The organism is Sphingomonas echinoides, from assembly GCF_029623395.1.
Lineage (GTDB): Bacteria > Pseudomonadota > Alphaproteobacteria > Sphingomonadales > Sphingomonadaceae > Sphingomonas > Sphingomonas echinoides_A.
The window spans coordinates 1-43,758 of the sequence record NZ_JAPYKK010000035.1; the positions used below are offsets into that span (position 1 = coordinate 1).

Consider the following 43,758-nt stretch of genomic DNA (forward strand, 5'->3'; position numbering starts at 1 on the left):
TTGCAGCCGTTCCGGCATAGTGGCTTACTGTCGGCATGCTCGACAGATGCCCCAAAAACCAGGCAGGTAGACTACGTTGTCTATTGATTTGTTCATGTTCGGCATCGCCTAGAACGTATAAGCACTGAAAACTAGTAGACTAGGCGGCGAATGACCCGTTGGAACTATGTGGCGCTTATAATGGCATCAACAGGGTGCACGTGCTATTATTTATCTCAACAATATGGCATTCCTGTTAGCGTAAGATATATTTTAGACATATCAGCCGTCTTGCTTGTGCCTGCTACCGCTTTAGCGTTGATAATAGCTGTTTGTCGATGGAAGCCATCAAACCGTACGTTGATGCTTCGGGCAGCGGCATTGTTTCTGTGCCTTTTACCGTCTGCCTCAAATGACATACCAGAACTCGAATTGTACAGCCTAGCAAGATATTGTAAAATAGACCGCAATTCATTATGGTGGTCTAATCCGCATTGGAGAATAATTGGACTTACTGGTAATTTGTATTCAAGATACCTTAATGGTCAGTCTGAAAAAGAAGGACAATGCGTCTTTCATTGGTCGAGGATCAACAATGCTAGTTTTGGAGACGGGTCTATACAATAATGCCATTTGCTTGTGTTCTAGCGAACACTAGTGCCCAAGCGCGCCATTTACGTAAAATAATCCTTTCGAGGAAGCAGCGACCGCGCAAGGGCAGCTACTGCCACTCGCCCTCCCGTAAGCCGCCCTTCCGCTTTCCACCAGGTATTGCCGTTCAGCCCCTTTACAGCCGTCCATGGTAAGCCAAAGCCGACTGGCAGCTATCGGGCGGGGAAGTTGCCAGTCCGCAAACGCCCATTTGCAGACGTTCCCATTGAGGCTAGGTAGGACGCGATAACAGGGGGGAATGTGATGATGCTTGGACTCCTCGCTCTTGCTGCATCGTCGGTTTCCCCGTGTCCCGTAGAGCGCGCTCAATATGTGCTGCGGCACCATCCCCGTTGGACGGCTCATTATCGTCAGGTCGCCAGCGGGCCATATTGGCCGAGCGACCTCGCGCTGGCGATCCACGATCAGAAGTCAGGAGATACGTCGTGGTGGCTGCCATGGAACGGTGGAACCGATGGGCTTCAGAACATAGCTTCAACGGAGGATGTTACAGCGAAAGGGTGGCGAGCACCTGATCCGGACGGAGGTCCTCGCCCACAGGGCAACAGGCAGTACATCGGTTTCGACGCCGCCTACGACTTAATCGAGAGCGTTCCACGAAGAGGCGACCCTGCACCAGCCCACATGCTTTTCCCGAACGCGGCAGGCGCAGGGGACAAAACGTTCGGCTGGAAGGCCTTCTTCGACTTGGTGGGTTGTTCCGGGAATGACCGCTAGCCACCAGGTCGAGCCGTTCCTGCTGGTGATCGCGTCGGACACAAGGCGGCCCGGCCGGAGTCGCCCACTTCCGGACATTGGAGGCTCGGAGTCAAACGTAACTTGCAAAGGTTTGCCCATAGCGCGATCATTCGCGAATGCGGCCATTTTCTCATTTCGCGTTCCGTATGCACCTGCGCACGGCGGCAATGCGATTGGCCGTAACTAGTTTCCTGCTATCAGGCGCATGCTCGTCGGCTCCATCTAATCGAGCGTCGGACGATGTCCTAAGGTCGCCCGTCTTCGTCAAGATTGCTGACCGAGTATTTAGAACGCGCTTGGCAGAGGTGCAGCTCGTCTCGAAACGGGGCGAGGCCGGTAATACTTCATACAATCCCCAAGATGAGGACACAGGGAAGATTGACGCTGAAAAGCTCGCACGAGACGCCTCAAGGTCGTCGGCGCCTGTATCGGCTGGCCTTCTACGAATTGTTCCCACCGCGATCTACGAAGGGCGGCCGCCAAATATTGACTGTCTAAGCTGGCGTTGCCGGTCAGCCAAAGCTGGCGTTGCCAACGATCTTCCTGAGAGCTTCATGCTCGTAGACCAAGACGACTTGAGGCAGCTCGAAGCTTACTACAACGGAGACAAAAACGTTTTTGAGCTTTTGTCCGCTGTTGAGCCGTTTAACGACAAGCCTAAGGTTGCGTGCCCGAAGCAGGATACCACGCCGTCAGTTCCTAACGTCAAAGTAGTTTTAATCGTCACGTCTTGTTACGCCGTCGTTCGTCTCTCACCACAAGTTCTGGCTGTCTGGTCGCTTAATCCCAGAAGGCCAGAAACCGCCGAGGCGGCAGCGGCGCGGCAAGCTCAAGCTCTGGCACTCGTTTCTGAAACGGAATGACGAAGGCGCCGGAACTGTGGCTCAGTTCAACATGTCACCATGAGGAGAACGTCCGCTCTCCACCAGATCGGGACGTTCAAACGCTCCTGGTGTACCAACCGTTCCTGAAAGCAGACTGGCAGCTTTGAGGCGTCAAAGCGGACGGACCGGAATTGCCCAAACCTTGCCATTGCGCAGACCTTCGCGCGATCCCAGAAGGAGACGTAGGCCCAACAGTGGAGACAACGAGTGGCATGGCTTCGGTTCGCGGTATTTACGGCGGTGTCACTTTCGCTTGCGACAAGCGCGACAGCGCAGGTTCCTCCGCCGCCATTGCTTCCCGAGCAAACCAGTATCGCGGAAAACCTCGTGCGTGCCTTCTCGACAAAGGACGAGGCTCGTTATGCCGCCCTTCTCGCTGACGATGTTCAAGTTTTCGAAGATGGACAAAACGTCGCGCGAAACAAAGCCGATTGGCTAAAGGCGTTTGGCCCGAAGCTGTCCGCGACCGGTGTCTCGTTCAAACTTGCGCCGGGGTACGCCTCAACAGGACGCCTCCTCTTTATGGAGTATTTTAATTCACTCGGAAGCTGGGGGCGGAAGCCGCCCCCAGATTGCTGCTGGGGATATGACGCCGTTGCCTATGACATAGCGGGCGGCAAAATCACGGTTATCAGGCGACTTCGAGGTGGTACTTCCCGGCTGGCTGATGACGGCAAGACAGCTGGAAAGTAACGGCCGCTTCGCATTCCGCTCAAGCCAAAGCTGCCATTCCGCTTGCCACCATGTTGCGACGTTCAGCCGCTCTGAACACGACCGCCGTTGCCGGAAGCCGACCGGCAGCTTTCGGGCGGCAAAGCGGACGGACTGGAAACTTCCACTTGCAGACATTCGGCAGTTGGCGGATTGTCCGTCGATGAAAAGGCTATTACCGCTACTGCTTTTAATGCGGGGGCCGCTTCCGCCGTTGATCATCCTCACACCTATCTCCTTTCGATAATCGGCCTCCCCGTCAAAGACACGGTGAGCGTCAAAGCATTTTCGTTCGACATTTGGGGTGTGCAGTTCAACTCCGTATGCCGCGTCCCCGAAGGGTGGCGGATAAAGGCTGTCAGCAGCGCGACGCCGAATGGCGAACTTTCCGGGGAAGGCAGTCAAGGGGCTACATGGTTCAACCAGCGAAGCCCTAAGACCTTGCGTGCTTTCGTGTTGGTGACCCTTTCTGATCCCGTGCAGCGGACCGACGTTAAGACGGCGGGCGGGAGTGGATTGATACCGGCAACGTTCAAAGGGTTTGCGACGGTAGAGACCGATGATGGCGACGGGCGCATCCCGCTCACTTTCCGCAACATCACTTTGACCCCAGCGGCTGCGTGTCTGCGTCGGTAGCTAGGTCCGCTTGCCACTAGGTCGCGACGTTTAGGCGCTACTCGCGTACCAACCGTTCTTCAATGCCGGCCGGCGTTCCCGCCCCATAGCGGTCGGTCGGCTTCCAGCGCGATCGACGCTCGTGAAGGGGTTGAACGGCAATAGGTGGTGGGAAGCAGACATTAAAGATTGTTCAAAGTTTTGCATTTATGGCTGTGGCACCATACAACTAATGAAATGTAAGCGTCTTGGGCACATGCTGAGTTACCGTTGCTTCTTTGATATGGCAGTGAACTGTATATCACAGCATATTAAAGCGCACGATATTAGACTATCTTCGTCGGCATTACTTACCTTATTACTATTCATAACGGGGAGCTGCAACTCGCAGAACCAGTCAAAGGCTCGTTTGGATGCCGAGTGCCCAGCCATTCAAATATGCTTCCTTGATATCCCTCCAATGTCGATGTCTAGAATAACGCTAAATGTCATGTCAAAGCCGGTTCATCCAAGAAAAGATATATTATCATATTTGGCAAGAGACTTTCATCGCACTATGTTCTTGTTTGATATAGGTCCACAGAAGCCAATTGGATGGACTGACAGATATGGAGGGCGACATCTTCCGCGCCGCGTATATTTTGTAGCAAGCACTGCTCACGCAAACATTGGTAGCCTATGGGTTGTATTCGACCACCTATATGGCAACGACGCCTTTACACAGATAATAGAAAGCAGGTTTGATAAATCTAAGGATATAGTTAGGGTATTTGGCGACCAGAACGGGGTTGGCCTTAATACGATCGGTCTAGTGGACAAATCTACGGGGACTGGTCCGACATTCGAGTCTCACTATGACCCAAACGACAGAGGCCCATATACTCGAAAAGATTATGGCTCTGAATATGACCGGAGGGAGTTTTTTGGTTCACACGGGCCCTGTGGGGGGCCGGAAAAATTAGTGCCAGTACCGAAAGCTTGGGTAGATGAGGCTGCAGCACGTGAACGGGTTTGTGAGAAACGACGTGCAACCCGCGAGGATAAGCCTTGGTATTCCCAGTTCTCGCTGGATTAGCGTTGTGTCCTGTTTTGTCCGCATCGCCGCAACGAAGCGATAAGCAGATTTTAGAAGCGGTCGCGTTCATTCGGGCTGAATGTCAAAATTTGGGCGATAGCAGAAGGGCTGCTTTTCCTCCGGCACGGCTCCTCCTTAGCCCTGCTCGTAGCTTCAACGGTGCCGTTTGAATGGGTGCCGTATGGTCCTCGTTGGCTAACACTTCAGCCGGACCTGACGAGAAAATCGGCAGGGATTTTATGCGTCATTTCCTGACGTAAAGAGGACCGGCCTAGAGATGTGCGCTGAGGGTATACCTAAAACGTACCGGCATGGAAACGATCAATGTCGCGGTGCAGGCCGGAGTAGGGGGGGGTGGGCGGAAAGGCGAGGGGGCGACCGCACCTCGAAAGTGAACCTTCCGCTATCAGGCGGTGATCGCAGCCAGCAACGTCCGCTTTGCGCCTTGCAGCTGAACGTTTCGACCTGATCCAACGTACGCTCTCGGCTGCTGCCAAACCTGCACGAACGGCCGGCTTTGGCTTAGGAGTAACGCAAACTATCAACGACTTCTCTGCGACTACAGCGCGATGCCCGCTGGTGCAGCGTGTAGCCGATCGATGTCCAGTCGTGGCGGCGCGCCGAACAGGCGGCGGTATTCGCGGCTGAACTGTGACGGACTCTCGTAGCCGACCGCAAACCCTGCCGCGCTGGCTGTGGCACCGCCTGCGAGCATCAAGCGCCGTGCCTCCTGCAGACGCAATTGCTTCTGGTATTCTAGTGGCGTGAGATGGGTGATTGCCTTGAAGTGTGCATGAAGCGAAGAGGTGCTCATCCCCGCCTCAGCCGCGACCTCGTCAATGCGGATCGGCGCATCGAAGCGACGGCGGATTGCGGCAATGGCCCGGCTGACCTGGTTGAGGTGGCTGCCGGCGGTTGCGACGTGGCGAAGCATCGGCCCGTGCGGCCCGGTGAGCAGCCGGTACAGGATTTCGCGCTCGATCAGCGGTGCCAATGCCCCGATCGTCTCCGGCCGGTCGAGCAGCCCTACCAGCCGGCACGCAGCGTCGATCAGGTCGGGATCGCTAGGGTAGAGGCCCAGCACCGGCAAGTCGGTGCGCTGAACTGCGCCGCCTTCAGACACCATGAGGTCGGCGAGCATCGCAGGATCGAGGTCGATCTTGCAGCAGAGATACGGCTTCTCGGGGCTCGCATCGATCACATGCCCGACGAGCGGCAGGTCGACCGAGACAAGGAGGTAATGGGCGGCGTCGTAGACGACGCTGTGCTCGCCGATCGACACGCGTTTCGATCCCTGGGCGATCAGGCATAGCGAAGCCTCATAGACGGCGGGCGTCGGCGTGCTCGGCTGATCGGCCCGGATCAGCGACACATGCGGCATCGCCGTCGTGCAAATGCCCGTCCCGCCGACGTGACGGTCGATGACGGCGGCAAGCTGGGTGATCCGGTCCATGCCGACCGTCATTCCTCAGCGGATCGACGCGCGCAACCGAGAGACGCGATTCTGGAGGATTGTGCAAAGCGTTCGGACGATCGATCTACCGCGGACCCGTCCTGCTGTCCCATCTTGCTGGCCGTCAGCAAGGCAAGGAAAACATCATGACAGCTATCATCGACAAGGTCGTCCTCATCACCGGCGCTTCGAGCGGCATTGGCGAAGCGACGGCGCGCGAACTGGCAGCGGCGGGCGCACGGCTCTTCATCGGCGCGCGTCGGGGCGAGCGGCTGAAGGCGCTAGCGGAGGAGCTTGGCGCGAGCGTCGCGTGGCAAACCCTCGACGTGACGGACGGTGCCGACTTCGACGCGTTCGTCGAGGCCGCCGATGCGCGGTTCGGGCGCGTCGACGTACTGGTCAACAATGCCGGCGTGATGCCGCTCTCGCCCCTGGCCGCGCTTAAGCGCGACGAATGGAAGCGGATGGTGGACGTCAACATCCACGGTGTCCTAAACGGTATCGCGTCGGTCCTGCCGCGGTTCGTGGCGCAGCAGAGCGGCCATGTCGTCAACGTCGCCTCGGTCGCCGCGCACATGGTCATGCCCACCGCGGCTGTCTATTGCGGCACCAAGCATGCGGTGCGCGCCATTACCGAAGGGTTGCGGCAGGAGCATGACGAAATCCGCTCGACACTGATCTCGCCGGGCGTGGTCGCCACCGAACTCGGGCACGACATCACCGACTCTGCAATAGCCACTGCTCTGACGGGTTGGCGGAAGAAGTCGTTGACCCCGGACGCGATTGCACGAGCAGTCCGCTATGCGTTGGAGCAGCCCGACGGCGTCGACATCAACGAGGTCATCGTGCGCCCAACCGCGGCGGACATGTGATCGCGAGGGGTGCCAGCACTGGTTTGCGAGATCCGGACACTGGCACCTCCTGCCTGCTGGTGGTTAAGGCCGCGGCGAGCTAAAATTGCTCGTCGTCTAGGCTACTTGCGCGTCACGTGGCCAAGCGAAGCCGCCGGGCCTTCAAGAGCACGGGATGCCTCTGACCAAGCGGTGTCACCATCGAAAAGAGCGGAGCGCAGGTAGGACCAGATCATCCGCCGTGTCGTCTCGAGACGATCGGGGTCCTCGTCGTCCGTCTCCTTGGCATCGTAGCCCGCTATGCCGCCCAAGCCATGCTTCGCGCCTGCGATCGTCAGCAGATGGTCGGCACCGGGGCTGAGATGAAAAGGATCTGCGTGCCAGTCGGCGCCGCGGACCGTCAGGTGCGGGCTGACGTCCTCGTCGCCGTATACCACCAACGCGCGCGTTATCAGTCGGCTGAAGTCTGGTGAGAAGGCGGGGCCATATGCCTTGCCGCCGGCACTGAGGTCATCGCCTCCCGCGCCAGGCGCGTTGAGCAAGACGCCGACCTTGATGCGCGGCTCAAACAGGTTCACTTCGCGTGCATCCTGACCATCGCCGATCGTGAATCGCGCGCCGAGCAAGAAACCCACAGTCTGTCCGCCAAGCGAGTGTCCAACGGCCGCGATACGGTCACGATCAAGTCTGCCAGCCAGAGGTGGAACGATTGCCTCGATCACATCAAGCCCGTCGATAATTGCGCGCAACTCCTCAGCCCGCTCGCGCGCAAACAACGGTGCGTCTGGCGCACCCGCTGGCAAACCAGCAACTTTAGAGTTGGCTTGGCTGGGCTGGATTACGACAAAACCACGCTCGGCGAGGAAGTTGGCGAGGGGGCCATAGCCGTCCTTTGACGGCACATACAGCGACGGGCCATGTCCATGGGAGAGCAGCACGATCGGAAGATTGTCGCCGGTCATTGGTGCGGTGATCCGCATTTCCAACGGCGTCTCTCGTCCACCCATTGGCAGAAGCACGGGACTATACGAGGCAGCGATCGTCTCTTCCAACACGGGGATGGCGCGCGACACCTTGATAAGGTTGTTCATGAGCATGTTCCTTTTCCAGCTAGCGAGATCGACGTTCGGCGTGTATTCCGATCCGGAGCGCCGCTCCGAATAACGATATATGGAGCGATGCTCCGCTTATCAAGATCTGTTTTGCGGCGGATGGGAGAAAACGTTGCCCACACAACAAGGAGAATTGTCGGGGCGTCGGACCGGCCGAACCGTGCGTGCCGATGCGCAACGCAATGAGGATGCAATCCTTGAAGCAGCCAAGCAGGTCTTTGCTGCGTCCGGCATCGATGCAACCGTGCGGGAGATTGCCGCTAGGGCGGGCGTCGGAATGGGTACGCTGTACCGGCGTTTTCCAACGCGATCCGATCTGATCGCTGGCGTGTTCCGCCGTGAGGTGGATGGCTGCGCCGCAGCGGCAGCGACACTTTCCTTAGAGAATGAGCCTGGAAGGGCAGTCGTTTTATGGCTTGAGCGCTATTGGCGGTTCTTGACCACAAAGAGAGGACTGGCTGCCGCACTACATTCCGGTGACCCAGCGTTCGACGCACTGCCGGCCTATTTTCGAGCGAACTTCGAGCCGGCCCTTGCTACACTACTGCGTGACGCCGTTGCCGCCGGCCAGATCCGCGATGATGTTCCGGCCTGGATGCTCCTTCGAGCCGTTAGCGCGCTCGCAGGGGCGGCAGATGAAGCAGAGCCGGCAGAGGCACATGTGATGTTGGCTTTGATGACGGACGGCCTGCTGCGAGGAAAAGATCGCGCCCCCGACATAGAGGACAGGCTAGCAACGCCGCTGGGTCAGCACGGTGACGTGACGCACTATTCCTGATCCTCAAGTCTCGACGCGTCATAGCTTAACTGCGCTCGCTCCAGCTCAGTCCCGTTTTCCAATGACCAAGTATAGAGCGCCGCGAAGGGCTCACGGAGTGACCCACCCAATCTCGTGATTGTGTACTCAACGCCAATTGGCTGGGTCGGCAGAACACGGCGGCTGATGAGGCCCGCGCGTTCTAGCCGCTTCAAAGCGTCCGAGAGGGCCTTGTGCGTGATGCCGTCAAGACGACGCTTTAAGTCATTGAAGCGCGCTGGTTGCGTGCACAGGACATTGAGGATCAGAACCGTCCACTTGTTTGCGATCTGCTCCAGGATAGGCCTCGTAGCGCTCACATCAAGCGGCAGAACGATGTCACCAGTAGCCATGGGTATACATCTCCATATCTAGGCACCGACAGGTGCGTTCTTGTGCTTAGATATGGGGAATATACTTAGACGTCACCACGTTTCAGTGAGGACGTATGAGCAAGCTTACGGGTAAAGTCGCGGTTGTGATCGGCGGGCAAGACGGCATCGGCGGTGCCATCGTGCAGCGTTTCGCGGTAGAAGGCGCGACGGTATATGCGACCAGTCGACGAGCCGAACAGAGTGAGACAACGCACGGCAAAGGCGCGGTGCGTGCGCGTCGCGTAGACGCTTCGGATCCAGCCGACATAATGGCATTCTTTGTGTCGGTTGAGCGCGAGGCGGGGCAGGTGGACGTCCTAGTCGTAAATGCCGGCATCGCTGAATTCGCTACGCTCGACACTGTTGACGACGACCACATTGATCGCACCCTCGGGCTAAACGTGCGCTCACTTCTATTCGCGACGAAGGCTGCCACAGCGATCATGCCTCGAGGTGGAGCTGTGGTGCTGGTGGGGTCGATCGCGGGTGCGATCGGCACCAAGGGCTATGGCGTCTATGGCGCGAGCAAAGCGGCGGTGCGCTCTTTTGCGAGAACCTGGGCCAATGAGCTCGCTCCGCGCGGGATCCGGGTCAATGTCGTGGCGCCCGGGCCAACCGATACCGCCATGTTCGCGGCGGCCTCAGACGAGGTGCGCGGAACGCTGACGCAGTTAATCCCTCTGGGCCGCATGGGCCGTCCCGATGAGGTCGCATCGGCCGCACTGTTCCTCGTCAGTGACGAGAGCAGCTTCATCACCGGCGCGGAGCTGCCGGTCGATGGCGGAATGGCACAGGTCTAATCTCTCAGATCAGCAGGACTACTTACAATGTCATCTTTCTTAGCGCGCAGCGGCCGCAACTTTGTGGCCGTTCTCCTAACCACCTCGCTCGGAATCGCCAGCGTCGCGCTCGCACTGCAACCTGCATCTGGCCGGGCACCGATCACCCTTCGGGCGGCTACGACTCAGCCAGCGATCTCCGGCGTCGACGCCAACGTAAGGCTTCTCCACCATACCATGCTCGGTGTCGGAGGGCGGCCGGTGCCAGCCACGACACTATTGCTGACACCCAAGGGCACGCCGCCTGTGGGGGGGTGGCCGATCGTTGCTTGGGAGCATGGCACCACCACGCCAGGACAGAAAAGCTGTGCGCCGAGTCAAACATCCGAGCTCGACGGCGGCCTGACCAAAGACGGCTTCAAAAGCGATTATGCTTGGCAGATCAATGAATTCATTGGAGCCGGCTACGCAGTGGTCGCGCCTGACCTGGAAGGCCTCGGTCCTGATGCAACCACCCCGTACCCCTATTATGATCTGTCCAGCCTCGCTCGATCGTTGGTAGCGGGTGTCGTTGCGGCTCGGTTCGCCGAGCCTCGCCTGTCTGATCGCTGGGCGGCGGTTGGACACTCGGACGGTGGTCACGGCGTGCTCGGCGCCGAAGCATTGGCAGGCGAAGCCGATGGGATGACCTACGTTGGTACGGTCGCATCTGCACCCTACGTTGCAATAGAGGCTCACGCTGCCCGCTTCGGGGCGAATGGCAAGGCAGCGACCAGCAGGCAAGCAGCTCTGCAGGGCAAGATGATGCAGCAGTTCCAGGGGGCGCTTATGGCGACCGGCCTCAAAGCTGAGCGGCCGTCCTTCGACGAGACGTCAATCATGGGTCCGGATCTGGCCGCGACGTTACCCCGCTTCCGCTCACTCTGCTCGGTGGCAGCAATCGGTACGATCGACGCAGCAGTGAAGGCGAAGGGTGATGATTTTCGAGGATTGAAGTTGGATTGGGCAAACCAGCCGCAGATGCGCGCCTTCATCGCGGCCAACGATCCAGCAGTCAAACCGGGCTACACGCTGCGTAAGCCCGTCCTGATCGTTCAGGGTAATGCTGACCCATTCGTCTTGGAGCCGCTTCAAACGCCGTTTGTAGACCGGCTAAAGGCGACCGGCGCGCCCGTCACATACACGGTCTACGACGGTGCGGACCACTTCTCCGTCATACGCGAGGCCGATGGCGATGTGCTGGCCTTCCTGCGCCAGCGCTTTGCCCGCTGACGCCTCGCTCAGCCGACCTTGTCGTCGGCAGGGTCATTTTCCCGGAGGACCTTTATGAACCAAGCCATCAATAAACAGGTGCTGCTCGCCCGCCGGCCCCAGGGCGCTCCCCGCAACGACGATTTCCGCATGGTCGACGCTCCGATGCCTCTCGCTGGGGAGGGCGAGCTGCTGCTGCGCAATCTGTATTTGTCTCTGGATCCGTACATGCGCGGACGAATGAACGACGCACGCGGCTCCTATGCGCCACCATACGCGCTCAATGCGCCTCCGGGCGGGGGCACTGTCGCGCGCGTCCTTACTTCGTACCATGATGGCTTCGCCGAGGGCGATTTAGTGGTGGTGCCCGACGGTGGTTGGCAGTCGTTTGTCGTCTCCGACGGCACAGGATTGCGGCACCTGATGCCCGACATGTCGGAGCCGTCGCAGGCTCTTGGCATTCTTGGAATGACCGGGTTCACCGCTTGGTGGGGACTGACCAAAATCGGAAGACCGCAGGCTGGCGACACGCTGGTGGTATCAGCCGCAGCTGGCGCGGTCGGTTCTGTCGTCGGGCAAATAGGTCGGCTTCTCGGCTGTCGCGTTGTGGGCATAGCAGGCGGAGCGGACAAATGTCGCCATGTCGCGCAGGATCTCGGCTTTGACGCTTGTGTCGACTACCGCGCACACGATTTCGCCGGTCAGCTTGCACAGGAGACAAACGCTGCCATCGATATCTACTTCGAGAATGTCGGCGGTGCGGTACGGGACGCTGTCTGGCCGCTACTCAACAACGATGCGCGCGTACCCGTATGCGGCCTGGTGTCAGGCTACAACGGTGCAATAGCAGGAGAAAGAGTTGGAATTCATGAATTCCTCACGACGCTGATCGTCAAACGCATTCGCTTGGAAGGCTTTCTGAACGCCGACCATCTGGAGGAATTCCCGACCTTCGAAAGGCAGGTTCGGGGCTGGCTTGATGATCGCCAACTGCTGGTTTCCGAAACTATTGTCGAGGGCCTCGATAAGGCGCCTGCGGCCTTTATCGGCCTGCTCGAGGGCAACTACACGGGCAAACTGATCGTGAAGCTGCCGGAATGATGCCGGGTCGAACAACCCAACCACTCATTTGACCTACTCAACAGACCATGCAGGAGACCGCTATGCTCTATCGAAATCTTGGACGGACCGGCATCAAGGTCAGCCCTTACTGCTTGGGCGCGATGATGTTCGGCAAGATTGCAAACACCGACCATGATGCCTGCATCCGCATCATTCACAAGGCACTCGATTTCGGAATTAATTTCATCGACACCGCCGATCGATACAGCGACGGAGAGTCCGAGGCGATTGTCGGCAAGGCGCTCAAAGGGCGCCGCGACCATGTCGTACTCGCTACCAAGTTCACCGGGCCCATGGGGCAGGACCCGAACCAGCAGGGTGCCTCGCGCCGATGGATCGTACAAGCCGTCGAAGGCTCGCTTCGCCGGTTGGGGACGGATCACATCGACCTCTACCAGGTTCACCGCATGCCGGCCGACACCGATGTAGAGGAGATCCTGTCGACGCTCACTGACTTGATGCGAGCGGGCAAGATCCGGGCGTTTGGCGCATCCACCGTGCCCGCCTCCGACATCGTCGAAGCGCAGCACATTGCGGAGCGCCGCGGCCTCGGCCGCTTTCGTACTGAACAGCCTCCCTATTCTATTCTCAACCGCGCGATCGAACGCGAGGTACTGCCGACCTGCCAGCGCTACGGCATGGGCGTGATGGCCTGGAGTCCGCTCGCCAAAGGCATGCTGACCGGCAAATACCGAAAAGGCCAGACAACGCCGGACTCACTGCGCGCGAAGTTCTTTCCCAAGGCGATGTCCGATGAGAGCAGCTTGGACGCCGTCGAGCAGCTCATCCCGCTGGCAGAGAGTGCGGACATCTCGCTAATGCACATGGCGCTGGCGTTCGTCATGTCGCATCCGGCGCTCACGGCCGCGATCATCGGCCCGCGTACCGAGGAGCACCTCGACGGCTTGCTGAGTGGCGCGACCGTGCGGCTAAGCGACGAGGTGCTGGATCGTATCGATGAAATCGTGCCGCCTGGCGTGGACCTCGCACCACTAGAGGGCGCTGCCTATGCATCTCCGGCTATATCGAGCAGCCTTCTACGTCGCAGGAACGCCGACGAGCGCGCCGCCGCCTGATGCTGCACTAGCGGGTGCGAGTCATCGCGCCCGTTAGTGCCGTTAGCCATCGGTGCATAGGTGGCGAGCGTACGCAGTTCGCTGAAGCATCCGCCGCCCAGTGACTCGCGAACGGTTGGACGAGCTGCCGGGGCTATTTGGCGGCACGCCTTACCTATAACTCCTGATCGAGCTGCGGCTCAGCGGTCGCCATGCTGATATCGGAGCGGAGGGCATCGATATCGTCGTCCACATCACCCCCCCCCCCCCGCGCTAACCCAGCCGTTTGCTAAGGTTCTCGTTCAGCATGTCGGTAGCGCTGCGAGTGACCGAGCCGCCGTCAACCCTGCCAGGGCGCGACGTGAGTTCCCGCATCCAGTTTTGCACGGCAGCTTGACCGTGAATTGCCTCGAGGTCGCGAAACACGCGCCACGAACCTTCGTAGCGAGGCTTCAGATTGCTCTCATCGCTGGTGACGTCGTCCGGTCCGATGCTGAAACTGCGGTCAGAAAGCGAGGGAGTGTAGGCCGGGTCAGCTTCCATCCTGCGGCGCTCCTCTGGTGGAACTTGGCGCATGATCGCCTCCCGCTTGACCCGCATGCCGCCCCAACTACCGAGCGCCAAGGGCTGTTTGCTGGCCTCGAACAAGCCCTGAGAGCGCCTTACGTCGGCTTGAGCCTCTTCCGGTGACAGCCGCTGACGGACCTTGCGACTGATCCATTCCGCATGACCTTCCTCAAGCCAGCGGGGAACTACGGACCCCGCGCGTTTTTGAAAGCGATGAACCTGTTCATGCGGCATGGTGAGGACAATCATAGACTGCGCTTCGTTGCCAAGACTGCCGTTGGCTTCCACATGGATCTTCCACCGCGTCACGGTCTGGTTCGGTGGGGCGACGTAGTTGCCATCGGTCGTGAACACCGAAGAGAACCACTGTTCCCGCGCGCTCACCTCACCGAGTTCAACCGCCAGCAGTCTTAGCTGTGCGCCGAGGCAGGCCGCGCGCGCATACGCAGCTTTCTCGCCAGCGCGGTCATAATACGCCAGCATCCATGCGCCGCTCTGTTGATCGGTGATGCGTAGCTTGGGCAGGTCACCGGGGTCTGCAATAGAGCGCTCGACCTGAATGCCGGCCAGCCGCGGACGCTTTCCAATAGGTGCGGCGCATGCCATTCTTGCGTGATCGACAAACCCCCGATTAGTCGCTCCAGCGGGAGTGGTCATCAGCGCGATCGTCATCATCAACATAGACATGCCGCAGCTCTCCAGGCCCTATGCCGGACTAGTATGCCACGGCCCTAGGCGTCGTAGCGGCCGCGTTCAAAGTTCGTAAGCCCGCGTGTTAGGGGCGGCTGCTCACGGCGAGCCTGCAGTGCGTTTCCGATCGATCGACTAAGCGTTATCAGTCCCGCCGCCTCGTTCGGCCGGCCTCAAGATGCGGATCCAACCCCTGGCGAGGCTTCTACGTGCCGGTTAGATGGGTGCCGTATGGTCCTCCTTGGTTAGGCCTTCAGCCGGACCAAGCGAGCAAATCGACCGGAAATCTAAACGTTGTTCCTACACATAAAACAGACCGGCCAGGAGCTGGTACCATAGAGCATACCCAAAATGTACCGCGAGAAGCCGCGATCAATCGATGCCTGTCTGCGAGGGTGGGCGACGTGGGGAGACTGCCAACCGGGAACGTATGGAACCGCACCCTAGGTTGAGCTATATATCCCGTTAGGAGACTACGATGCAGCTGAACACCACGGAATCGATTGATCTGGGCCGACAGGTCCACCGTGCGTTTGGTAGCTGGAAAAAGGCTCGCGAGGCCGCCACGAAGACCAACGACGGCGTCTATCGTCTCAACAAGGATCAGCTCCTAACGGCCGCGAAGAGCACCAAGCCGGAGGAATGACGTTCGGTTACGCACTGCTCGGCGCCTTACTACTCCTGCTGCCGGGATTTGCAGGCTACTACGGGACTAGGCTTGGCGAAGCGGGTGACTTGGTTTCGCCGCGCCCCGACCGTCCGAATTCCAACCAGACGATCTTCCTAGTGGTCTTTATCGCCCTTCTTGCTCACACGGTGGGGGCATTAGTTTTTGGCGTGAACGAGGTGATCGCCAGCTATGGAGGCAGGGTCGCCACCTTGCCTATCGAACCAAACCCTTATCGTATTTTGTGGAGAGCCAAGGCGCCAGGTGGGCTGTCCGGTGCCGGATTCGCGTGGGAGCTCATATATTCTCTGATGCTCACTGTGGGCACCGGCCACATTTTTCAGAAGCTTGCTCATCGAAATCCCGTTACGACGGTTACCGCGCCGCTGCGTTTCGGCTGGCTGCTACCGATCGCTAGGCAGGTAGAAGCAGGAAGCCATGTCGTCATCGGCTACGTCCTGACAACTATGGGACATGATGGCGCCTGGATTGCGTATGAAGGGATCGTGCGCCGCCTCGCTTTAAACGACGATGACGCCATCGAGATGATTGTGTTGGAGCAGTGCGACCGCTTTGTCGTGCGGCTTGTGGACGGTAAGGTCGAACGGGTAGATACCGAAGGCCAGACAATCGAGCTCATCCAGCTTCGCAATGATCAGGTGGCAAACTACGCGCTTGAGGTCCTGGAGGTCGCCGCGACCTAAAGCCGTGCAAGCCCTCTGACGTGGGTAGGTGCGTTGAGGATATACCCAAAACGTACTGCTGGTAGTTTGCGCGGATGACGCGCGAGGCGTGGAAGGGGAGGGCGGCATCCGTATGGCAAGAGGCACCGATAAGCTGATATGGTACGACACTATCCGACACTAGGCGCCTCGGGCGTGTAAGCCTGATTGGTGCCTTCTATGCCGTTTCCGCTTTCTCCTCAGTCGATTGATGCTGTTGCGGAGATCATCAGCGGTGGGGCCGGTAACAGCACGATGCCTCCAATCGGCATCTATCGCTCCGGCCCCCGCATCGAGAAGTTTATGCGGGGCTGCAACGTCGATTTCCAGCTCACAGGTTCGCGCGTTCCATGTTTAGTCGAGCGTCTTATCGCCCTTAATCGCGCGGCCGAGTATGAGCCCTTGGTACGCGTCATCGAAGCTGCAACCGATCCTCGGGATTTTGTAGCGGACCCCGAACGGCTCTCGACCGTAATCGAGTACCTCAATGGTGTGCTCGCCTTCGATGGTTTCGCCCTGCAACGCCAAGGGTTAGCCATCCGCCTTGTGACGGTCGGGCAAGCGAGCCCAGTTCTTGAAAAGCTAGGGGGCGTGGTCGACACCATCAGCTTCGATACCGTGCGCCTTGATATCGACCGCGCCCTAGCAAGCGTAAATCAAGACCCGGAAGACGCGGTAACGGCCGCGTGTTCGGCGGTCGAGAGCGTGTGCCGCTCAATCCTTATAGAGCTCGGCGAGGACCTTCCCGCGAAAAAGGATATCCAGGGCCTCTACAATGCCGTGAAGAAGCCGTTGGCACTGGATGCGAGCAGAACCGACATAAACAGCCAGATCGAGGCCGACGTTCGAACAATTTTAGGTGGGCTTTCTACTGTCATTAGCGGCATTGGAGCGTTGCGCACGCATGCAGGCGATGCGCATGGCCGCGAGCGGGGCTTCGTGCGAATCGACGCCCGTATCGCTAGCTTGGCACTCCATTCCGCCAGTACAGTTTCACTTTTCTTGATTGAGACTTGGCAGCGCAAGTTCCCTGATCGGGACCTTCGCCGCCATTAGAGAATGTACGCTTCAAAACACACAGAAAGAGCGCTCCCCGCGAGAGCACAATAGGAACGTAAGTTAAGCAGGCGAGTACGCTTATGACGTGCAACGGTCGCCGGCGTATTGCAGGGACCCCGTGTGCTCACTCGTGTTCATCATGTCGCCTCATGACCGAGACGGAGTGACTGCGTTGCCACGGCGCCCTCCACTCGGGATAAAGTTTGTCCCACTCGACCAATTGGCGGTGATACGCCTGATGTAGCGATTGGTCGCCCGGCGCCAACGCGGCGTGCAAGAGTTTCTGCTTCATCGTGAGTGTCGATGAGAGAAGTCGTCTGAGCGATGCCTCCCAGTTAAGGTGTGCAGACTTCCTTTGTTCCGTCGCTTTGTCCCACGGAAGCTTCAGTGTCGCATTGTAGAGATAGATCCATGACACTAGGGCGACCGCGGTCATGGTGTCATACCTCTGAAGGTCAGAGGCCAGCTTTTTCATCGGCTCACTAATCACAGAGACGATGCCGATCAGAAGCCATCCACTTAACATCGCCCACGTAGTCTCGTGCGCGCGGGAGCTTCTATCGTTAAGAACGCGAAAGCGAGCACCAAACTCTCTCGAGACATAGACTATAGCGACAAGGAAGCCGAGAAGGGCGCCAAAGCGAAGCCGAGGCCAAGCACGCATTTCATCAGCTATGAAGCCAAACACGTAGAGCATGACAAGCCAGACGGCGGTAAAGAGTAGGACGCTGGCCCACCACCTCGGTTCGACACCAGTGATGCGTCTAACCAGCATCTCATTCGGGGACTCGTCGTCAACATCGCTGTTAGGCGAGCAGGTCTTCCCTCCGTTTACGTCGATGGAGGCGATAAGCCACTCTATAGAGGTAGCATGTCCGTAGAGGAGGCCTTCAGGCGAATGGTCTTGTTTAGACATAACTATGGTTCACCGATCATACGGTGGCCTGAACAAAGCGGGACCTCGCATCCCTACCTCAGGCCACCGACAATAACGGCTCCCACGGTTCCCTTGGACTTCCCTGGTCCGACGCTGGCATCACCAAGCACATATGCCTTGGCTGGTTCAGCGCCTGCCGATCACGGGGAGCGATCCACGAGGCTGGAGGGTGCGTGGCACCCCGAGTCGATCACCGACTCTATTACGTCTTGCCCCTCACGGTGGTTCGACGGCCAACTTTCATTCACCAGCTGACACGTGGCCTCGGCTTCCCTCGGCCGACTAATTATAGGGGTCGGTACATAGAACGGACCCAGATATACGCTAAGCGCCGACAGGTCTGCTTGGGTGTCCGAAAACACCCGTTTGTCGTGCATCCAGGATGGCGACAGGGTTTTCCGCCGTAATCTACGCCTTCTGGGACAAGGGCGTCGTCCCGGCACGGTCTGCCGAACGACAGCTACTGCCAGATCCGGCCGCTCGTGGGCGATGTCCCGTCCTACTATGGCGCAAATCTGGTAGAGTGCGGTCAGACAGGTTTCAGGAAGGAGATGGCGATCGCGGGCGGTCCCAAAAAGGATGGCGTTTTGAGAATGCCGATGCGTACCTACCGCCGCTGCAACCCGATCACGTCCAACAGCGCATCCGCGGCTTTCGTGCGATAGCGTTCCTTATGCCGCAGCCCGAAGAAGGGGCGAGGAGCGAATGTGATCGGTGCGACGTGCAACAGACCTGCCTTGATGGCCGGGTCGACCACTAGCGCCGACAGGACAGCAACGTCCGCCCCAGCCTCCACGGCCGTTCGGTCGCTTTCATTAGACGGCATCGTCAGCGCCACGTCGAGGGCAGCCGGATCGACTCCCAAGCTGCGCAACTCGCTATTCAACGTCGATCGCGTGCCTGATCCAGGCTCCCGTTGCCCCCAGCGTGCTCGTCGCAGCCATGTCACGTCGATGTCGGCGTCGCCGAAAGGCTGTGCTCCGACGAGCAACAGCCGGTCTTCGCCGATCGGCCAATGCGCCAACGCCGGGTTGTCGATCTCGCCCTCGACAATACCCAGATCGGCCTTGCCGTCATAGACGCGTGCCGCGGCCTGCCCGGTGTTGCCGATCGACAGTTCGATACTAATCGCCGGATAGCGCTCATGGAAAGCCGCAAGGATGGGCGGCAACCAGTAGGCGGCGATGGTCTGGCTGGCGACGAGGCGCAGCGTGCCCCGCTTCAGCCCGCCAAGCTCCTCCAGCACCGTCTCGGCCGCGTCGGCCCGCGCAAGAACTCCGCGAGCCTCGGTCAGGAACAGCCGTCCGGCCTCTGTCAGAGCGATGCCGCGCCCGACGCGGTGGAAGAGCTTGGTTGCGTGTCGCTCCTCAAGCGAGGCGATGGCTGCGGAAGCCTCTGACTGCGTGACGTTTAAGGCCGCGCCGCGACGGTCATATGCTTGCGCTCGGCCACGCCGACGAAGATGCGCAGTTGCTCCAGTGTCACACCGCACCTGATATAGAAACCGATCACGATTGACGATCGGAATGACAACAAGGCTAAGTTGGAGCGATCGGTAGGCAGGGTTTAGATCGTGCGACGGAAGGAACACCGCCGTGGCCAGTTTTGCCTATCCCGATCGTATATTCCCTACCGTCCAGACTAGCAGATTGCCCGCGCTGCTGCCCGGCGTCGGCCTCTGCCTCGCCGTCACCGGCTCGGCCTACGCGCTGGAGGCGGGCGAGCGCGCACTGGCCGGCAAGGCGTGGCTGGAGGCGCTGGTGCTCGCCATCCTGATCGGCACCGCCGTGCGCAGCCTTTGGACCCCGGATGAAAGGTGGCACGAAGGCATCGCATTCAGCGCCAAATACTTACTGGAGGTGGCGGTCGTCCTGCTCGGTGCTTCGGTCAGTGCCGCGACCATCTTGGCGGCCGGGCTGCCGCTCCTCGCCGGTATCGCCGGCGTGGTCGTGAGCGCAATCCTGCTCAGCTTTGGGATCGGCCGATTGCTCGGCTTGCCGACGCGGATGGCGCTGCTGGTGGCTTGCGGCAATTCAATCTGCGGCAACTCCGCCATCGCGGCCGTGGCACCGGTAATCGGCGCCGACAGCGACGACGTAGCTGCCTCGATCGCGTTCACGGCGGTACTGGGTGTGGTGGTAGTGCTTGGCCTGCCACTGCTCGGGATTGCGCTCGGCATGGGCGGGCTCGCCTTCGGGGCGCTCGCCGGGCTCACTGTCTATGCCGTGCCGCAGGTGATCGCAGCCGCCTCGCCGTTGGGCGCCACCGCCGTGCAGATGGGTACGCTCGTCAAGCTGGTGCGCGTGCTGATGCTCGGGCCGGTGTGCCTTGTTCTGTCGCTGGTGGCGCCTCGTCTCGCGCCGCAGTCGGTTCCCGAAGGCGAGTTCGTCGCCGGTGCGCCTACGGCCAAGCGGATGGACCTCGCCCACCTCGTGCCCTGGTTCATCATCGGCTTCCTCGCACTGGTCGCCTGCCGCTCGCTGGGTCTGGTGCCGACCGTCGCCATCGCGCCGATCGGCCGGAGCGCCACGCTGCTGACCGTCGTTTCCATGGCGGCGCTCGGGCTCGGCGTGGACGTCCGCACCGTCGCCAAGGCCGGGGGCCGCGTGACCATGGCCGTCGTGTTGTCGTTGCTCGGCTTGGCCGCGATCAGCCTGACGCTGCTGGCCGCGCTGCACATCGCATGATCGGGCAAGATAGTGAGGATGAGGCCGAGGCCAAACCGATTGTCAGGCGTTACAATAGCATGAGCGAGCTGATGATAGAGCGGAACCCCGAGCCCTACAACGCCGAGCCGGTGCCCGGCGCCTTGATCGAGCGGTTCTTGACGCCACAGAACCTGTTCTATGTGCGCAGCCATGGGCCCGTGCCGGACCTGCCGGCCGATCACCGGATTGAGGTGGGCGGGATCAGTGTGGGCGAGTGCTCCATCTCGATTGCGGAGTTGAAGGCGCGCTTTCCGGTCCGGACTGTCACGGCTGTGCTTCAGTGCGCCGGCAACCGCCGGACCGATCTCCAACAGGTGGGCAAGACTTCAGGCGATCCGTGGGACATAGGCGCGATCGGCAATGCCGAGTGGACGGGCGTGCGGCTCGCAGACCTGTTGGATGCAGTTGGAGCATCGGACGCGTCCAACCTGTTCGTCTGCTTCACCGGCGCTGACGAGGTGGATGTGGAAGGCGAGGTGGCACCGTTCGGCGTCTCGATCGCTATGACCAAGGCGCGGGCGCCCGACGTGCTGCTCGCCTGGGCGATGAACGGCGAACCGCTGGCATCCGAGCACGGTGCGCCGTTGCGTCTGGTCGTGCCAGGCTATGCTGGCGTGCGTAGCGCCAAGTGGCTGACCCGGATCGAGGTCAAGGACACGCCCTCCGAGGCGCCGATCCAGGCGCACGATTACAAGCTTTTTCCGGCCGACGTGACCAGCGAGACGGCGGACTGGACGCAAGGGCTGACGATCAACGCCATGCCGCTCAACGCCGCGATCTGCTCGCCTGGTTCGGGCGAGAGTCTGCCCGCGGGCAAGGTCCGGATCGAGGGCTATGCCGTCGCCTATGAGCGCGACGTGTCGCGGGTAGAGGTGTCGCTGAACGGCGGTCGAGACTGGCGGCAGGCCGATTTCTCCGACGATCCGGACGGGCAGTGGAGCTGGCAGCGCTGGTCGCTCGATGCGGAACTGCCCAAGGGGCGCCAGCACCTTGTGGTGCGCGCGTTCGACGATGCGGGCCAGGGTCAGCCCGAACTACCCGATACGATGTGGAACTTCGCCGGATACCTCTGCACGGCCTGGCACCACGTCCACGTGCTGGTCGAGTGAATCCGCCGCCTTTGTCGGTCGATCTCGCCTTCTGGGTCGACGCGATCGGCAGGATGATCGTGGCGACGGCGGCCGGCATGACGCTCGGCTGGGAACGGTCACGCGAGAACCGACAGATCATGGGTCTGCGGACGCTGGGGCTGGTCGGGCTCGCGAGTTGCATCGCCGTCCAGGCGATCGTCCACAGCGGCTTGCCGAACGTGAACGCCGATGCAGCAGGTCGAGTGATGCAGGGCATCCTATCCGGCGTCGGCTTCATCGGCGCGGGCGCGGTCCTGCGCGTTGGCAGCGGGCAGGAGGTGCACGGGCTAGCAACGGCGGCGTGCATCTGGGTGTCAGCGACGCTCGGAGCGGCAGCGGGATTGGCGGTGTGGCCACTACTTGTGGGCGGTCTGCTGCTGGCGATGCTAGTGTTGTTCGTCGGCGCACCGCTCGAACGCCGTATCCGCGAACGCGCTCGGCAGACCCCGGCCGAAGCGGACCGGCGGGACGCCGAGCAGAAACCCTGAATAATCCTTGGCGCGAAACGGTGTACCAGTAGTTTTGCAGACGGAGGACTTCATGAGCGATATCGACAAGAAGAAGCCCACCACGCAAGAATCGGCCGAGATTCTGGAGCTGGAGGAGTCGGTCCGCGCCAAAGACAAGGCGAAGGTTGACAACGTCAAGGAAGATGATCGCTCCTGAGCCGGTTGGCGCCGCTAAGCCGGGCTGAAGGAGCGAACGAGAGCGAGGCCGCCGAACAGCGCGAGCACGCCCAGCCCAACCGATCCGACAACATAAAGGGCGGCTTGCCCGACTTCGGCTCTCTCCTAAAGCAAGGCCGCTTCCAGCGAGAAGGTCGAGAAGGTCGTGACGCCGCCCAGCCCGCCGGTGGTGAGGAACAATCGCCATCCCCGGCTCGATCCGCTCCGCAACAGGAACCAGCCGTCCAGCAGACCCATAAGGAATGAGCCGAGCACGTTGATGATGGGCGTTCCGATCGGCAGGTCGGGGCCGAACAGGCGCAGGCTGAGGCCGTTCAGCCCATACCGCAGCATGCCGTCGGAACCAGTCCCGGCGAACATAATCAGGTATGGCCCCATGCCTCAGCCAGCCAGCTCGGCCGTATCCGCATCTTCCTGGCGCAAGCCCGCCGGGCTGACCGTCCAATGCTCCAGGTGCTTGTAGACGATGACCTTGTTCGCAAGCAGGTCGCCGTGCGCCCGGCAGAAGCCTTCGAGCTGCTCGCGCTGGCCGATCAGTTCGACACACATGGTGAGGTGCGGATCGGCGATCTCGGCGCCGTTCTCACGCACCGGGCCGTGGTTGCTGTAGCCGTAGTGGGTATGGTGGGCGACAGCGTTCATGATTCCGTCCGCCTTGGCCTGCGCGACGAGCGTTCGGTCGAGCGGCTTGGCAGCCCAGCGTGAGCGCGTGCCCGGCTTTACCGCCTTGTCGGCTGGCTTCATGTAGATGCGGACCAGCCGATCTCGGTCTGCGACACGTGGTGGGCGTCGGACATGGATAAGCCTTCCGTGGGGTGAGGAGCGAACAGGTCTGAAAGGTCGGGCACGGGACGGAGCGCGCGCGCATCGCGCAGCGTCAGGTCCGGCGGCAGGGTGCTGCCCGCCCGCTTCGGCACCGCCACCCGTTGCGACAGGTAGATGCCTTTATGCCCGGAGCAGGCGTAAGCGACGAAACAGGCGACCGCGACCGGCACTGCGGTCTCGGCGCCGAACAGCTCGACGCCCATGATCGTGCAGGCCAGCGGCGTATTGGCCGCGCCCGCGGGGCGTTATGCCGGCGCGGTCGATCAGCTCGACCAGCAGCGCGCGCGAGGGCGGAGTTTTCAGATATTCGACCACGTGCGGTTCGATGCCGGCATTGCGGATCAGGCCGAGCGTGTTGCGCGACGTGCCGCACACGGGGTTGTGATAGATCACGATATCGACGGCCACGGGCGTCCTTTCAGCAGCAGGGGGTGAGTTCGGCGATCAGCGGGGCGCACAGCTCCGCGTTGCCGGCGCAGCAATCCTTGACGAGGAAGAGCGTTAGCGCGCGCAGGCCGTCGAGATCGGCACGATAGATGATCGAGCGGCTATGACGTTCGGATCGGACCAGCCCGCCACGGGCGAGGATGCCGAGGTGTGCGGACATTGTGTTTTGCGGTACGTCGAGCTGACGGGCGATTTTGCCCGCAGCCAAGCCATGCGGTTCGTGCCGCACCAACAGGCGGAACACGTCGAGGCGTGTTCCTTGTGCGAGCGCGCCGAGCGCTGAAATTGCCGTGTTGTTTTCCATATATCCAGAATAGCAGCTATATGGTTCCGGTACAGACGTTTATAGCACCAAGTAGGCAGGCAGTCGGCACCCTACGCTCTTTTCCGAAGTCCCCAACGAGTGGGGCGGGACCCCGCGGGCACGGCTCTATCGGCCCGCTGGGCGTGCCGACCGAGCCATCGTGCCGGCGTCTCGGCCCTGCCGGGTGACGATTATCGCGTAAGGTGTGCCACGTGGCGCACCTGCGAACGCGCAGGCGCGAGCAGTGTTTCGATTGGCGTCGACGCCCTCCCCCAGAGGCCACACCGCACAGCACTTCGCGCGCAGAACCGCGTGTCGTGAGTTGATGGGCTTAGCCTGATCCCCCCGATACGTCGGGCGCAGCCTTCGGATCGGGGTCTTGCGCCTTGCCCTTCGCGGCGCCCGGCTGCTTTGCGCTCATGGCGGTCAGATAAGCGACGATCGCCGGCACGTCGGCTGCGGCGACGGGGGCTTTGTAGACCTCGCGCATCTTGGTGACCTCCGCGGTCCACTGGTCGGCGGAGAGTGGCGGCTGGTTCAGCGCCATGCTCGCCGAATGACACGAGGTGCAGTTCGCATTGATGACGTCGGCATGCGGGCCGGCGGGATATTGCCCTTCGTCGGTTGGGAGATCGACCGAAGTGGACGCCAGCGAGAAGCCGCGCGCCGAGACGCTTGGCGGCGGTGGTGCGGTCGGGGCGGCAGGCGGCGGGGCGACGCGGCTGTTCGGGGCACCAATCGCGAGCAGAAGAACGACGGTCGCGCCGACGAACCCGAACGACAGCGTGCCGATGGAAGGCGTTTTCATGGGGGAGCGCTCCTCAGCCGACGACGATGTTGGTGGTTTCGATGTTGCCGCGCATGAACCCGCCCGGGTTCCAGATCGGCGTCATCGGCTGCGCGATGCCGGCGGTGTTCCAGCAGCGCGACATCAGCCTGGTCGGGCCCGCATGCGTGAGCGGCACCTGCGCGTCCCAGCGGCGGAAACTGTATTTGCCGTGATCGGGGCCGAGCACTGTCTTGTACCAGGTCTTGCCGTTGTCGGTCGACACATCGACCTTGGCGACGCCGCAATCGCCCCCCATCGCAATGCCGCCCAGCGGGATTGACCGGTCGAACGCGATTGCCTGCCCTTCGTCGAGGCTCGTGACCCAGCTGCGCGGGATCATCTTGTTGATGGGCACGGCCGGGAAATCCTTCTGGCCAGGCCGCACGTTCGCGCCTGGAGTGTCAGGGATCTTGTACGCCTTGGCCATCCAGTAACCGTCGTCGGGTGCGGCGAGCACCTCGATGTCGTTCAGCATCTTGACCCAATAGGTCGAATACCAGCCGGGTACGATCAGCCGGACCGGGAAGCCGTTGAGGAGCGGCATCTGTTCGCCGTTCATCCCGAAGGCGAGCATCACTTCGCCGTCGCGTGCGTGGTCGATCGACAGCGACTTGGCGAAATCCGGTCCACCCGCGACCACCGGTTGGTCGAGCGCACCGAACCGCACCGCAACCGCGCCCGGCTTCACGCCGGCGATGTCGAGCACGTCGCGCAGGCGCACGCCGAGCCATTTGGCGTTGCCCATGGCCCCGTGACGCCACTGCGCACCGGCAACGGGCGGCTGGAACAGCGCACGCGAATTGCCCGAGCATTGGTTGATCGCCGCCAGCTCGACGCGTGGCAACTTCAGCAGTTGCGCGAGCGAGATCGACAGCGGCCGCGTGACCGCGCCGTGCACCTTGATCCGGAACGCCTCGACATCGATCGCGGTCGGAATGTCAGCCCAGTGCCAGCGGACGAAGAACTGGTCGTTTGGCGTGAAGACGTCGCCATTGAACACGCTCATCGGCGTTTCCAGCAAAGGCGGGTGGATACGCTGGAGGATCATGTTGCCCTTGCCGGGGAACGCACTGGTCATCGGCCGTTCCGACGGACCGCCCGGCAGGTGCAGATCGACCATGCTCTGCGCCAGCGCGGGTGCGGCGATCAGCGCGCCGCTGCCGATCGCGGCCTCTGCGAGAAAGCGACGGCGGTTCGTCGCCTGCGCCAGTTTCATATCCAGGCTGTCCACCAACATTCTCCCGTTTCTGTCATGTTCTGTATGCGCGACCCGTCCGCCGGTCTGCCCGGTACGGGTCGATCAGATTCGCCGGTTCGATCCGGCAGGACGATCGGTTTGGCCCATCAATTGGCTTGGGCAATGCAGGGCGACACGAACAGGTTGCCGCGCCAGCCGCCCGCGACCGTCTTAGCGCCGACCAGCAGCCACATTGCTGCGAGCGCCACTGTGAGGACAGTGCCGACGATCCCGAAAAAGCCGAGCTGAAGCGTCGTGCCGAGCTTGAAGGTGGCGACCGTGGAGACGCCAAGCGGGAAGGTATAGCCCCACCAGCCGAGGTTGAACGGAATGCCCGCGCGCCAGTAGCGGATCGTGATCAGCGTCGCGAGCGCCAGCCACCACAGACCGAAACCCCAGAGCAGCAGCCCGGCAATCGTGCCAATCCCCTGCGCTACCGCGCCGATCTGCCCCAGGCCGTTGGCGGCGAGGATCGCGGGCGCGTTGCTGCCGAGCACCAGCATCCCAAGCGCGCCGGTGCCAATCGGACCGAGCGCGAGCCAGCTCGAGGCGGCCATGCTCTCGTGCGGCAGCTTGTGCAGTGCCATCCGCAGGATCAGGATCGCGAGGATGCCGAACGCGACCGGCACTGAATAAGCCCAGAGCACATACGACGTTGCGAGCACGACGAACTGGTGATGCGCGTCCGCCAGATGCGGGGCGAGCAGGCCGCCGCTCGCACCTGCGACCTCCGCCGCGACCACCGGCAGCAGCCACGCCGCGGTCATGCCGTCGAGCGAATGTTCGTGCCGAGTAAACATGAGGTAGGGGATCGCTACACCGCAGGCGAGCGACATCGCGACGTCGATCCACCACAATGTCTCGGCGATCGGGATCACGCCAGCGCCGAACCGCGGCAGGCCGAACGCCAGGAACCCGTTGATGATCGTCGCCAGCCCCATCGGGATCGTGCCGATGAACATCGACACGGTGTTGTGCCCGAAGATCCGCCGCGCCTCGTGTCCGAACATCGTCCAGCGCGCGGTGTAGAGCCCGGCGAACAGCGTGAAGAGCGCGATGTTGAAGTACCACAGCGCCTCGCCGACCGGGTGCAGCGATGCGCCGACGCCCGGCACCTGCGGCAAGGCGAGCGCGAGAATGCCGGTGCCCATCGTAGCGGCGAACCAGTTGGGGGTGAACTGCCGGATCATCTCGCGCGGGGAGTCGAGCCGGCTGAGGGGCTTCAGGCCATCGAGAACGGGTTTCAGATCGGCGGTCACTTGCCAGTCTCCTTGATGAGATCGGTCAGCGCATCGGCCGCCCGCGTTCGATACCGCTCTTTATGGCGCAGCGCGTAGAACGGACGCCGCGGCAGACCGAGCGGCAGATCGTGCAACGTGCCGGCCGCGATTGCAGGTGCGACGACATGCTGCGACAGCACCGCGACGCCCGCCCCGGCCTCGACCGCGCTACGTACCGCCTCGTTCGATGGTAGCATCAGCGCCACGGTGAGGTCCGACGGATCGACGCCGCGCTGGCGCAGCACCTCCTCGAACGACGAGCGCGTGCCCGATCCCTGCTCGCGGACGATCCAGCGTGCGGCGCGGATCCAGTCCTCGTCGATCGTGTCGGCTGCGCGGTCGCTTACCAGCACCATGCGGTCGTTCGCGACCGTCCAATGCGCGAGCGCGGGCTCGTCGATCACACCCTCGACGAAGCCGAGCTCGACCGCACCGTCGAGCACGCGCGCCGCGGCCCCCTCGGTGTTGTCGATCGCCAGTTCGATTGAGATCGCGGGGTAGCGCGCATGGAACGCGGCCAGCTGGCGGGGCAGCCAATAGCCCGCGATCGTCTGGCTTGCGACTAGCCGCAGAGTGCCGCGCTCCAGTCCTGCATATTCGGCCAGTGCAAGTTCCGCGCTGGCGGCACGGCCAAGCACTGCGCGTGCGTCGACCAGAAACATGCGGCCCGCTTCGGACAGTTCGATCCCACGGCCGACCCGGTGGAACAGCGGCACGCCGTGCCGGGCTTCCAGCGCGGCGATGGCAGCGCTTGCGGCTGACTGCGTCACATTGAGCGCTTCGGCCGCGCGCGTCATGTGCTCGCGCTCAGCGACACCGACGAAAATCCTGAGTTGTTCCAGGGTCATGCCCGATCTCCTTGCCCCAATGATAGGGAAAGGAGATCAATCGCACCAACCAAAGATTACGGTCATTCCAATCAGATATACCGGTCGTTCATTTCAGAATGTCGATAACCGCCTCACGTTCTTCGACCAGTTCGGCAATCGTGCGATCGAGCATCGTTCGCTGGAATGGATCGAGGATCAGTCCTTCGATACGCGCATACCCACCGCTTTTGCAGTGCACCGGCACGCCGCACACCAGCCCTTGCGGGATACCGTAGGAGCCATCTGACACCACGCCCATCGACACCCAATTGTCGCCTGCGCCGTGCACCCAGTCGCGTAGATGATCGATCGCCGCATTTGCGGCCGATGCGGCCGAGGACGCACCCCGTGCTTCGATGATCGCGGTTCCGCGCTGCGCAACGGTGGGGATCAACGTTTCGCGGTACCAAGCCTCGTCTCCAATACGGTCGGCGAGCTTTTGGCCATCGAGTTCGGCATTTCCCCAGTCGGCAAACATCGTCGGCGAATGGTTTCCCCAGACGACGAGCTTTGTAATCGCATCGACACCGACACCCGCTTTGGCCGCAAGCTGTCCCTGCGCGCGGTTGTGATCGAGGCGGATCATCGACGTGATGTTTTCGGCAGGGAAACCCGGCGCGCTTTGCGCAAGGATCCAGGCATTTGTGTTGGCGGGATTGCCGACGACCAGGATCTTGGCGTCGCGTTTGGCCACTGCGTCCAGCGCTGCGCCCTGCGTCTTGAAGATCGCTGCGTTGGCAGCGAGCAAATCACGGCGCTCCATGCCCTTCGAGCGGGGACGAGACCCGACCAGCATGGCCGCATCGATGTCCTTGAAAGCCACCATCGGATCATCAGTAATGATCACATCTGCCAGCAGCGGGAACGCGCAATCCTCCAGTTCCATGACCACGCCGCGTACTGCGTCCATCGCCTGCGGCACGTCGAGCAGTTGAAGGATAACGGGCTGGTCCGGTCCGAACACATCACCCTGCGCGACCCGGAAGAGCAGCGAATAGCAAATTTGTCCTGCGGCACCGCTGATCACGATCCTGACGGGGGGCTTGGTCATTTTGGAAAGGGCTTTCGTTGGGAGATTACAGACGGTGTAAGACCGATCAACGCGCCGCCAGGGCAAGCGCTGCATCGCGCCCGGATGGCACTAGATTGGCGAGACCTTTTCCTGATCTTACGGCACCAGGAACGTAGATCAGGCTTTGCACATCCGTACTGATCGGGATCGTCGACGCGGTGGTGTACGTCAGCGTGTCGATCCCAGCGACCTTGTTGGTTCCGGCCAGGCTGGCATAGATCCTCGTACCATCGCCCGACGGCCAAACCGCGGTCGGAGCCGCTTGTAGCGGGATGGTTGTCACAGCCTCCAGGCTGTCGGTTCTATAGACCTTGATTGCAGGTTGATCGCCGCCAACGCTGACATAGGCAAAGGAATCGTCCGCGCGCTGAGCGAAGTTGACCGCGCCCGTTGCTGGACCAGTGTTTATCACTTCGCGTACCGCAAACGGCGGTTTGGCAGCAAAGACCGTGGTCGTGCCGCTCTCGCGGCGTGTTGCCCAGATCTGTTTGCCATCTGGCGAGACCGCGATTGCTCCCGCACCTGCACCGTTGCTGGCAACGTGTCCGACGACGCGCCGATGCTCGACGTCGACAACCAGGATGGACGGCCTTTCAGTAAGCGATACAAAGGCATAGCGTCCGTTTGGCGACAGGATGGTCGCGCCTGCTCCGCCACTTGCTGGTACGCGGGTGATCTCCCGCGCGGTCTTAGGATCCACGACCGCGATGGCATGTTCATCGCCGAGCGAAACCCAAAGTTCGTGCCCATTGGGCGTAAACGCGACGGCGGTAGGAGACGTCTGGAACACGGTCCGGCCTCGTTCCGTGTTCGTGGCCAGATCTACGAGCGTCACACTGTGCTGCGCTAATGCCGATACCGCCAGGGTCCGCCCGTCACGCGTTGCAGCCAGGTGCTGGACTTTGGGGCTGGAAAAGCTGGGCTCAGCTATCGCGCTTTTGGCGAGGTCGATGCGTCCCAGTTCGTTGCCCGCTGCAGGATCGATGACAACGATCTTCGTCGATGTCGGGTCAGACACATAGATCCGGTCATGATGGCTAAGGTCGATATCAGCCTTCGACCACGGTGCCTGAACCGCCTTGATATCGTAGGGAAAGTCGTCCGCCGCAGGTGCAGCCCAATAGGCCTGAGCGATCGCCGGGACTGGCGCTACGGAGGCCAACATCGCGGCAACCAAAACGATCGCAGCTTTCATCGTTCGATCCTTATCGCGGATCCGGCGGGTGATCGTGCCAGTCCGATGCCGCTAGATCGACCGATATGTCCCCTGCGTCCAACGCATGGTCGCGATGGTTTCAATACGAAAACGCGATCATAGATTGTCTACCGTTCTTGTTAGATGATCGGAACGACTGTGGTTATGCGTTGGACCGACCGCCCCGCCGCAATCATCTATCCTGTCACGCTCGGCATTCATCGAGACGCGCGGAGACTTCCTCATGGCAACACAGCCGATCTACGATCTCGCTACCGAGACACTCGTTGCTCCTACGCCTGTGCGCCGACATCTCACAATCGTGCCGGATGCAGGCAATTATGACGAGCTGGAAAGAACGGCTCCAGGCATCGCATCGCGCGGCGTCCATCCTGCCACGTTGGGCTTGCTCGTCGGCGTGTATGCAGCAATGTTGCTGACTTTCTGGACCTTCTTCGCACGTGATGCAGCTACGGCGCTCGTCCTGACGGTCGTGTCGGTCTTCATGATCCTGTATTTCGGTCTGATTGCTGGCGGCATCGTACTCAGCGATACTCCCGCCCCCGGCGAACCCCTCCGTTCGTTCTCGGAGTTCATCAAGGGCCCGGTCGATATCTTGACGGGCACGATCACAGGGCGCGAAGCGGCTATACAGATGCTCTTTCTCCCGGCCTGCATGGCCGTGCTAGCAACGATTATCGGCATCATCGCTCGCGTGTCGTAAACAGGAAAACTAGGGACAGGACGATGAGATCACGCATGACCTTGCTGATGGCGATAGGCTTGTCCGTATCGACCGCTGCTATCGCGCAAACGGACGGCTTCGCGTCCGCGATGGATGCGGCGATGACGCGGATGCACGGCGCGATGATGACCGGCTATTCAAACGATCCCGATCGCGACTTCGCAAGGATGATGATCCCGCATCATCAAGGTGCGATCGACATGGCTGAGATCGAGCTGCGTTACGGCAAGGACGAACGCCTGCGCCGGCTTGCGCAAGGGATCATCGTCGAACAGCGTCAGGAAATCGCGGTGATGCAGGGCATCCTATCCGAAGGCGGCGCGTTGCCACGTCACACCGGACCGACCGCGACTGGTCACCCCCATCACGGAGACCGTCCATGAAGCGTTTCACCCTAACCGCCTGCACCGCCTTGTGCTTTTCAGGCCCTGCGTTTGCCCAGCAAGTGCCCAATGCGACCCCCGACATCCCTGTCAGCGCGCAGGACCGGTTCTACACGTCGGACCAGTTCTCCAACACCGTGTCGGTGATCGACCCATCAACCAACACGCTGCTCGGCGTCATCAAGCTCGGCGACCAGACCCCCGCCAACCTCAGCCCGCTCTACAAGGGGCAGCTGCTTGTCCACGGCATGGGCTTCTCGCCCGATCGTAAGACGCTGGCGGCGATCTCGATCGGTTCGAACTCGGTGACGTTCATCGATACCGCGACCAATGCCGTGAAGCACACGACCTATGTCGGGCGCTCGCCGCATGAGGCGTTTTTCCGCCCCGACGGTCGCGAAGTCTGGGTCGCGGTGCGCGGCGAGGATTATATCCAGGTGCTCGACGGCAAGACCTTCGCGCCGACCACGCGCATCCCCGTCCCCAACGGCCCCGGCATGACGATTTTCTCGCCGAACGGGAAATACGGCTATGTCTGTTCGAGCTTCTCACCCGAGACCGTGGTGATCGACACCGCCTCGAAGAAGATCGTCGGTCGCGTCAAGCAGGCAAGCCCGTTCTGCCCCGACATCGCCGCGACGCCCGACGGCAAGCAGGTCTGGCTGACGCTGAAGGACGTCGGCAAGGTCATGGTGTTCGACGCCAAGCCACCCTTCGCAGTGCTGAAGACGTTCGACACCGGCGCGATCACCAACCACGTCAACATCGCCCGCACCAAGGCCGGCCAGTTCGCCTATGTGACGGTCGGCACCGAGAATGTCGTGAAGGTGTTCCGCACCACCGACTTCGTGCAGGTCGCGAGCATCCCGGTCGGCGCGCTGCCGCACGGTCTGTGGCCGTCGGGCGACGGCTCGCGGATCTATGTCGGGCTGGAGAACGCCGACGCTGTTGCGGCGATCGACACCGCCAGCAACACCGTCATCGCGACGATTCCGATCGGTCAGGGGCCGCAAGGCGTGGCCTATGTTCCCGGCGCGGTGCCGGTAGGCGAAGGCCGTGCAAACCTGATACCGCTCGCACAGGCCGGCATGAAGATCCAGCTGACCCTCGCCGGGACTGGCCGCAGCCAGGTCACGCTGTTCGATCAAGGCCAAGTCCAGATCCTGCAGGCGGCGGTTGCGGGCCTCAGCCCAAAGATGCCCTATGTCCTTGGGCTATCCTCCCGCGCTGATGGTGGCGGCGTGATCCAGCCTCTGGCAAAGTTCATGACCAATCCGGCTGGCGGCGCGATCGTCAACACGCTCGGACCGCTCCGCCAGATCGTCAGCGACGCGAAGGGCGACATGCGCCGGTACCTCGTCATTGCGTCAGGCGACCCGATGATGCCGAGCGCTGTCGTTCAGGTGCAGAAATGAGGGTTCAGGTGAACCCTGCGATCTCCTGTCCGTATCCAGTATCTTGGTCATGACGCCGGTATAGGTTGCCGCAGCGTCTTGAGACTGTCGGAAAACACATGTTTGGCGACGCAGCACCGTCCGCAAATTCACGACAATTAACGTGAACGCTGCATCGCACTATCTCCATATTGGCGCGACTGTCCGACAAACCCTGTCGGATTGAGAGTGTATGCGACAACCTTGAAGGCATGGTTTTCCGTCAGGGGAGCAACGACCGCAATTTTTGCACGGCCTAACCAAACCCAACAGTTCGCTATCGGTCAGGATCGCTCGCTGCTGGGCCGATCCCCGAAGTGCGCCGAATGGCCGGTCCGTCCAAAACCCGCCATTCATGGTACTTCTCTGGAACGGCGGCTAAGTCCCACATCTCGCCGTTCCGCGTGAAAAATCTGGTCGCTGTGAGCACCGATTGCATCACATTAATAAATGTCCGCTTCCGGAAAGGCAGGCTGGCGGTCTGAATGTCACGTTCTGGGTCATCCGAGCGGAGCGAAACGAATGCCTACAGTTGTGACGGTAAACACGCCGCCTTAATTATCCTGCGCAAGTTTCGTACAGTTCCGTCCACCAGATTTGGCTGCATAGAGCATCGTATCGGCGCGCGCGAGCCAAGCGGCAAGCGAGCTTGTCGAGGCAGACAATTCGGCAACACCGAAGCTCGCCGTAACGCTCAAGGTGCTACCATCAGGCAGCATCATCGGATGGTCGGCAATTTCCCGTCGAAGGCGTTCTGCGGCTATAACGGCGGCCCCGCCGCTGGTTTCCGGCAGAAGCAGCGCGAATTCCTCGCCGCCCAGTCGACCGAACAGATCGCTCGGACGTAGGGTGGCCTCCGCGATGCGGGCGATTGTCTGCAAGGCCTGATCCCCGACTGCGTGCCCGTACGTATCATTCACGCGCTTGAAATGGTCGACATCGAGCATGACAAGCGACGTTGTCCGTCCATAGCGGCGCGTACGCTCGATCTCCTTTACCGCTTGATCTACGAACCCCCGACGAGTCAACACCCCGGTAAGATGATCTACTTGTGCGATCAGCCTTAGCTCGAGCTCGTCGCAAACAATGTTCGCGAAGTTGCCGAGTATAGCGACGTCCCCCGGGTTAAAGCGCCTTGGGCGGGTATCCATCGCGCAGAGCGCGCCCACATTGTAACCCTCCGGCGTGCGCAGCGGAACGCCGGCGTAGCTGCGTACGTGCGGCGGGCCGAGGACGAGTGGTACATTCGCAAATCTTGGATCTTCGAGGGCATTTTCGATGACCAACGGTTCGCGCTGCTGGATCGTATGCGTGCAAAAGGACATGGAGCGTGGCGTTTCGTTTTGATCTATGCCGCGCTTGGCCTTGAACCATTGCCGGTCGCGATCAACAAGTGTCACGGTTGCGATGGGCACTGCGAGCACTGTGCGGACCAGCGTCACGATCTTCTCGAACGGCTCTTCGATTGCTGTGTCGAGCACATATAGACGGCGTAAGGCTGCAACGCGGGCGTCGTCGTCCCGCAGCAAAGTGTCATCCATTATGCGACTCCTTCATCATGGTCCGGATCGCGACGGTCAGATCATCGGCATAGCTATCGACCAGAGTCCGGACACTTGCATCCACCACGTCATCATCGAGACCGGCCGCCCGCAAGCTGACGATCAATGCAGACAGATGGGATTGATGGCGACGCACGCTCTCAAGCAGCTCAGAAGGTATCTCAAAAGGATCCGCCGAACTCGAGGTAGGCTCAAGTTGATCGATACGCACAGAACCGCTCCCTAGCCGTTGCGCCCTGACCTACAGCCAAATGGTTAACGGAATTGGAATGGCCAAATTGGATTCCGCTTGGCTTCATGACAAGAAACGCTGATCATATCATGCATCTGCTACGGTATGCCGCAAAGCAGAGGGGTATTGGTAAGGACGCGGGATGTCTGTAACGATGGAACAGGTCCAGCTCGTGACGCAAAGCTATGCACTCATTGCGCGATCTTCTCGCTCATATTCCGAACTTTTCTATCATCGATTGCTTCAGGATCACCCCTTTGCCCGAGCGCTTTTTCCTGACGATATGACACATCAAATCGACGTATTTTCTAGAACAATCGAGGTTCTTATTGAGAATGTCGCGAATCTCGATCGCCTACGCCCGACATTATCGGATTTGGCCAAGAGGCACGTCAAATATGGCGTCCGCGCATACCAATACGCGGTGGTTGGAACAGTATTAATCGATACTTTCGAGGAAATCTTGGGTATCTCTTTCACCGCTGATGTTCGTCAGGCGTGGGAGGCAGTCTACGGTGAAACTGCAAGCACCATGATTGCCGAGACCTATTTCGAACCGGGACACAACCCTCCTTTTCGGGAAGACGGGAGCGAGATGGCAAGCTAGCCTACCTCCCTTAGTCACGGTGTCCATCGCGGCAGATCAGACGCTAAAGACGGTCGGTGCGTAGGTGAACGAGCGTCCGATACCGGGAAGCGATGAGCTGGTGTGAACGGCGGTTCTTGGGTCATCGCGACTTGGGTATGCCAACACAGCTTAGCCTGTAGGTTTATCTAAGAGCACCCGCAGCCGCTCGGCGTCGTCCGGTGTGGCGGGGTTGTAAACGATCATCCCCAGTTCAGGCCTTCCTTCGACGGCAAAAGAAGAAAATTCCATCGCCAGCAGCCCGGCGTCGGGATGGTAGATCCGTTTTACGCCCTCGCCATGGGCGACCACGTCATTATCGTGCCACAGCGCCTCGAACTCTGGACTGAGACGCGACAGCTCTGTGACGAGCTTCGTCACCTCGACGCTGGTGCTGGCGCCCGCGCGTGCCACGTCTGCGCGGAAGGCGCCGACGACGAAGCGAGCAATGCTGTCGAAATCTGCGTTGCGGTCACGGACATGATCGCTGCCGAACATCAGGCGGAGGATGTTGCGTCCCTCGCGGGGCAGCTTGCCATAATCAGTCAGCAGCACCGCAGCGGCACGGTTCCAGCCAACAACGTCCCACATCGCGGTTTTTATGATCGTCGGGCTGAGGACCATCCCGTCAAGCACCCGCTGCAGCCGGGGGGTGATGCCGTCGGCCATCTGATAGCGGGCCTCTGGCGGGCGGCCGAGCCCGAGCATGTAGATGTGCTCACGTTCCGGCTCGGTCAGCATCAGGCCCTTGGCAATGCGGTCGAGCACGTCCGCAGACGGCGCGCCGCCACGGCCCTGCTCAAGCCATGTGTACCAGGTAGAGCTAATGTTCGCGCGGCTCGCCACTTCCTCACGGCGCAGACCGGGCGTGCGGCGACGCCCGCTGGTAAACCCGAACGCCGTAGGATCTAGACGCGTGCGACGGTCACGAAGGTAAGTGCCGAGTGGGTTGGGTGCGTCGCCAGCCATGATCGATCCTGTTGAATTCTATACCACGATAATGTCACTACTTTAACAGGTCAGGCCATCGGGAGATACTCAGTTGGTCAACGAGGAGATTTTTGATGCGCGTATTCCTGACCGGTGCGACCGGCTTCATCGGTTCCCACGTCATTCCCGAGTTACTCAGCCGCGGCCATCAGGTACTTGGTCTCACCCGCTCCGATGCCGGTGCGCAGAAGCTCGAAGCGGCGGGGGCCGAAGTCCATCGCGGTGACCTAGAACGACCCGACACGCTCACCAGCGGGGTCGCTGTAGCCGACGCGGTCATTCACTGCGCCTTTGACCACGATTTCGCGAACTTCGTCGAGAATACCAAAAAGGACGAACGCAACATCGCTGCGATGGGCGACGCGCTGACGGGGACCAACAAGCCCATCCTGATCACTTCGGGGATCGGTATCGGAACGCCACGCAACGGCGGTCCCGCGACCGAGGATGTGCTCAACCCGCTACATACTAATCCGCGCATCGTAACGGAGCTAGCCGCCGCAGCGCTGATCGCCCGGCGCATCGACGTGCGCACCATTCGGCTGCCGCAGGTGCACGACACTACCAAGGCCGGTCTGATCACGCCCCTGATCGCCGAGGCGCGCCGTGCCGGGGCCGTCGCGTACCTCGGCGAAGGCCGTACGCGCTGGGCTGCCGCGCATATCAGCGACGTCGCCAAGCTCTACGCCTTGGCTCTCGAAATTGGCGAGCCTGGCGCGCGTTACCATGCGTCGGTTGAGGAAGGCATCGACGCGCGGAGGATAGCCGAGGCGATTGGTGCGGGGACCGGACTGCCGGTGCGCTCAATCGCGGTAGACGAAGTCGAGCGCTACTTCGGCTGGATGACTCCCTTCGCCGCACTCGACATGACAGCGTCGAGTGTCTGGACGCGGGCACGGTTGGGATGGGAGCCGACAGGCCCCGACCTGCTCACCGACCTCGCCGCAATGAATTATGCGGAGGCTCAGGCTGTATGATCCATCTCCGTTGCACATTGGCACGCGCGGAGCGAGGCGCCAGCGTGCAACGGCTTTAAACGTTCCCGCCCACTCCCGACCGAGCAGATGAACGAGTGGCCGGTTTCGGGAAGCGGCGAAGAGCTTCCGAATGTCTATTTGTGGGTCCTCGCAGCCCCTGAGCGGTCGATGACAGGCGCAACCTTCCAGTTTTATGTCGGGCTCTCAGTTTCAGGAAGCCATTCACACTCTGGCCGACAGCAGATCAACTAAGATCGGTTGTAGAACAACGACTTGAAGCTAAAGCCCAAGTTCCTCCAGCCCCGGATGATCCTCGGGCCGTGGCCCGAGCGGCCATTGGAACAGCCGCCCCTTTTCGGAAATCGGAACGTCGTTGATGCTCGCGATCCGGCGCGCCATCAGGCCATCGAGCTCGAATTTCCAATTCTCATTGCCGTAGGAGCGATACCACGCGCCGACATCGTCATGCCACTCATAGGCGAAGCGCACGGCAATTCGATCGCCGTCATGCGCCCACAGGCCCTTGATAAGCCGATACTCGTGCTCGCGACGCCACTTTGCGGTTAGGAAGGTGACGATAGAATCCCGCCCCTGAAGGAAATCAGACCGGTTCCGCCACTGGCTGTCCTCGGTATAGGCGAGCGCGACCCGCGCTGGATCGCGGCTGTTCCAGCCATCCTCGGCGGCGCGGACCTTTAGCGACGCAGTCTCATGGGTGAAGGGAGGGAGGGGCGGTCGTGGCATCGAATTGATCCTTTCAGGCAAAGGGCGTGGCAAACTCCAGACGGATCCCGCCCGGAATGAAGATCAGGAAATGGCGCGCCGTCGATCCGGGACTGATGGCACCCGGCGCTGCGTCGACCACGACTTCTGGATGCGCCGTCACGGCGGCCCACGCCGCCGCCAGTGCAGCATCGTCGGCGACCGAGAGCGAGAGATGATGGAGACCAATATTGGCGCGCCGGTCAAAGGCGCGGGCCGTCACTGGGTCGGCCGCGCGCCACAAGGTCAGCAGGATCGTGCCGTCCGAGACAAAGATAGCAGGATAGTCGGGCACGCCGCCTACTTCATCGAATCCAAGCGTGCCGCAGAAGAAGGCGCGTGCCTGATCGAGGTTGGGCACGGTTAGCCCTACATGGTGGACGCCGCATGTGATTTTGCCGGTCATGATGCTGCCCGTTCAAGTTGAGCGATGCGGGCTCGAAGCACCGCGATCTCGTCAATGAGTGGCTGGGAAGCGCGGCGCACCTCCGCCTCGGTGAAACGCGGCGTGATATGCTGCGGGCAGTTCCAGTCGAACCCGACGACGTCGATCAGAAAGCCACGCTCCGGCTCGGCCGCGTAGCCGGACGGCATGAGCGCTGCGATGACGGCGGGGTCTTCGCTCACGTGGGCATGGCCGATGATCTTGAGGCGCCGGCGGTTCGGATAGTCCATAAGGAACAGCGCAACCCGGTCGTCGGCCGCAACATGCGCGACGGAGAGATATTGCCGGTTGCCGCGAAAGTCGGCGAACCCGAGACGATTGCCCTCGAGGTGTCGGACGACGCCGGTCGCCCCGCCGCGATGCTGGAGATAGGGCCAGCCATCTTCGGACGTGCTCGCCATGTAAAAGCTGTCGCGGGCGGCGATGAACGCCAGTTCTTTCGCCGTCAGCCGGTCGACCGGCTCCGCGCCGGCTTCCATGCGTGCGTAGGACGTTCGCGATCCCGCTGCTTCTTGCAGCGCGCGAGCGCGTGGTCCGAAAAGGGTGTGTAGATATGCCTGCGCCATGGCCACGAACATGGCGAGTTGCCCGCGATGTGATAATTCGCAATTACTGATACGGACTATTGCGATACGGGGAATAATGGACCGCTTCGAGAGCCTTTCTGTCTTCGTCGCGGTGGCAGAGCAGCGCGGTTTCGCGGCTGCGGCTCGCGCCCTCAACCTGTCGCCTCCCGCCGTAACCCGCGCGGTTGCGGCGCTGGAGCGGCATCTGGGCGTGACGCTGTTCCACCGCTCGACGCGAGCGGTGTCCCTGACGGATGACGGGGCGAGCCTGCTCGATAGGGCGCGGCGCATACTTGCGGACATTCGCGAGGCGGAGCAGATCGCCATGGGCGGTCGTTCGGTTCCCCGGGGGCAGCTCTACGTAACTGCGCCGGTCATATTCGGGCGGCTGCATGTGTTGCCGGTCATCAGCGCGCTGCTGGCCAGCCACACCAGCCTCAACGCGCGCATGATGCTGCTCGATCGTAATGTCCGCATCGTCGAGGAGGGTGTCGATGTGGCGGTGCGGATCGGAGCGTTGGCGGACAGCACGCTGCGCACCGTGACGATCGGTTCGGTCCGTCAGACCATCGTGGCAAGCCCGGGCTATATTGCCGAACATGGCGTGCCCATCGATCCCGGCGACCTGGCCCGGCATCGGTGCATCATGGGCAGCGGTGCGCGCGCCGGCACCGGATGGCCGTTTGGCGCACGCGGCGAGAAGCTGTTGGAAATCGTCCCCCGCCTGACCGTCAACGGCATCGACGCGATCCTCGCTGCTGCGGAGGCAGGCGTCGGCCTTGCCAATGTACTGAGTTACCAGTCGGCCGCGCACATCGCGAGCAGGCGACTCGTTGAGGTTCTGGCGGATCATGCTCCGTCCGCCATGCCGGTTAGCCTGCTCTATGATCCCGGTCGAGCCGCTATGCCTGCGGTCAGGGTGTTCATCGACGCGATGCGGGAACAGGGGCGGCGGGGCGTGTGGTCCTGACTAGGTCCGTTGGACGAGCTATTTCGCGGCTAAGGCTCGGCAGATTTCCGTTTCGGCATTCCTTCCGTTGAAGGCTCAAACCGCAGACCGGCGGCGTTCGCCCTAATGATCGCGGCGTCGCCGGCGCCTGAACGAACGTCAAATGTGTGGATGGGCGAGAGCGGCTCGGCAATGTCGCCTTCTGGGTCGTAGCGGTTTAAGGGCAGACGACCCGCACCTCGCCCACCTGGCGCCATTCACTTGGTGCGCTGGCGTAGTCATAAGCGGACAATCGTTCATAACCGGATCCCGCGCAGGTATGTCTTTCATCAACCGGTTCGAACTCTCGGTGCCCTTGATCCAGGCGCCGATGGCGGGCGTCGCCACACCTTCGCTGGCGGCAGCCGTATCCGAGGCGGGAGCCTTGGGGTCGATCGGCGTGGGCGCGACCGACGCCGCAGGCGCACGGTCTATGATCGAGGAAGTGCGCAGCCGCACGACCCGTGCGTTCAACGTCAACGTCTTCGTCCACGCTGGCGCGAAGGCCGATCTTTCGCGGGAAGCGCAATGGCTGGATTGGCTTGCCCCGCTGTTCGCCGAGTACGGCGCGGAACCCCCGACGGCACTCAGGACCATCTACAAGAGCTTCGCAGATGATCCCGACATGGTGGCGGTACTGCTCGACCTCGCGCCGCAAGTGGTCAGCTTCCACTTCGGGTTGCCGTCCACCGACGTGCTCTCGGCGTTGCGAGCGCGCGGTATCTACCTCATGGCGACCGCAACCAGCCTCGACGAAGCACACGCGATCGAGGCCGCCGGGATCGACGCGGTGGTCGCGCAAGGGATCGAGGCCGGCGGGCATCGGGGTGTCTTCGACCCCACCGCGCCTGACGACGCGCTCGGCGTATTCGCTCTGACCCGGCTCCTGGTGCGTAAGAACAGCCTACCAATCATCGCTGCTGGCGGGATGATGGACGGCGCCGGCATCGCCGCGGCACTCGACCTGGGCGCATCGGCAGCGCAACTGGGAACTGCCTTTGTCGCGTGCCCGGAGTCGGCCGCCGACGATGCATACCGGGCGGCCCTCACCGGTGAGGGCGCTTACCACACCGTCCTCACTTCGCTTATTTCTGGTCGACCCGCGCGTGCGCTGGCCAACCGGTTCACGGCTCTGAGTCAGTCGGTCGATGAACGCCGACCGCCTGATTACCCTATAGCCTATGATGCTGGGAAGGCCTTGCACGCGGCTGCTAAGGCGCAAGGCGAACACGGTTTCGGGGCGCAATGGGCAGGGCAGGGTGCGCCGCTGTCTCGTGTCATGCCGGCAGCAGCCTTAGTCGGGGTGCTGCGAGAGGAATTTCAATTGCGACGGATTAAAGACTTGGTTGAGCGTTGCGACGTTCCCTGATCGGACTCGCCATGTCCCCACTCGAAGCCGTCTGAGCAGACCGTCCAGCGTACTAAATCCGGCCGTAAGATTGTGATGAACCAGCTTCCGAAGTTGGGAAGCGAGGGAAGGAGCGCTGGCATCCAAGTGTGGGTCTCCGCGGCCGCTGGTCCTCTGATCGCTGCATGATCAAGCTCGTCTGCTCCCAAGCTCTTTCCCATCCTGGAACTCGCTGCTTTAAGAGGCTCGAAGCCTTTCCGGTTCTCCGTGTCCACCAGCCCATATTGGGAAAGTGTATGCGGGGAAGGGTTTAGGGAAAGCGGTTTATGACGGTGAACGGTCGCGTGGTAAGCACGGCCGGCATACCAGTGAGAGGGCAGTAATGACGGACTTCGCAAACGTAATTGCCGTGGACCACACAGGCTTCGCTGTGTCGTCTTTGGACGAAGCCGTTCGGTTCTGGACGGGAACGCTCGGTTTCACACTTGAGCGGCAATCGGAGATGGGGGGCGACTTCCTGAATCAGGTGACAGGTGTCGATGATCCGAGTGTGAAAACGGCGATCGTCAAGGCGCAAGACGGCTACTTGGTCGAACTGTTAGAATATTCAAACGGGCTCCAGAACGGGACGGTGCCCAGCGGCGCGGGATCGATCGGAGCGGCCCATCTGGCTCTGACCGTAAAGGATATTCACGTCGCCATTGCCCGCGTCGAGGCAGCAGGATGGAAGGCGAAAGGCAATCCGCTGCCGATCCCGGGTGGTCCTCGGAAGGGAACGTTGGTGGCCTACGTTTCAGGCCCCGATCATATAACGATAGAGCTTATGCAGCCGACAGCCAGTTAATGGGCCGGTAAAAGTTTTGCCGCCTCATCGTCCTTTTGAAAGCTGGCGCGGCAGCGGGCAGGGCCGAGGCTCAGCACCTTCTCTGCTGCAATACTGAATGGCTTGCAGAAATTGGGGAGCCAGAAAGAGGCCGCGAATGACCGCAAGTGGGTCAAACTGACCTCGTCAGACTTCGGTCCGCTCCGACAGCTCCAAAGCGTCTTCCACATCGACGCCAAGATAGCGGACGGTGCTTTCGATCTTGGCATGACCAAGCAGGATTTGCACTGCGCGAAGGTTGCCCGTCGCCTTGTAGATAATCGACGCCTTGGTGCGTCGAAGGGAGTGAGTACCGTAATCCTCAGCTTGGAGGCCGATGCCGACGATCCACTCGCGAACGAGGCGCGCATACTGCCTCGTGCTCATGTGCCCCATATAGTCATTACGGCTCGGAAAGACGAAATCGTTCAATGTGCCGCCACGGCGCTCGAGCCAAGCGAGGAGGGTTTTGCGGGCAGGTTCGACAAGCTCGAACTGCACGGGGCGTTTCGTTTTTTGCTGCACTACGATCGCGCGATCCCGAACGCGGCCACCAGCAACGATGTCGCCAATGCGAACTTTCACGACGTCGCATCCGCGCAGCTTGCTGCCGATCGCGAAGTCGAAAAGTGCCCGATCCCGCAGCCGCCGATGTTGGTCAAGCCAGAAGCGAATAGCCCAGACTTGCTGCGGTTTAAGCGCGCGCTTTGGGCCCAGCACGCGGCCTTCGTTCCAAGGGCGGAGCTCGTTGAAAGCTGGATCTATCGACGAGTGTCCCATCGCTTATCTCCACGTTTTAGAGTCAGCGCCGCAGGCTACATCGAGAGGGTGAATTGGCCGTTTACATCTATGGTTGGCACGATGCCCGTGAACGAACGAACGGCCGGTTCGGGCGGTCGGTCACCATCGGTCGAAACGTCTGGATAGGCGGTGCTGCGTTGATCCTGCCCGGCAACACAATCGGTGACGACGCGATCATCGGCGCAAGCAGTGTTGTAATACGCGATGTTCCCGACTGCGTGACCGTGGCGGGCAACCCCGCTAGCCTACTGGGATAGGGTCCGATTACTTATACACGCCGAGCTTCACACCGACATGAGTGAATGTCCGAAGTTCGGAAAGTCAAAAGCGCCCGCGAACGTCCGCAAC

The 43,758-nt window shown here is 61.2% G+C and carries 47 protein-coding genes and 2 pseudogenes; 25 read left to right on the forward strand and 24 right to left on the reverse strand.

Going from position 1 to position 43,758, the window contains the following annotated elements:
- Positions 1 to 1,685: 1,685 nt before the first annotated feature.
- From QBJ92_RS16710 to QBJ92_RS16720, 3 genes are all read left to right on the forward strand, one after another.
- A complete protein-coding gene (locus QBJ92_RS16710; protein ID WP_277970840.1) occupies positions 1,686 to 2,252 on the forward strand; it encodes a hypothetical protein in 567 nt (188 codons plus the stop codon).
- Between the two features lie 228 nt (positions 2,253 to 2,480).
- A complete protein-coding gene (locus QBJ92_RS16715; protein ID WP_277970841.1) occupies positions 2,481 to 2,966 on the forward strand; it encodes a hypothetical protein in 486 nt (161 codons plus the stop codon).
- Between the two features lie 87 nt (positions 2,967 to 3,053).
- On the forward strand, positions 3,054 to 3,620 hold the full coding sequence (locus tag QBJ92_RS16720) for a hypothetical protein (RefSeq protein ID WP_277970842.1): 567 nt from the start codon (positions 3,054 to 3,056) through the stop codon (positions 3,618 to 3,620).
- Positions 3,621 to 5,233: 1,613 nt separating this feature from the next.
- Here QBJ92_RS16720 and QBJ92_RS16725 read toward each other — a convergent pair.
- Complete coding sequence (locus tag QBJ92_RS16725) at positions 5,234 to 6,127, reverse strand: AraC family transcriptional regulator (RefSeq protein WP_277970843.1); 894 nt, start codon at positions 6,125 to 6,127, stop codon at positions 5,234 to 5,236.
- A gap of 146 nt (positions 6,128 to 6,273) precedes the next feature.
- On the opposite strand from QBJ92_RS16725, the gene QBJ92_RS16730 reads away from it, so the two are divergent.
- On the forward strand, positions 6,274 to 6,999 hold the full coding sequence (locus tag QBJ92_RS16730; protein WP_277970844.1) for an SDR family oxidoreductase: 726 nt from the start codon (positions 6,274 to 6,276) through the stop codon (positions 6,997 to 6,999).
- Positions 7,000 to 7,100: 101 nt separating this feature from the next.
- On the opposite strand, the gene QBJ92_RS16735 is transcribed toward QBJ92_RS16730, so the two are convergent.
- Positions 7,101 to 8,069, reverse strand: a complete 969-nt coding sequence (locus tag QBJ92_RS16735; RefSeq protein WP_277970845.1) for an alpha/beta hydrolase family protein — start codon at positions 8,067 to 8,069, stop codon at positions 7,101 to 7,103.
- Between the two features lie 133 nt (positions 8,070 to 8,202).
- Here QBJ92_RS16735 and QBJ92_RS16740 point away from each other — a divergent pair, with 133 nt between their 5' ends.
- Positions 8,203 to 8,868 (forward strand): TetR/AcrR family transcriptional regulator, encoded by a 666-nt coding sequence (locus QBJ92_RS16740; RefSeq protein WP_277970846.1) that lies wholly within the window; start codon positions 8,203 to 8,205, stop codon positions 8,866 to 8,868.
- Here QBJ92_RS16740 and QBJ92_RS16745 read toward each other — a convergent pair.
- Positions 8,859 to 9,239: a winged helix-turn-helix transcriptional regulator gene (locus QBJ92_RS16745; RefSeq protein ID WP_277970847.1), complete on the reverse strand. Its 381-nt coding sequence runs from the start codon at positions 9,237 to 9,239 to the stop codon at positions 8,859 to 8,861. The genes QBJ92_RS16740 and QBJ92_RS16745 overlap by 10 nt on opposite strands.
- A 95-nt stretch (positions 9,240 to 9,334) precedes the next feature.
- On the opposite strand from QBJ92_RS16745, the gene QBJ92_RS16750 reads away from it, so the two are divergent.
- From QBJ92_RS16750 to QBJ92_RS16765, 4 genes are all read left to right on the forward strand, one after another.
- On the forward strand, positions 9,335 to 10,060 hold the full coding sequence (locus QBJ92_RS16750) for an SDR family NAD(P)-dependent oxidoreductase (protein WP_277970848.1): 726 nt from the start codon (positions 9,335 to 9,337) through the stop codon (positions 10,058 to 10,060).
- A 27-nt stretch (positions 10,061 to 10,087) separates the two neighbouring features.
- Positions 10,088 to 11,311: an alpha/beta fold hydrolase gene (locus QBJ92_RS16755; protein WP_277970849.1), complete on the forward strand. Its 1,224-nt coding sequence runs from the start codon at positions 10,088 to 10,090 to the stop codon at positions 11,309 to 11,311.
- A 54-nt stretch (positions 11,312 to 11,365) separates the two neighbouring features.
- Positions 11,366 to 12,391 carry an NADP-dependent oxidoreductase gene (locus QBJ92_RS16760; protein WP_277970850.1) on the forward strand — a complete coding sequence of 342 codons (1,026 nt, stop codon included), beginning with the start codon at positions 11,366 to 11,368 and terminating at the stop codon, positions 12,389 to 12,391.
- A 62-nt stretch (positions 12,392 to 12,453) separates the two neighbouring features.
- Entirely contained in the window at positions 12,454 to 13,488 is a 1,035-nt protein-coding gene (locus tag QBJ92_RS16765; RefSeq protein WP_277970851.1) for an aldo/keto reductase, read from the forward strand.
- A 252-nt stretch (positions 13,489 to 13,740) separates the two neighbouring features.
- Here the strand turns inward: QBJ92_RS16765 and QBJ92_RS16770 are convergent, their stop codons facing one another.
- On the reverse strand, positions 13,741 to 14,721 hold the full coding sequence (locus tag QBJ92_RS16770; RefSeq protein WP_277970852.1) for a hypothetical protein: 981 nt from the start codon (positions 14,719 to 14,721) through the stop codon (positions 13,741 to 13,743).
- A 481-nt stretch (positions 14,722 to 15,202) separates the two neighbouring features.
- Here QBJ92_RS16770 and QBJ92_RS16775 point away from each other — a divergent pair, with 481 nt between their 5' ends.
- From QBJ92_RS16775 to QBJ92_RS16785, 3 genes are all read left to right on the forward strand, one after another.
- A complete protein-coding gene (locus QBJ92_RS16775; RefSeq protein ID WP_184506515.1) occupies positions 15,203 to 15,370 on the forward strand; it encodes a hypothetical protein in 168 nt (55 codons plus the stop codon).
- On the forward strand, positions 15,367 to 16,095 hold the full coding sequence (locus QBJ92_RS16780) for a hypothetical protein (protein WP_277970853.1): 729 nt from the start codon (positions 15,367 to 15,369) through the stop codon (positions 16,093 to 16,095). Before QBJ92_RS16775 ends, QBJ92_RS16780 begins: the two co-directional genes overlap by 4 nt.
- 198 nt (positions 16,096 to 16,293) lie before the next feature.
- On the forward strand, positions 16,294 to 17,169 hold the full coding sequence (locus QBJ92_RS16785) for an abortive infection family protein (protein ID WP_277970854.1): 876 nt from the start codon (positions 16,294 to 16,296) through the stop codon (positions 17,167 to 17,169).
- 127 nt (positions 17,170 to 17,296) lie between these two features.
- On the opposite strand, the gene QBJ92_RS16790 is transcribed toward QBJ92_RS16785, so the two are convergent.
- The gene (locus tag QBJ92_RS16790; protein WP_277970855.1) at positions 17,297 to 18,088 is read right to left on the reverse strand and encodes a hypothetical protein; all 792 of its coding nucleotides are present in this window, start codon (positions 18,086 to 18,088) and stop codon (positions 17,297 to 17,299) included.
- A gap of 628 nt (positions 18,089 to 18,716) precedes the next feature.
- Positions 18,717 to 19,594 (reverse strand): annotated as a pseudogene (locus tag QBJ92_RS16795) (LysR substrate-binding domain-containing protein).
- Positions 19,595 to 19,704: 110 nt separating this feature from the next.
- Between QBJ92_RS16795 and QBJ92_RS16800 the strand changes: the two are divergent.
- From QBJ92_RS16800 to QBJ92_RS16815, 4 genes are read left to right on the forward strand one after another with little or no spacing between them, the layout of a single operon-like run.
- The gene (locus tag QBJ92_RS16800) at positions 19,705 to 20,796 is read left to right on the forward strand and encodes a YeiH family protein (RefSeq protein WP_183128845.1); all 1,092 of its coding nucleotides are present in this window, start codon (positions 19,705 to 19,707) and stop codon (positions 20,794 to 20,796) included.
- A gap of 59 nt (positions 20,797 to 20,855) precedes the next feature.
- Positions 20,856 to 21,926 carry a sulfite oxidase gene (locus tag QBJ92_RS16805; RefSeq protein WP_037535043.1) on the forward strand — a complete coding sequence of 357 codons (1,071 nt, stop codon included), beginning with the start codon at positions 20,856 to 20,858 and terminating at the stop codon, positions 21,924 to 21,926.
- Positions 21,923 to 22,435, forward strand: a complete 513-nt coding sequence (locus tag QBJ92_RS16810; protein WP_107963382.1) for an MgtC/SapB family protein — start codon at positions 21,923 to 21,925, stop codon at positions 22,433 to 22,435. Before QBJ92_RS16805 ends, QBJ92_RS16810 begins: the two co-directional genes overlap by 4 nt.
- Before the next feature lie 52 nt (positions 22,436 to 22,487).
- On the forward strand, positions 22,488 to 22,613 hold the full coding sequence (locus QBJ92_RS16815; RefSeq protein WP_260171586.1) for a hypothetical protein: 126 nt from the start codon (positions 22,488 to 22,490) through the stop codon (positions 22,611 to 22,613).
- A 125-nt stretch (positions 22,614 to 22,738) separates the two neighbouring features.
- Here QBJ92_RS16815 and QBJ92_RS16820 read toward each other — a convergent pair whose 3' ends face one another.
- The 11 genes and pseudogenes from QBJ92_RS16820 to QBJ92_RS16870 all read right to left on the reverse strand — a co-directional run bounded on the left by QBJ92_RS16820 (position 22,739) and on the right by QBJ92_RS16870 (position 30,691).
- Entirely contained in the window at positions 22,739 to 23,011 is a 273-nt protein-coding gene (locus tag QBJ92_RS16820; protein WP_277970856.1) for a CrcB family protein, read from the reverse strand.
- Positions 23,012 to 23,014: 3 nt separating this feature from the next.
- Entirely contained in the window at positions 23,015 to 23,377 is a 363-nt protein-coding gene (locus QBJ92_RS16825) for a DUF190 domain-containing protein (protein ID WP_192239384.1), read from the reverse strand.
- Complete coding sequence (locus QBJ92_RS16830) at positions 23,374 to 23,661, reverse strand: hypothetical protein (RefSeq protein ID WP_431358427.1); 288 nt, start codon at positions 23,659 to 23,661, stop codon at positions 23,374 to 23,376. The genes QBJ92_RS16825 and QBJ92_RS16830 overlap by 4 nt, the downstream gene beginning before the upstream one ends.
- 34 nt (positions 23,662 to 23,695) lie before the next feature.
- A pseudogene (locus QBJ92_RS16835) lies at positions 23,696 to 23,866 on the reverse strand (arsenate reductase); the annotation flags it as partial.
- Positions 23,867 to 23,876: 10 nt separating this feature from the next.
- Positions 23,877 to 24,209: an ArsR/SmtB family transcription factor gene (locus QBJ92_RS16840; RefSeq protein ID WP_037535046.1), complete on the reverse strand. Its 333-nt coding sequence runs from the start codon at positions 24,207 to 24,209 to the stop codon at positions 23,877 to 23,879.
- Between the two features lie 331 nt (positions 24,210 to 24,540).
- Positions 24,541 to 25,017: a hypothetical protein gene (locus tag QBJ92_RS16845; RefSeq protein ID WP_037535047.1), complete on the reverse strand. Its 477-nt coding sequence runs from the start codon at positions 25,015 to 25,017 to the stop codon at positions 24,541 to 24,543.
- A 13-nt stretch (positions 25,018 to 25,030) separates the two neighbouring features.
- Positions 25,031 to 26,275: a molybdopterin-dependent oxidoreductase gene (locus QBJ92_RS16850; protein WP_019054679.1), complete on the reverse strand. Its 1,245-nt coding sequence runs from the start codon at positions 26,273 to 26,275 to the stop codon at positions 25,031 to 25,033.
- 107 nt (positions 26,276 to 26,382) lie between these two features.
- Complete coding sequence (locus tag QBJ92_RS16855) at positions 26,383 to 27,534, reverse strand: TDT family transporter (RefSeq protein WP_277970857.1); 1,152 nt, start codon at positions 27,532 to 27,534, stop codon at positions 26,383 to 26,385.
- On the reverse strand, positions 27,531 to 28,403 hold the full coding sequence (locus tag QBJ92_RS16860; protein ID WP_019054677.1) for a LysR family transcriptional regulator: 873 nt from the start codon (positions 28,401 to 28,403) through the stop codon (positions 27,531 to 27,533). The genes QBJ92_RS16855 and QBJ92_RS16860 overlap by 4 nt, the downstream gene beginning before the upstream one ends.
- An 88-nt stretch (positions 28,404 to 28,491) precedes the next feature.
- On the reverse strand, positions 28,492 to 29,475 hold the full coding sequence (locus tag QBJ92_RS16865) for a malate dehydrogenase (protein WP_069710277.1): 984 nt from the start codon (positions 29,473 to 29,475) through the stop codon (positions 28,492 to 28,494).
- Between the two features lie 46 nt (positions 29,476 to 29,521).
- The gene (locus QBJ92_RS16870) at positions 29,522 to 30,691 is read right to left on the reverse strand and encodes a YncE family protein (RefSeq protein ID WP_019054675.1); all 1,170 of its coding nucleotides are present in this window, start codon (positions 30,689 to 30,691) and stop codon (positions 29,522 to 29,524) included.
- Positions 30,692 to 30,935: 244 nt separating this feature from the next.
- On the opposite strand from QBJ92_RS16870, the gene QBJ92_RS16875 reads away from it, so the two are divergent.
- Genes QBJ92_RS16875 through QBJ92_RS16885 form a run of 3 tightly spaced genes read left to right on the forward strand, consistent with a single transcriptional unit; the run spans position 30,936 to position 33,234 of the window.
- Positions 30,936 to 31,415, forward strand: a complete 480-nt coding sequence (locus QBJ92_RS16875; protein WP_277970858.1) for a hypothetical protein — start codon at positions 30,936 to 30,938, stop codon at positions 31,413 to 31,415.
- 35 nt (positions 31,416 to 31,450) lie between these two features.
- Positions 31,451 to 31,819 (forward strand): CopM family metallochaperone, encoded by a 369-nt coding sequence (copM, locus tag QBJ92_RS16880; RefSeq protein ID WP_008828623.1) that lies wholly within the window; start codon positions 31,451 to 31,453, stop codon positions 31,817 to 31,819.
- Complete coding sequence (locus tag QBJ92_RS16885; protein WP_037535052.1) at positions 31,816 to 33,234, forward strand: YncE family protein; 1,419 nt, start codon at positions 31,816 to 31,818, stop codon at positions 33,232 to 33,234. Before copM ends, QBJ92_RS16885 begins: the two co-directional genes overlap by 4 nt.
- A gap of 572 nt (positions 33,235 to 33,806) precedes the next feature.
- Here QBJ92_RS16885 and QBJ92_RS16890 read toward each other — a convergent pair.
- Both QBJ92_RS16890 and QBJ92_RS16895 read right to left on the reverse strand, forming a co-directional pair.
- Complete coding sequence (locus QBJ92_RS16890) at positions 33,807 to 34,793, reverse strand: sensor domain-containing diguanylate cyclase (protein ID WP_277970859.1); 987 nt, start codon at positions 34,791 to 34,793, stop codon at positions 33,807 to 33,809.
- Positions 34,786 to 35,025, reverse strand: a complete 240-nt coding sequence (locus QBJ92_RS16895; protein WP_277970860.1) for a hypothetical protein — start codon at positions 35,023 to 35,025, stop codon at positions 34,786 to 34,788. The genes QBJ92_RS16890 and QBJ92_RS16895 overlap by 8 nt, the downstream gene beginning before the upstream one ends.
- Before the next feature lie 163 nt (positions 35,026 to 35,188).
- Here QBJ92_RS16895 and QBJ92_RS16900 point away from each other — a divergent pair, with 163 nt between their 5' ends.
- A complete protein-coding gene (locus tag QBJ92_RS16900) occupies positions 35,189 to 35,653 on the forward strand; it encodes a globin domain-containing protein (RefSeq protein ID WP_277970861.1) in 465 nt (154 codons plus the stop codon).
- A gap of 150 nt (positions 35,654 to 35,803) precedes the next feature.
- On the opposite strand, the gene QBJ92_RS16905 is transcribed toward QBJ92_RS16900, so the two are convergent.
- Positions 35,804 to 36,640 carry a helix-turn-helix transcriptional regulator gene (locus tag QBJ92_RS16905; protein WP_277970862.1) on the reverse strand — a complete coding sequence of 279 codons (837 nt, stop codon included), beginning with the start codon at positions 36,638 to 36,640 and terminating at the stop codon, positions 35,804 to 35,806.
- A 95-nt stretch (positions 36,641 to 36,735) separates the two neighbouring features.
- Between QBJ92_RS16905 and QBJ92_RS16910 the strand changes: the two genes are divergently transcribed.
- The gene (locus QBJ92_RS16910; RefSeq protein ID WP_277970863.1) at positions 36,736 to 37,638 is read left to right on the forward strand and encodes an SDR family oxidoreductase; all 903 of its coding nucleotides are present in this window, start codon (positions 36,736 to 36,738) and stop codon (positions 37,636 to 37,638) included.
- 279 nt (positions 37,639 to 37,917) lie between these two features.
- On the opposite strand, the gene QBJ92_RS16915 is transcribed toward QBJ92_RS16910, so the two are convergent.
- From QBJ92_RS16915 to QBJ92_RS16925, 3 genes are read right to left on the reverse strand one after another with little or no spacing between them, the layout of a single operon-like run.
- Positions 37,918 to 38,382, reverse strand: a complete 465-nt coding sequence (locus QBJ92_RS16915; protein ID WP_277970864.1) for a nuclear transport factor 2 family protein — start codon at positions 38,380 to 38,382, stop codon at positions 37,918 to 37,920.
- 13 nt (positions 38,383 to 38,395) lie between these two features.
- Positions 38,396 to 38,806, reverse strand: a complete 411-nt coding sequence (locus tag QBJ92_RS16920; protein WP_277970865.1) for a VOC family protein — start codon at positions 38,804 to 38,806, stop codon at positions 38,396 to 38,398.
- A complete protein-coding gene (locus QBJ92_RS16925; RefSeq protein WP_277970866.1) occupies positions 38,803 to 39,423 on the reverse strand; it encodes a pyridoxamine 5'-phosphate oxidase family protein in 621 nt (206 codons plus the stop codon). The genes QBJ92_RS16920 and QBJ92_RS16925 overlap by 4 nt, the downstream gene beginning before the upstream one ends.
- Before the next feature lie 64 nt (positions 39,424 to 39,487).
- Here QBJ92_RS16925 and QBJ92_RS16930 point away from each other — a divergent pair, with 64 nt between their 5' ends.
- The 3 genes from QBJ92_RS16930 (at position 39,488) to QBJ92_RS16940 (ending at position 42,591) form a co-directional block, all read left to right on the forward strand.
- Positions 39,488 to 40,381 carry a LysR family transcriptional regulator gene (locus tag QBJ92_RS16930; protein WP_277970867.1) on the forward strand — a complete coding sequence of 298 codons (894 nt, stop codon included), beginning with the start codon at positions 39,488 to 39,490 and terminating at the stop codon, positions 40,379 to 40,381.
- A 298-nt stretch (positions 40,382 to 40,679) separates the two neighbouring features.
- Positions 40,680 to 41,768, forward strand: coding sequence for an NAD(P)H-dependent flavin oxidoreductase (locus QBJ92_RS16935; protein WP_277970868.1), 1,089 nt, complete (start codon positions 40,680 to 40,682; stop codon positions 41,766 to 41,768).
- Positions 41,769 to 42,129: 361 nt separating this feature from the next.
- A complete protein-coding gene (locus QBJ92_RS16940) occupies positions 42,130 to 42,591 on the forward strand; it encodes a VOC family protein (RefSeq protein ID WP_277970869.1) in 462 nt (153 codons plus the stop codon).
- Positions 42,592 to 42,756: 165 nt separating this feature from the next.
- Here QBJ92_RS16940 and QBJ92_RS16945 read toward each other — a convergent pair whose 3' ends face one another.
- Complete coding sequence (locus QBJ92_RS16945) at positions 42,757 to 43,389, reverse strand: tyrosine-type recombinase/integrase (RefSeq protein WP_277970870.1); 633 nt, start codon at positions 43,387 to 43,389, stop codon at positions 42,757 to 42,759.
- Positions 43,390 to 43,442: 53 nt separating this feature from the next.
- Here QBJ92_RS16945 and QBJ92_RS16950 point away from each other — a divergent pair, with 53 nt between their 5' ends.
- The gene (locus QBJ92_RS16950) at positions 43,443 to 43,667 is read left to right on the forward strand and encodes a hypothetical protein (protein ID WP_347342799.1); all 225 of its coding nucleotides are present in this window, start codon (positions 43,443 to 43,445) and stop codon (positions 43,665 to 43,667) included.
- Positions 43,668 to 43,758 lie beyond the last annotated feature (91 nt).

Excerpts from the sequence above, each read along its gene's own strand:
- QBJ92_RS16725 (WP_277970843.1), bottom strand. The coding sequence starts at position 6,127 with ATGGACCGGATCACCCAGCTTGCCGCCGTCATCGACCGTCACGTCGGC.
- QBJ92_RS16730 (WP_277970844.1), top strand. The coding sequence starts at position 6,274 with ATGACAGCTATCATCGACAAGGTCGTCCTCATCACCGGCGCTTCGAGC.
- QBJ92_RS16735 (WP_277970845.1), bottom strand. The coding sequence starts at position 8,069 with ATGAACAACCTTATCAAGGTGTCGCGCGCCATCCCCGTGTTGGAAGAG.
- QBJ92_RS16745 (WP_277970847.1), bottom strand. The coding sequence starts at position 9,239 with ATGGCTACTGGTGACATCGTTCTGCCGCTTGATGTGAGCGCTACGAGG.
- QBJ92_RS16750 (WP_277970848.1), top strand. The coding sequence starts at position 9,335 with ATGAGCAAGCTTACGGGTAAAGTCGCGGTTGTGATCGGCGGGCAAGAC.
- QBJ92_RS16755 (WP_277970849.1), top strand. The coding sequence starts at position 10,088 with ATGTCATCTTTCTTAGCGCGCAGCGGCCGCAACTTTGTGGCCGTTCTC.
- QBJ92_RS16760 (WP_277970850.1), top strand. The coding sequence starts at position 11,366 with ATGAACCAAGCCATCAATAAACAGGTGCTGCTCGCCCGCCGGCCCCAG.
- QBJ92_RS16765 (WP_277970851.1), top strand. The coding sequence starts at position 12,454 with ATGCTCTATCGAAATCTTGGACGGACCGGCATCAAGGTCAGCCCTTAC.
- QBJ92_RS16770 (WP_277970852.1), bottom strand. The coding sequence starts at position 14,721 with ATGTCTATGTTGATGATGACGATCGCGCTGATGACCACTCCCGCTGGA.
- QBJ92_RS16775 (WP_184506515.1), top strand. The coding sequence starts at position 15,203 with ATGCAGCTGAACACCACGGAATCGATTGATCTGGGCCGACAGGTCCAC.
- QBJ92_RS16780 (WP_277970853.1), top strand. The coding sequence starts at position 15,367 with ATGACGTTCGGTTACGCACTGCTCGGCGCCTTACTACTCCTGCTGCCG.
- QBJ92_RS16785 (WP_277970854.1), top strand. The coding sequence starts at position 16,294 with ATGCCGTTTCCGCTTTCTCCTCAGTCGATTGATGCTGTTGCGGAGATC.
- QBJ92_RS16790 (WP_277970855.1), bottom strand. The coding sequence starts at position 18,088 with ATGTCTAAACAAGACCATTCGCCTGAAGGCCTCCTCTACGGACATGCT.
- QBJ92_RS16805 (WP_037535043.1), top strand. The coding sequence starts at position 20,856 with ATGAGCGAGCTGATGATAGAGCGGAACCCCGAGCCCTACAACGCCGAG.
- QBJ92_RS16815 (WP_260171586.1), top strand. The coding sequence starts at position 22,488 with ATGAGCGATATCGACAAGAAGAAGCCCACCACGCAAGAATCGGCCGAG.
- QBJ92_RS16820 (WP_277970856.1), bottom strand. The coding sequence starts at position 23,011 with ATGGGGCCATACCTGATTATGTTCGCCGGGACTGGTTCCGACGGCATG.
- QBJ92_RS16825 (WP_192239384.1), bottom strand. The coding sequence starts at position 23,377 with ATGAAGCCAGCCGACAAGGCGGTAAAGCCGGGCACGCGCTCACGCTGG.
- QBJ92_RS16830 (WP_431358427.1), bottom strand. The coding sequence starts at position 23,661 with ATGGGCGTCGAGCTGTTCGGCGCCGAGACCGCAGTGCCGGTCGCGGTC.
- QBJ92_RS16840 (WP_037535046.1), bottom strand. The coding sequence starts at position 24,209 with ATGGAAAACAACACGGCAATTTCAGCGCTCGGCGCGCTCGCACAAGGA.
- QBJ92_RS16845 (WP_037535047.1), bottom strand. The coding sequence starts at position 25,017 with ATGAAAACGCCTTCCATCGGCACGCTGTCGTTCGGGTTCGTCGGCGCG.
- QBJ92_RS16850 (WP_019054679.1), bottom strand. The coding sequence starts at position 26,275 with ATGTTGGTGGACAGCCTGGATATGAAACTGGCGCAGGCGACGAACCGC.
- QBJ92_RS16860 (WP_019054677.1), bottom strand. The coding sequence starts at position 28,403 with ATGACCCTGGAACAACTCAGGATTTTCGTCGGTGTCGCTGAGCGCGAG.
- QBJ92_RS16865 (WP_069710277.1), bottom strand. The coding sequence starts at position 29,475 with ATGACCAAGCCCCCCGTCAGGATCGTGATCAGCGGTGCCGCAGGACAA.
- QBJ92_RS16870 (WP_019054675.1), bottom strand. The coding sequence starts at position 30,691 with ATGAAAGCTGCGATCGTTTTGGTTGCCGCGATGTTGGCCTCCGTAGCG.
- QBJ92_RS16875 (WP_277970858.1), top strand. The coding sequence starts at position 30,936 with ATGGCAACACAGCCGATCTACGATCTCGCTACCGAGACACTCGTTGCT.
- copM (WP_008828623.1), top strand. The coding sequence starts at position 31,451 with ATGACCTTGCTGATGGCGATAGGCTTGTCCGTATCGACCGCTGCTATC.
- QBJ92_RS16885 (WP_037535052.1), top strand. The coding sequence starts at position 31,816 with ATGAAGCGTTTCACCCTAACCGCCTGCACCGCCTTGTGCTTTTCAGGC.
- QBJ92_RS16890 (WP_277970859.1), bottom strand. The coding sequence starts at position 34,793 with ATGGATGACACTTTGCTGCGGGACGACGACGCCCGCGTTGCAGCCTTA.
- QBJ92_RS16900 (WP_277970861.1), top strand. The coding sequence starts at position 35,189 with ATGTCTGTAACGATGGAACAGGTCCAGCTCGTGACGCAAAGCTATGCA.
- QBJ92_RS16905 (WP_277970862.1), bottom strand. The coding sequence starts at position 36,640 with ATGGCTGGCGACGCACCCAACCCACTCGGCACTTACCTTCGTGACCGT.
- QBJ92_RS16910 (WP_277970863.1), top strand. The coding sequence starts at position 36,736 with ATGCGCGTATTCCTGACCGGTGCGACCGGCTTCATCGGTTCCCACGTC.
- QBJ92_RS16915 (WP_277970864.1), bottom strand. The coding sequence starts at position 38,382 with ATGCCACGACCGCCCCTCCCTCCCTTCACCCATGAGACTGCGTCGCTA.
- QBJ92_RS16920 (WP_277970865.1), bottom strand. The coding sequence starts at position 38,806 with ATGACCGGCAAAATCACATGCGGCGTCCACCATGTAGGGCTAACCGTG.
- QBJ92_RS16925 (WP_277970866.1), bottom strand. The coding sequence starts at position 39,423 with ATGTTCGTGGCCATGGCGCAGGCATATCTACACACCCTTTTCGGACCA.
- QBJ92_RS16930 (WP_277970867.1), top strand. The coding sequence starts at position 39,488 with ATGGACCGCTTCGAGAGCCTTTCTGTCTTCGTCGCGGTGGCAGAGCAG.
- QBJ92_RS16935 (WP_277970868.1), top strand. The coding sequence starts at position 40,680 with ATGTCTTTCATCAACCGGTTCGAACTCTCGGTGCCCTTGATCCAGGCG.
- QBJ92_RS16940 (WP_277970869.1), top strand. The coding sequence starts at position 42,130 with ATGACGGACTTCGCAAACGTAATTGCCGTGGACCACACAGGCTTCGCT.
- QBJ92_RS16945 (WP_277970870.1), bottom strand. The coding sequence starts at position 43,389 with ATGGGACACTCGTCGATAGATCCAGCTTTCAACGAGCTCCGCCCTTGG.